At 68.5% G+C, this 45049-nt stretch carries 40 protein-coding genes, 4 pseudogenes and 1 riboswitch; of the genes and pseudogenes, 25 read left to right on the plus strand and 19 right to left on the minus strand.

Going from position 1 to position 45049, the window contains the following annotated elements; all coding sequences use genetic code 11:
* Positions 1 to 2197 (plus strand): AAA family ATPase (locus tag BUB20358_RS19760; RefSeq protein WP_174905104.1); only part of this gene is annotated, 2197 nt, incomplete at its 5' end.
* On the plus strand, positions 2194 to 2601 hold the full coding sequence (arfB, locus tag BUB20358_RS19765) for an alternative ribosome rescue aminoacyl-tRNA hydrolase ArfB (RefSeq protein ID WP_006764701.1): 408 nt from the start codon (positions 2194 to 2196) through the stop codon (positions 2599 to 2601). The genes BUB20358_RS19760 and arfB, both read left to right, overlap by 4 nt.
* Positions 2602 to 2643: 42 nt before the next feature.
* Here the strand turns inward: arfB and BUB20358_RS19770 are convergent, their stop codons facing one another.
* The 5 genes from BUB20358_RS19770 to thiC form a co-directional block, all read right to left on the minus strand.
* Positions 2644 to 3924, minus strand: a complete 1281-nt coding sequence (locus BUB20358_RS19770) for a sensor domain-containing phosphodiesterase (RefSeq protein WP_035972683.1) — start codon at positions 3922 to 3924, stop codon at positions 2644 to 2646.
* Positions 3925 to 4365: 441 nt separating this feature from the next.
* Entirely contained in the window at positions 4366 to 5292 is a 927-nt protein-coding gene (locus tag BUB20358_RS19775) for a DMT family transporter (RefSeq protein ID WP_006764699.1), read from the minus strand.
* Between the two features lie 138 nt (positions 5293 to 5430).
* The gene (locus BUB20358_RS19780) at positions 5431 to 5682 is read right to left on the minus strand and encodes a hypothetical protein (RefSeq protein WP_035973388.1); all 252 of its coding nucleotides are present in this window, start codon (positions 5680 to 5682) and stop codon (positions 5431 to 5433) included.
* A 223-nt stretch (positions 5683 to 5905) separates the two neighbouring features.
* The gene (locus BUB20358_RS19785) at positions 5906 to 6118 is read right to left on the minus strand and encodes a YMGG-like glycine zipper-containing protein (protein WP_012467552.1); all 213 of its coding nucleotides are present in this window, start codon (positions 6116 to 6118) and stop codon (positions 5906 to 5908) included.
* A 228-nt stretch (positions 6119 to 6346) separates the two neighbouring features.
* Positions 6347 to 8278, minus strand: coding sequence for a phosphomethylpyrimidine synthase ThiC (gene thiC, locus BUB20358_RS19790; protein WP_006764698.1), 1932 nt, complete (start codon positions 8276 to 8278; stop codon positions 6347 to 6349).
* A gap of 122 nt (positions 8279 to 8400) precedes the next feature.
* A riboswitch (TPP riboswitch) is annotated at positions 8401 to 8517 on the minus strand.
* 271 nt (positions 8518 to 8788) lie between these two features.
* On the opposite strand from thiC, the gene BUB20358_RS19795 reads away from it, so the two are divergent.
* From BUB20358_RS19795 to BUB20358_RS19815, 5 genes are all read left to right on the plus strand, one after another.
* Positions 8789 to 9046 carry a pentapeptide MXKDX repeat protein gene (locus BUB20358_RS19795; RefSeq protein WP_035972680.1) on the plus strand — a complete coding sequence of 86 codons (258 nt, stop codon included), beginning with the start codon at positions 8789 to 8791 and terminating at the stop codon, positions 9044 to 9046.
* An 86-nt stretch (positions 9047 to 9132) separates the two neighbouring features.
* Positions 9133 to 9765: a cytochrome b/b6 domain-containing protein gene (locus BUB20358_RS19800; RefSeq protein WP_006764697.1), complete on the plus strand. Its 633-nt coding sequence runs from the start codon at positions 9133 to 9135 to the stop codon at positions 9763 to 9765.
* A 29-nt stretch (positions 9766 to 9794) separates the two neighbouring features.
* On the plus strand, positions 9795 to 10583 hold the full coding sequence (locus tag BUB20358_RS19805) for a molybdopterin-dependent oxidoreductase (protein ID WP_006764696.1): 789 nt from the start codon (positions 9795 to 9797) through the stop codon (positions 10581 to 10583).
* 465 nt (positions 10584 to 11048) lie between these two features.
* Complete coding sequence (locus BUB20358_RS19810; RefSeq protein WP_223473307.1) at positions 11049 to 12683, plus strand: carbohydrate-binding protein; 1635 nt, start codon at positions 11049 to 11051, stop codon at positions 12681 to 12683.
* Between the two features lie 322 nt (positions 12684 to 13005).
* On the plus strand, positions 13006 to 14214 hold the full coding sequence (locus BUB20358_RS19815) for an EamA family transporter (protein WP_006764694.1): 1209 nt from the start codon (positions 13006 to 13008) through the stop codon (positions 14212 to 14214).
* A gap of 63 nt (positions 14215 to 14277) precedes the next feature.
* Here BUB20358_RS19815 and BUB20358_RS19820 read toward each other — a convergent pair whose 3' ends face one another.
* The 7 genes from BUB20358_RS19820 to BUB20358_RS19850 form a co-directional block, all read right to left on the minus strand.
* Positions 14278 to 15477, minus strand: coding sequence for an MFS transporter (locus BUB20358_RS19820; protein WP_035972677.1), 1200 nt, complete (start codon positions 15475 to 15477; stop codon positions 14278 to 14280).
* A gap of 167 nt (positions 15478 to 15644) precedes the next feature.
* Entirely contained in the window at positions 15645 to 16472 is an 828-nt protein-coding gene (locus tag BUB20358_RS19825) for a phosphodiesterase (protein WP_006764693.1), read from the minus strand.
* Positions 16473 to 16525: 53 nt separating this feature from the next.
* On the minus strand, positions 16526 to 17557 hold the full coding sequence (locus BUB20358_RS19830; protein ID WP_006764692.1) for an ABC transporter ATP-binding protein: 1032 nt from the start codon (positions 17555 to 17557) through the stop codon (positions 16526 to 16528).
* A 13-nt stretch (positions 17558 to 17570) separates the two neighbouring features.
* Positions 17571 to 18470 carry an ABC transporter permease gene (locus BUB20358_RS19835; RefSeq protein WP_006764691.1) on the minus strand — a complete coding sequence of 300 codons (900 nt, stop codon included), beginning with the start codon at positions 18468 to 18470 and terminating at the stop codon, positions 17571 to 17573.
* 11 nt (positions 18471 to 18481) lie between these two features.
* Entirely contained in the window at positions 18482 to 19306 is an 825-nt protein-coding gene (locus tag BUB20358_RS19840) for an ABC transporter permease (protein ID WP_006764690.1), read from the minus strand.
* A 17-nt stretch (positions 19307 to 19323) separates the two neighbouring features.
* Complete coding sequence (locus BUB20358_RS19845; RefSeq protein WP_006764689.1) at positions 19324 to 20352, minus strand: ABC transporter substrate-binding protein; 1029 nt, start codon at positions 20350 to 20352, stop codon at positions 19324 to 19326.
* 71 nt (positions 20353 to 20423) lie between these two features.
* The gene (locus tag BUB20358_RS19850; protein WP_006764688.1) at positions 20424 to 21449 is read right to left on the minus strand and encodes a LacI family DNA-binding transcriptional regulator; all 1026 of its coding nucleotides are present in this window, start codon (positions 21447 to 21449) and stop codon (positions 20424 to 20426) included.
* An 839-nt stretch (positions 21450 to 22288) separates the two neighbouring features.
* Here BUB20358_RS19850 and BUB20358_RS28595 point away from each other — a divergent pair.
* The 5 genes and pseudogenes from BUB20358_RS28595 to BUB20358_RS19865 form a co-directional block, all read left to right on the plus strand.
* A pseudogene (locus tag BUB20358_RS28595) lies at positions 22289 to 22494 on the plus strand (IS3-like element ISBcen22 family transposase); the annotation flags it as partial.
* A pseudogene (locus BUB20358_RS28455) lies at positions 22491 to 22793 on the plus strand (IS3-like element ISBcen23 family transposase); the annotation flags it as partial. The pseudogenes BUB20358_RS28595 and BUB20358_RS28455, both read left to right, overlap by 4 nt.
* A gap of 485 nt (positions 22794 to 23278) precedes the next feature.
* The gene (locus tag BUB20358_RS19855; protein ID WP_081293601.1) at positions 23279 to 24277 is read left to right on the plus strand and encodes a hypothetical protein; all 999 of its coding nucleotides are present in this window, start codon (positions 23279 to 23281) and stop codon (positions 24275 to 24277) included.
* Positions 24278 to 24589: 312 nt separating this feature from the next.
* A complete protein-coding gene (locus BUB20358_RS19860) occupies positions 24590 to 24790 on the plus strand; it encodes a hypothetical protein (RefSeq protein WP_123806845.1) in 201 nt (66 codons plus the stop codon).
* 386 nt (positions 24791 to 25176) lie between these two features.
* On the plus strand, positions 25177 to 26607 hold the full coding sequence (locus tag BUB20358_RS19865; RefSeq protein WP_035972676.1) for a purine-cytosine permease family protein: 1431 nt from the start codon (positions 25177 to 25179) through the stop codon (positions 26605 to 26607).
* A gap of 88 nt (positions 26608 to 26695) precedes the next feature.
* On the opposite strand, the gene BUB20358_RS19870 is transcribed toward BUB20358_RS19865, so the two are convergent.
* Complete coding sequence (locus BUB20358_RS19870; RefSeq protein ID WP_006764686.1) at positions 26696 to 27652, minus strand: LysR family transcriptional regulator; 957 nt, start codon at positions 27650 to 27652, stop codon at positions 26696 to 26698.
* A gap of 195 nt (positions 27653 to 27847) precedes the next feature.
* On the opposite strand from BUB20358_RS19870, the gene BUB20358_RS19875 reads away from it, so the two are divergent.
* From BUB20358_RS19875 to BUB20358_RS19885, 3 genes are read left to right on the plus strand one after another with little or no spacing between them, the layout of a single operon-like run.
* Complete coding sequence (locus BUB20358_RS19875) at positions 27848 to 29158, plus strand: MFS transporter (protein WP_006764685.1); 1311 nt, start codon at positions 27848 to 27850, stop codon at positions 29156 to 29158.
* A gap of 31 nt (positions 29159 to 29189) precedes the next feature.
* A complete protein-coding gene (locus BUB20358_RS19880; RefSeq protein ID WP_035972674.1) occupies positions 29190 to 30488 on the plus strand; it encodes a Zn-dependent hydrolase in 1299 nt (432 codons plus the stop codon).
* Positions 30488 to 31510 carry a histone deacetylase family protein gene (locus BUB20358_RS19885; protein ID WP_006764683.1) on the plus strand — a complete coding sequence of 341 codons (1023 nt, stop codon included), beginning with the start codon at positions 30488 to 30490 and terminating at the stop codon, positions 31508 to 31510. The genes BUB20358_RS19880 and BUB20358_RS19885 overlap by 1 nt, the downstream gene beginning before the upstream one ends.
* Before the next feature lie 118 nt (positions 31511 to 31628).
* Here the strand turns inward: BUB20358_RS19885 and BUB20358_RS19890 are convergent, their stop codons facing one another.
* The 3 genes from BUB20358_RS19890 to BUB20358_RS19900 all read right to left on the minus strand — a co-directional run bounded on the left by BUB20358_RS19890 (position 31629) and on the right by BUB20358_RS19900 (position 35552).
* Positions 31629 to 32834, minus strand: a complete 1206-nt coding sequence (locus tag BUB20358_RS19890) for an MFS transporter (RefSeq protein ID WP_006764682.1) — start codon at positions 32832 to 32834, stop codon at positions 31629 to 31631.
* 610 nt (positions 32835 to 33444) lie between these two features.
* A complete protein-coding gene (locus BUB20358_RS19895) occupies positions 33445 to 34521 on the minus strand; it encodes a DUF2242 domain-containing protein (protein ID WP_035972672.1) in 1077 nt (358 codons plus the stop codon).
* A gap of 149 nt (positions 34522 to 34670) precedes the next feature.
* The gene (locus BUB20358_RS19900; protein WP_035972670.1) at positions 34671 to 35552 is read right to left on the minus strand and encodes a LysR family transcriptional regulator; all 882 of its coding nucleotides are present in this window, start codon (positions 35550 to 35552) and stop codon (positions 34671 to 34673) included.
* A 107-nt stretch (positions 35553 to 35659) separates the two neighbouring features.
* Here BUB20358_RS19900 and BUB20358_RS19905 point away from each other — a divergent pair, with 107 nt between their 5' ends.
* Together BUB20358_RS19905 and BUB20358_RS19910 are read left to right on the plus strand one after the other, a co-directional pair.
* Positions 35660 to 36415, plus strand: a complete 756-nt coding sequence (locus BUB20358_RS19905; RefSeq protein WP_035972668.1) for a TerC family protein — start codon at positions 35660 to 35662, stop codon at positions 36413 to 36415.
* 82 nt (positions 36416 to 36497) lie between these two features.
* Positions 36498 to 36788 carry a TFIIB-type zinc ribbon-containing protein gene (locus BUB20358_RS19910; RefSeq protein WP_035972667.1) on the plus strand — a complete coding sequence of 97 codons (291 nt, stop codon included), beginning with the start codon at positions 36498 to 36500 and terminating at the stop codon, positions 36786 to 36788.
* 114 nt (positions 36789 to 36902) lie between these two features.
* Here the strand turns inward: BUB20358_RS19910 and BUB20358_RS19915 are convergent.
* Positions 36903 to 37318, minus strand: a pseudogene (locus BUB20358_RS19915) (Hsp20/alpha crystallin family protein); the annotation flags it as partial.
* Here BUB20358_RS19915 and BUB20358_RS19920 point away from each other — a divergent pair.
* Entirely contained in the window at positions 37311 to 38228 is a 918-nt protein-coding gene (locus tag BUB20358_RS19920) for a 3-hydroxyacyl-CoA dehydrogenase NAD-binding domain-containing protein (RefSeq protein ID WP_006764677.1), read from the plus strand. The pseudogene BUB20358_RS19915 and the gene BUB20358_RS19920 sit on opposite strands and share 8 nt — an antisense overlap.
* A gap of 45 nt (positions 38229 to 38273) precedes the next feature.
* Here the strand turns inward: BUB20358_RS19920 and BUB20358_RS19925 are convergent, their stop codons facing one another.
* Together BUB20358_RS19925 and BUB20358_RS19930 are read right to left on the minus strand one after the other, a co-directional pair.
* Positions 38274 to 38564 (minus strand): DUF4148 domain-containing protein, encoded by a 291-nt coding sequence (locus BUB20358_RS19925; protein WP_006764676.1) that lies wholly within the window; start codon positions 38562 to 38564, stop codon positions 38274 to 38276.
* A gap of 153 nt (positions 38565 to 38717) precedes the next feature.
* A complete protein-coding gene (locus BUB20358_RS19930; protein WP_035972666.1) occupies positions 38718 to 39566 on the minus strand; it encodes a LysR substrate-binding domain-containing protein in 849 nt (282 codons plus the stop codon).
* A 329-nt stretch (positions 39567 to 39895) separates the two neighbouring features.
* Between BUB20358_RS19930 and madL the strand changes: the two genes are divergently transcribed.
* From madL to BUB20358_RS19965, 7 genes and pseudogenes are all read left to right on the plus strand, one after another.
* Positions 39896 to 40291 (plus strand): malonate transporter subunit MadL, encoded by a 396-nt coding sequence (gene madL, locus BUB20358_RS19935; protein WP_035972665.1) that lies wholly within the window; start codon positions 39896 to 39898, stop codon positions 40289 to 40291.
* A gap of 11 nt (positions 40292 to 40302) precedes the next feature.
* Entirely contained in the window at positions 40303 to 41070 is a 768-nt protein-coding gene (gene madM, locus BUB20358_RS19940) for a malonate transporter subunit MadM (RefSeq protein ID WP_006764673.1), read from the plus strand.
* A 128-nt stretch (positions 41071 to 41198) separates the two neighbouring features.
* On the plus strand, positions 41199 to 42845 hold the full coding sequence (mdcA, locus tag BUB20358_RS19945) for a malonate decarboxylase subunit alpha (protein ID WP_006764672.1): 1647 nt from the start codon (positions 41199 to 41201) through the stop codon (positions 42843 to 42845).
* 10 nt (positions 42846 to 42855) lie between these two features.
* Entirely contained in the window at positions 42856 to 43173 is a 318-nt protein-coding gene (mdcC, locus tag BUB20358_RS19950; protein ID WP_035972663.1) for a malonate decarboxylase acyl carrier protein, read from the plus strand.
* Positions 43170 to 44102, plus strand: coding sequence for a biotin-independent malonate decarboxylase subunit beta (locus BUB20358_RS19955; RefSeq protein ID WP_035972662.1), 933 nt, complete (start codon positions 43170 to 43172; stop codon positions 44100 to 44102). Before mdcC ends, BUB20358_RS19955 begins: the two co-directional genes overlap by 4 nt.
* On the plus strand, positions 44089 to 44796 hold the full coding sequence (gene mdcE / locus BUB20358_RS19960) for a biotin-independent malonate decarboxylase subunit gamma (RefSeq protein WP_035972661.1): 708 nt from the start codon (positions 44089 to 44091) through the stop codon (positions 44794 to 44796). Before BUB20358_RS19955 ends, mdcE begins: the two co-directional genes overlap by 14 nt.
* Positions 44783 to 45049: pseudogene (locus BUB20358_RS19965) on the plus strand (phosphoribosyl-dephospho-CoA transferase MdcG domain-containing protein); the annotation flags it as partial. The gene mdcE and the pseudogene BUB20358_RS19965, both read left to right, overlap by 14 nt.

Genomic DNA, 45049 nt, shown 5'->3' on the forward strand with positions numbered 1-45049 from the left:
GCTCGCGGCGCTCGCGCAGCGCTACGACGAACCGCTCGATGGCGTGCGTGCGGCGCTCGCGGCGAGCGGCGTCGTCGCGTTCGGCGCGCTCGTGCGTGGCGACGAGCGGCCGTTGATCGTCGACCGGCACGATCGGCTGTACCTGTCGCGCTATTTCGACTACGAGCGGCGGCTGGCCGACGCGCTCGTCGCGCAGGCGGGCGCCGCCGCGCCGGCCGATGCGCTCGCGCCCGAGCGCTTGCGCGACAGTCTCGAGCGTTACTTCGGGCCTGCGACGGGCGAAGTCGACTGGCAGCGCGTCGCGGCGATCGTCGCGTTGACGGGCCGCGTGACGATCGTCAGCGGCGGCCCCGGCACCGGCAAGACGACGACCGTCGTCGGCGTGCTCGCTTGTCTGCTCGACGCGCAGCCAAGCTTGCGCATCGCGCTCGCGGCGCCGACCGGCAAGGCCGCGCAGCGGATGCAGGAAGCGCTGCACGCACGGGCCGGCGACTTGCCGCCGGAGCTCGCCGCGCGGCTGCCCGACACGTCGTATACGCTGCATCGCCTGCTCGGAGGCGGCGGTGCGGCCGGTTTCCGGCATCATCGCGACGATCCGCTGCCGTACGACCTGATCGTCGTCGACGAGGCGTCGATGATCGACGTCGCGCTCGCCGCGCATCTGCTCGACGCGCTCGCGCCGGGCGCGCGGCTCGTGCTGCTCGGCGACAAGGATCAGCTTGCGGCGGTCGAGGCCGGTGCCGTATTCGCGGAATTGAGCGCGCGGCCGACGTTTACCGCCGCGGCGCGCACGCGTATCGCGCATGCACTCGGGATCGACGAAGCAGCGTTCGTCGCGGCGCTGCCCGTGCCGGACGCACTTGCTGCCGTCGTGTCGGAAGCGGGGGCTTCGGTGCAGAATTGTGCGTCTGCGTCTGCGTCTGCGTCTGCGTCTGCGTCTGCGTCTGCATCGGCATCGCCATCGCCATCGGCATCGGCATCCGCATCCGCATCCGCATCCGCATCCGCGCCGGCCGCTACCGCACGCAAGTCGTCTTCCCGGCGGAAGATCGACACACGGCAGGCGTCGCTTTTCGACGACGAACCTTCGGAACGACAGGACGACGCAGCCGCTTCGCCCGGCGCCGTATCGAAACCGGCGTCGGCATCGGCATCGGTCGCCGACGAGCCCGCGCCGGTCGACAGCAGCGATGCCGATGTACCGCCCGCGTGGATCGAGGCCGACGAGCTCGCGTGGCTCGATGCCGTCGAGCTGCCGCCGTTCGACGCGACCGACGTCGCAATCGGGGCGCCGGATGCGAGCCCGTTGCAGCACGACGAAACCTCCAGCGCCCACGATGCGCGTACGGCAGCGCCCGCACCGCTCGCGGACTGCGTCGTATGGCTCGAGCGCAATTACCGTTTCGGTCTCGACTCGCCGATCGGCCGGCTGTCGCTCGCGATCCGCCGCGGCGACGTGCAGGCCGCGCTCGACGCGTTGCCGGCCGATGCCGCCGCTGCCGCGTCGTTCTACGACGACGCGGGCGACACGCTCGCATTGGCGACGGTCGAGCGGCTCGCAAGCCGGTTCGGCGCGTACCTGGACGCGTTGCACGACGCGCTTGCCGCGCCGGCGCCCGATCCGCTGCCGCTGTTCGATGCGCTGAACCGGTTTCGTATTCTGTGCGCAACGCGCAGCGGCGCGCGCGGCGCGGAGCACGTGAATGCGCTCGTCGCCGCGCACGTGCGGCGCGCAGCACGCTTGCCGCTTGCGGTCGGCGCGCACTGGTTCACCGGGCGGCCGGTGATGGTCACGCGCAACGACTATGCGCTCGGGCTCTTCAACGGCGACATCGGCATCGCGCTGCCCGATGCGCACGGCGTGCTGCGCGTGTGGTTCAGGCGCGCGGACGGCACCGCGCGCGCGGTGTCGCCGGCCGCGTTGCCGCCGCATGAAACGGCGTTCGCGCTGACGGTTCACAAATCGCAGGGCTCCGAATTCGACGAGGCCGCGCTCGTGCTGCCGGCGTCGTTCGGTCGCGTGCTCACGCGCGAACTCGTTTATACGGCCGTCACGCGCGCGCGCGTCCGCGTGCAGGCGATCGGCGCGCGCCGCGTGCTCGCGCAGGCGGTCGCGACGCGCACGCAACGCGATTCCGGGCTCGCGGCGCGCATCGACGAGGCGCTCGCGCGGCGCCGCGCGGAGGTGCCGCGATGATGATCCGCTACACGCTCGATCCTGCCGAAGTCGAATGGACGGCCGTGCGCGCGCAAGGAGCCGGCGGACAGAACGTCAACAAGGTGTCGAGCGCGATTCATCTGCGCTTCGATATCCGCGCATCGTCGTTGCCGCCGGCGATCAAGGCGCGGCTCCTCGCGCTGTCCGACCAGCGCATCACGCGCGACGGCATCGTCGTGATCAAGTCGCAGGAGCATCGCACGCAGGAAAAGAATCGCGAGGCCGCGCTGGCACGGCTCGACGCGCTGATCCGCAGCGTCGCGATCACGCCGCGCGTACGCGTGCCGACGCGGCCCACGCGCGCGTCGAAGGAGCGGCGGCTCGAGCACAAGGCGCGCCGCAGCATCGTGAAATCGGCGCGCGGCAAGGTGTCCGGCGACTGACGGACGATCGGCGCCGCCGTCCATCCGGCGCCGGCGATTGCGTCATCGCATCACGGTGCCGGCGCTGTCGAGCACGAAGTCGACGCAGAACACGACGAGCCGGTTCTGCGCGCGGATCGCGACCGCGGCCGTGTAGCAGTCGCGGCCTTCGGTCAGCGAGAAGTGCGGGCCCATCAGCGCGACGCGGCCGGGCGCGGCGATCGCGCGCTGGAAGTACGGGCGCCGCGACCAGTTGCTGTGGGTTTCGGGGAAGAGCGGCGCGAGCCGCGTGCCGGCCGGCGGGCTGTCGTCCGCGTGCGCGCCGATCGACGGCAGGAACTGCTCGCCGACTTCGTCGGTGACGAACACGCGACGTGCGGCCGGCACCGCGAACACGCGTTGCGCCGCGTCTTCCAGGCTGCCGGTTGCGGAGAACGTCGCCGCGCCGGCAAGCACGAGCCGCTCGATCGCGTCGAAGCCCGGCTGCTCGGCGATCGCCGGCGTGTGCCGGCGCGCGATGAAACGTTGCCACGCGGCATCGAGCAGCGCGGGCGCGTCGGCGCTCGCATGTGCGATCGACGCATCGGGCTGGCCGAACTGGAAGCCCTGCACGAAATCGATGTCGGCTTCCATCAGCGCCTGCAGAGCGTCGTCGCTCTCGACGCCTTCGGCAAGCACCATCGCACCGGCCTGGTGCAGCATCGACACGAGCGGATGCATGATCCGGCGGTCCTCGGCGGAGCCGGTCGCGCGTTCGACGAGCGACCGGTCGAGCTTGACGATGTCGGGACGCGCGCGCCACACGCGGTCGAAGTTCGAGAAGCCGGTGCCGAAGTCGTCGATCGCGATCAGGAAGTCGCGGTGCTGGATCATGTCGATCGTGCGCGCCAGCGCAGCCTCGTCGCGCGCCGGCTGCTCGACCACTTCGAGCACGATCCGGTTCGGCGGCAGCGCGAAATGCCGGCACAGCGCCTCGACGAACTCGCGCTGCACGAGGCCGGAATCGAGCACGCGCGGCGTCACGTTCAGGAACAGCCAGCCGTCGCCGATGCCTTGCGCGACGAAGTTGGCCGTATGCAGGCATCGTGCGAGCCGGTCGAGCAGTAGCGCATCGGCGGTGCTGCGCGTCTTGTCGAACAGTGCGGACGGCGACACCAGCGCGCCGTTCGCGTCGACGACGCGCAGCAGCGCTTCGTAGCCGACCACGCGCTTGTGCGTGATCGACAGCACCGGCTGAAACACGCTGCGCAGCGTCGTATCGCGATACGTGGCGAGCCAGCCGCCGGGCGTCGCCGTCAGGCGTTCGAGGAGGGAGTCGAGCGACAGGTCGCGTGCGTGCTTCATGTCAACGCGGCCGGCGAGCGGGAGCAGCGGTATCGCGCAACGCGGAAGCGGTCGCACGTCCAGGTGCGCGCGGAAGAACGTGCGGCATCGGGACCGCCTTGTGCGAATGAGTGCTCCGAGTGTAGCGGGAATGGCCGCGCACGCGTATCAGGGTAACTCCAGACGCAAACGGTACACCGGCGCGATCGCGCGGCGACATGTGCATGTGCGTGCTTGCGGGCCGCTGCCGAAATCGCGGTCGATCATCGGCGCGGTTTCGGGCTCATCCACGCACGACGGTTCGCGCAGGCCGTTGCGCACCGCACCCGTCAATCCGCGCCCGAGCTCCCGCGAACGAAAGACGGCGAACGAAAGACGGCGAACGGCGCGCACCGGACGCCGCCCGCGGCACGGCTCGCCGCGTCCGGCCCCGCGCAACCCGCACGCGCGCCAGCCTTCCCGTCAGGTCGCCGCGCCGCCGCGCGGTCCGAGCCCCGGAATCCGCTTGATCACGCCGGTCGCGAGCGCGGTGCCGACCAGCACGATCGCGCAGCCTTCGAGCATCACGACCGACACGCGTTCGTCGAGGAACAGCGCGCCCCACAGCAGCCCGAACACCGGGATCACGAACGTGACGGTGATTGCGCGCGCCGGGCCGACGTGCGCGATCAGATAGAAGAAGATGAAGTACGCGACGCCGGTGCACGCGACGCCGAGCGCGAGCACCGCGCCCCACGCATGCGCGCCGACCGGCGCGGCCGGCCACGTCGCGAGCGCGAACGGCAGCAGCAGGACGGTCGAGCCGATCATGCTGCCGGTCGCGTTGATCAGCGGATCGACGCCGCCGAGCTTGCGCTTCGTGTAGTTGGCCGCGATCCCGTACAGCAGCGTCGCGCCGAGCGCCGCGGCGGCCGCGAGCGCGGTCGCGCCGGCGCCGGTATCGCCGCCGGCGTTCGCGACCTGATCCCACACGAGCGTCAGCACGCCGGCAAAGCCGATCACGAGGCCGAGCGCGCGCGGCAGCGACAGCTTGTCCTTCAGCCACAGGTACGCGACGAGCGCGCCCCACAGCGGCGTCGTCGCATTGATCACCGACGTCACGCCGGCCGAGAGCGTCAGTTCGGCAAACGCGAACAGGCAGAACGGCGCGCCCGAATTCAGCGTACCGACGACGAACAACGGCCACGCGTGGCGGCGCAACTGCGTGCCGAGCTCGGCCGCGCCGAAGCGCGTGAGCGCGAAGCCGATCAGAAACACCGCGCCGATGCCGACGCGCAGCGCCATCAGCGGCGCGACGCCGAATTCGGCGACCCCGACCCGGATGAACAGGAACGATGCGCCCCACAGGGCGGCGAGCACGGTCAGCAGCACGGCGTTTTTGGGTGACATCGGTCGGGAGGAGGCGAGGACGGGACGGAGTGCATCTTACACCCCGCGACGACGCGGGCGTTTCACGATCGGATGAAACGACAAGAAACGGGATGTCGGCCGTCGACCGCGCGAGATCGGACGCGCGGCGGCGGCCGCTCAATGGTGATGATGCCAGCCGCCGCGTCCGCCGAAGCCGAAGTTCAGCGACAGCGACGGTCCCCAGTACGGGCCCCACGCCGGTGCGTAGACCGGCGCCGGATAGTAGTACGCGGGGCCCGGATCGACGTATACCGGCGCAGCCTGCACGGGCGCGGCCGTGTAATAGCCGGACGGATAGTAGCCGTACGGGTAATAGCAGCCGGCGAGCGTCGTGCAGGCGACGGCCGCCGCGACGAAAGTCCTGATCATCATGTCTCTCCGGCCACGCCGACGAGCGGCGGATGATTAAGCTTAGGCCGCGCGACGATGACACGATGTGCGAAACGGTAACGGATCATTTCGGCGACGACGCGCGGCGCATCGCGACAGCGCTGCATGCGCATGCGAAAACGGCGCTTTCGCGAACGAAAGCGCCGTCTGACGAAAAGCCTGCCGCACGTCGCGCAGCGAGACGCGCGGGCGGGAAAGCCGCTTACTTGCCGACCTGGTTGCCGATGAGGCCGCCCGCGGCCGCACCGCCGAGCGTCGACAGCGCGTTGCCGCCGATCGCCGCGCCGGCGACGCCGCCGACGCCCGCACCGATTGCCGTGTCGCGCTGACGCCTCGTCATCGAGTCGCAGGCCGACAGGCTGGCCACCGTCGCGACGAGGAGCGCGCATACCCCAATACGCCGAATCGAATTCATGATCGTTGTCCTTGCGGTAATGAACGGAAGGCGCGCGGCCGACCGGCGGCCGCGCATGAATTCAATCTACGCGCGGCTCTGCGCGGCTGCTGTAAGGACTTGTTAAGCGGTTGCCGGTTTCGTAATGAATTGTTTCGCTACCGTGGCCAGGCACGCGACGTGCGCAAAAAAGCCCGCTCGAAAGCGGGCTTCGTGCGTCGCGTCGCGGCCCTGCGCGGCCGCCGCGCGTCATTGCCGGTGATAGATTTCCGAACCGCTCTTCACGAACTCGACGGCCTTCACTTCCATCCCCTTTTTCAGCGCATCGGCTTCCGACACGCCCTGCTGCGCGGCGAACTCGCGCACGTCCTGCGTGATCTTCATCGAGCAGAAGTGCGGGCCGCACATCGAGCAGAAGTGCGCGACCTTCGCCGAGTCCTTCGGCAGCGTCTCGTCGTGGAATTCGCGCGCCTTGTCCGGATCGAGGCCGAGGTTGAACTGGTCCTCCCAGCGGAACTCGAAACGCGCCTTCGACAGCGCGTTGTCGCGCACCTGCGCGCCCGGATGACCCTTCGCGAGATCGGCCGCGTGTGCGGCGAGCTTGTACGTGATGATGCCTTCCTTCACGTCGTCCTTGTTCGGCAGGCCGAGGTGCTCCTTCGGCGTCACGTAGCACAGCATCGCGGTGCCGAACCAGCCGATCATCGCGGCGCCGATGCCCGACGTGATGTGATCGTAGCCGGGTGCGATGTCGGTGGTGAGCGGCCCGAGCGTGTAGAACGGCGCTTCCTTGCACCAGTCGAGCTGCAGATCCATGTTCTCCTTGATCAGCTGCATCGGCACGTGGCCCGGGCCTTCGATCATCACCTGCACGTCGTGCTTCCATGCGATCTGCGTGAGCTCGCCGAGCGTCTTCAGCTCGCCGAGCTGCGCTTCGTCGTTCGCGTCGTAGATCGAGCCGGGGCGCAGCCCGTCGCCGAGCGAGAAGCTCACGTCGTACGCCTTCATGATTTCGCAGATCTCTTCGAAGTGCTCGTACAGGAAGCTCTCCTTGTGATGCGCGAGACACCACTTCGCCATGATCGACCCGCCGCGCGACACGATGCCCGTCATCCGGTTCGCGGTGAGCGGCACGTACTGCAGCCGCACGCCCGCGTGGATCGTGAAATAGTCGACGCCTTGCTCGGCCTGCTCGATCAGCGTGTCGCGGAAGATTTCCCAGGTGAGTTCCTCGGCCTTGCCGTTGACCTTCTCGAGCGCCTGATAGATCGGCACCGTGCCGATCGGCACCGGGCTGTTGCGGATGATCCACTCGCGCGTCTCGTGGATGTGCTTGCCGGTCGACAGGTCCATCACCGTGTCGCCGCCCCAGCGGATCGCCCACGTCATCTTGTCGACTTCCTCGCCGATCGACGACGTGACGGCCGAATTGCCGATGTTCGCGTTGATCTTCACGAGGAAGTTGCGGCCGATGATCATCGGCTCGGATTCCGGGTGATTGATGTTCGCGGGGATGATCGCGCGGCCGCGCGCGACTTCGTCGCGCACGAATTCCGGCGTGATCTCCGTCGGCGCGCTCGCACCGAACGCCGCGGCGCCGAACGCCTGCCCCGGATGCTGGCGGCCCATCATCGCGGCGAGCTTCGCGCCGTTCGGGCCGCTCGCCTTCAGGCTCTCGATGTACTCGGCGCGGCGCTGGTTCTCGCGGATCGCGATGAATTCCATCTCCGGCGTGATGATGCCCTGGCGCGCATAGTGCATCTGCGTGACGTTCTTGCCCGGCTGCGCACGGCGCGGGTTGCGGTGCAGGCCCGGGAAGCGCAGGTCGGCGGTGGCCGGATCGGCCGCGCGCTCGCGTCCGTACCGGCTCGACAGGCCGGGCAGCACCTCGGTGTCGCCGCGCGCTTCGATCCAGCGCTGGCGCAGCGCCGGCAGGCCCGCACGGATGTCGATCTTCGCGTCCGGATCGGTGTACGGGCCCGACGTGTCGTACACGTAGACCGGCGGATTCTTCTCGCCGCCGAAGCCGGTCGGCGTGTCCGACTGCGTGATCTCGCGCATCGGCACGCGGATGTCGGGCTGCGAGCCGGTCACGTAGATTTTCCGGGAGTTCGGCAGCGGCGCGACGGCAGCGGCGTCGACGTGGGCGTCGGCAGACAGAAACTTCGGATTGGCGTTCATGCGATCTCCTGTATGGGCGCCGACACGCGCAGCGGCGCTTGCCGGAGCCCTTGACGAATGTGGGGCTCGAGCTAAGCAGGAGACGAGGCTTGGTGAGGCGGCGGATTTCGTCAGAGGGACGGCGGCGAAATCCGTACGCTTCCCTGCGCTGGCATTATCCAGATCAGGTTCAAAGGGTATTTCTCACCCGCAATGCCGGCCGTTCGACCGCATGCATCGCAGGACCCCCGCGTTAGCAAGGGCAAACGATACACCGGCTCGGCGGCGGTTTCAACCGGGAGCGGCGCGGACGGCGCCGCCGCGGCGAGCGCCGCCGATCGCATGCGGCACGGTGTGCAGTGCAGCATGCTGCGCGGCTGCACGGTGCCGCGCGCAGGCCGGCCGAGGCCGAGCGGCGCAGCATCGCGTCCGTCGTTTTCCGCCGTCGAAAAATTTTTCCTGCATGGCTGTCATTTCGGCGGCCGTCGTTCGTCTATTCGGCTCCTCGAACCCATGTACAGGAGAGACGTCATGAAAAACGTATTGCTCGCCGCCTGCGTCGCGGCATTTGCGGCGATGGCAACCGCTGCGCACGCGCAGAACGATGCGATGTCGAAGGACGGCATGTCGATGTCGAAAGACGCGATGGGCCACGACGCGATGGCGAAGGACGGCGCGATGAAGAAGGGCGCAATGAAAAAGCACGCGATGAAGAAGGATGCGATGGGCCACGACGCGATGTCGAAGGGCGATGCGATGAAGAAGGACGCGATGAGTCCGTCGAACTGATCCTGAATCGATGCACGCAGTGCGCGCCGCGGGCCGCAGCCGCCGCGCGCGTCCTGTGTCCCGTCCGTTCGTCCCGGGGGGTTGCGATGCAAACCGTTCGTGCAACCGATCGCGCGCCGGCGACGCCGCCCGCGCCGATCATCCATCCGCGATGGGTGCGCGCGAGTCATTGGCTCAACGCGATCGCGGCGATCGTGATGGCGTTGTCCGGCTGGCGCATCTACGACGCATCGCCGCTCTATCCGCCGTTCACGTTTGCGCACGGCATCACGCTCGGCGGCTGGCTCGGCGGCGCGCTGCAATGGCATTTCGCGGCGATGTGGCTGCTCGTCGGCAACGGGCTGTTCTACGTCGCGATGTCGGTCGCGACCGGGCGCTTCGCGCGCAAGCTGCTGCCCGTCACGCCGGCGGCGGTGTGGCGCGACCTGCGCGCCGCGTTGCACGGCCGGCTGTCGCACGGCGACCTCAGTGTCTACAACGCGGTGCAGCGTGCCGCGTACCTGATCGCGATTGCGGACCTCGTGCTGCTGGTGCTGTCGGGCATCGCGGTCTGGAAGTCCGTGCAGTTTCCGTTGCTGCGCGAGCTGTTCGGCGGCTACGACCGTGCGCGCGTCGTGCACTTCTGGGCGATGTCGCTGCTCGTCGCGTTTTTCGCCGTACACGTCGCGATGGCGCTGCGCGTGCCGCGCTCGCTGCTCGCGATGCTGCGCGGCCGCTGATCCGCGCGTCGCGGACGAAGGAGTGGATCATGTCGCAATCTGAAAACGCGCGCACGCGTTCGCGCTGGACGCTCGACCGCAAGTCGCTCGAACTCGACGTGCGCCGCGAACTCGAGATGCCGGCGCGGCGGCTTTTCAACCGACGCATCCTGACGCTCGGCGGCCTCGCGATGCTGACCGGCTGCACGCTGCAGGACGACGCGTCGGTCGACACGTTTCTCGAGAACGTGTCGCGGATGAACGATCGCGTGCAGGCGTGGCTGTTCAGCGGCGCACGGCTTGCGCCGACCTATGCCGAAGCCGACATCACGCGGCCGTTCCCGTTCAATGCGTACTACGCGATCGACGACGTGCCGCACGTCGATGCGGCGGCCTATCGGCTCGTGCTGTCGGGCCGCGTGACCGGCAAGCGCGTGTGGACGCTCGACGAGCTGCGCGCACTGCCGCACGCGGAGCAGATCACGCGGCATATCTGCGTGGAAGGGTGGAGCGCGATCGGCCGCTGGGGCGGCACGCCGTTCGGCGCATTCCTTGCGCGCGCGGGGGCCGACACGCACGCGAAATACGTCGGCTTCAAATGCGCGGACGACTACTACGAAAGCATCGACATGCCGACCGCGCTGCATCCGCAGACGCTGCTCGCGTTCGACTACGACGGCCGGCGGCTCCCGCCCGAATACGGCTTCCCGATGAAGCTGCGGATTCCGACCAAGCTCGGCTACAAGAACCCGAAGCACATCATGGAAATCTTCGTGACCGACACGTATCCGGGCGGCTATTGGGTCGATCAGGGGTACAACTGGTTCGGCGGATCGTGACACCCTGCGATTCGTTGTGATCGGCGCTGCGCGGGCCGTCCCGGTCGTGCGAGTCTTGCCGCCGCCTGTGCGGCGGGATGCACACGGGCATCGCAAATTTCGGACAAGTCCCATTGTTGGCCGATCGTATCGACCCGTAGCATCTGTCGGACCGTTGTCGCTGCATGCGTACGTGCCGGCGCGGCACGGCTGCCGCCGTGTCGCCGACGAATCCGCGTCGCGACACAGTGGGATCCGTCCCATCCACCGGGCCGGAATCGAACGCCGCGCATTTGCGCGGGCGCTTCGTCCGGGTCTCCTGTCAATCTCGTTCGTGATGAAGCATCGAATATGAATCGACTCGTAACGTGGCGCGGTATGGTGTCGGGTGCGTTGTGCGCGGTTGCGCTGTCGGCGTGCGGGGGCGGAGATACCGATGCGTCGGCAGTCGCCGGGCTCGAGCGTGAAGTCGAACCTGCATAGCCGGTGAAGCCGGAGCAGGAAATCGTCGCGGACGGCGCGGTGGTCTCCAGCGAGCCGGGCGCTCCGTCCGATCCGTCGTATCCGCCGCCGGCCGCGCCGCGGCACGGCGAACCGTCGCCGGCGTCCGGTCCGCCCGCGATGGTGCGACGGGCGCTGGAGCTTCGCGCGACGACCGACGCGTCTTCACCGCACGATCAGCGCGACGCGTTCGACAACCGGCTCGCGATCAGGAATCTGGCGACCGGAGAGGAGCTTTGTCTCGCGATGTCGACGAGCAACGGTACCTATGTCGGCTTCCAGTCGTGCAACGGATCGGATGCGCAGCGCTGGCGCATGGTCCGTGCGACGAGCGGCTACTTCAACGTGAAGAACGTGCTGGCCGAGGCGCAGGGCAGGGACGTTTGTCTGCGCGCGGCGCCGTGGAGCCCGGGGCCGGTCAACCTGTCGCCGTGCGCCGGTGCCGACTATCCGACGACGCGACTCTGGCGCGCCGGCGCCGATGCGAATGGCACGTTCACGATGCAGAACAAGCACTGGACCGATATCGGCCGCAGCGCGTCACTGCAAGCGACGGAGCGGACGATCGCGATGTTGCCTGCTGCCGACGGGGCTGCGGCGCGCTGGACTTACGATGGCGAACTGCCGTCGCCGGTGCGCGCCGTGACGGGCGAGCGCCGTGTACTGCTGGTATCAGGGCATTTCGCGGGCCAGCAGGCGAATCCTGCCGAACCGGTGCGCAAGGCGGTGTTCGGTGACGGCGACGATTTCGCGTCGCTCGCGCACTACGTCAAGTTGGCGTCGCGCGGCAAGTTGACGTTGAGCGGCACGATGCTGACGGACGTCGATCTGGGCGCCTTTCCGGCCGGCTGCCAGTCGGGCGCGATTCTCGCTCAGGCGCGCGCCGCTGCACTCGCGCGAGGTGTCGATCCGGGCCGGTTCGATTACCTGTTCATCGATTATCCGCGCTCGAGCGAATGCAAATTCGCCGGGCTTGCGGCGCGGCCTGGACAATGGATTCTGTCGAACGGCGCCGGTACTGCATACTGGATGTGGGCGCACGAATTCGGTCACGGGCTCGGCGCCGGGCATCCCGATTCACTGCGGGACTGTCCGACGGCGGATGGTGCGGTGATGCTCGGCACCGGTTGCGCGAGCGGTGGTGTCGACGATCCGACCGATACAGTGGGCGGTGGCGGACGGCGGATGTATCCGGTCGACTATCAGCTGTTCGCCGGGTGGCTCGACGATGAAGACGTGCCGACGCTCGTCAAGCCGGGCACGTATCGCCTGGCGCCGCTCTGGAGCACGTTGCCGGGCAAGCAGGGCTATCGCTTGCGTCGCGCGGACGGTTCTGTGCTGTTACTCGAATTTCGCCGGCCTATAGGCGCGAAGGGCACATTCGAGGATTGGCCCGACACGTCACCGTTTGTCAATGGCGTAACCGTACGTATCGTCCGCTACCCGGGCAGCGCGATCCAGAACACGCTCGTCGACACGACGCCGGGCAGCAAGGACGGTATGAAGGACGCGCCGCTGATGCCGGGGCAGTCGCTCGTCGACACGTTGTCCGGGCGACGCATCAGCGTGCTGTCGGCCGACGGGAGCGGCGCCGTCGTGCACATCGAGCCGGCGTCGTGAAGCCGCATCGCGTTACGGGCCATGGAGCCGATGCGACGAAGTACTCGGTGTCGCGCTGAAACGTCAGTCGACAAGCTTTCAGACCGGCCGCAGACTCCCTTTCGAATCCTTGATGCCATAATGCCGGGCGTGCGCGGCCGATGCGGTCCCGCCGCGTCATCGTCCGTCTGCCGCCGCTTGCCGGTTCTTCTTCGTCGCCGTTCGCACTGCCATGTCGTTCCGCACGCTCGTCCCCGCCTTCCCGGTCCCGTCAGGGCCGTTTGCCGGCATCGCCGGCGCCTTCGAGCGGAGCACGCGAACCGCCGTGCGGGCAGGCTGAACGATGACGCCGCTCGACCGCCTCCTCGATTTCCTCGCGCGCGTGCCGTTGCGCATCCGCCTGCCGCAAAGCCGCGGCGGACGCGTCGCGCTTGCGCTCGTCTTCATCTATTTCGTCTGGGGTTCGACCTACAGCGGCCTGCATTTCGCGCTGCAGTCGTTTCCGCCGCTGCTGCTGTCCGGGCTGCGCAACCTGCTCGGCGGGATTGGCCTGTTCGTGTTCGCGCTGCGGCGCAAGCCCGAGTGGCCGACGCTGCTGGAAATCCGCAACGCGGCGATCGTCGGCACGATGCTCGTCGCGCTGTCGTCCGGCACGATCGCGCTGGGGATGCGCACGGTCAGCAGCGGCTCGGCCGCGGTGATGGTCGCGACCGTGCCGCTGTTCGCGACCGTGATCGCGGCCGTCGCCGGGCGCGCGGTGGCGAAAGGCGAGTGGGCGGCGGTCGCGCTCGGGATGGTCGGCATCGTCGTGCTGAATTCGGGCAGCGCGGCCGCCGCGAATTCGGCGCTCGGCACGATCTGCGTGCTGGCCGGCGCGCTGTTCTGGGCCGGCGGCGCGCATCTCGCGACGCGCCTGAAGCTGCCGTCCGACCTGTTTCTGTCGACGTCGCTGCAGATCGGGCTCGGCGGGCTGATGTCGACGCTCGCCGCGTGGCTGCTCGGCGAGCGCGTCGAGCACGTCGCGCCCGCGCCGGTGTTCGCGTTCCTTTACCTGATGGTGTTCTGCACGATGGCCGCGTACGTCGCGTACGGCTACCTGATCCGCCATACGAGCCCGATCATCGCGAGCAGCTGCATGTACGTGAATCCGATCGTCGCGGTCGCGCTCGGTGCGCTGATGCTCGGCGAGCCCGTGACGACGGCGACCGTGATGGCGACGGTCGCGATCCTCGGCAGCGTCGGGCTGTCGTTCTTGTTCGATCCGGCACGCCGGCCGGCCGCGCCTGCGGCGTCCGTCGGCGCGCACGCGGACGCGAACCCGATTTCGACGTCGGCGTTGATCGTCGCGTCGGCTGCGGACGCGGCGGCGGCATCGATGGCCGCATCCGCGCCGGAGTCGTCCGCGTCCGCGCAGATGCCCGATGCGCCGCCGATGCTGACGCCTTCTGCCGTGCCGATCGCCGTGCCGGCACCGGCAGCCGTCGTGGCGCCGGAGCAGGCGTTCGCGCCGCCGCCTGCGGACGAGCCGGCCGCGCCGCGCGCCGACGCGTGAGCGCGGAATCCGACGCGGCCCGACCGGCCGCGGTCCGCGGCGACGCGCTACGATTCGCGGCGTTCAGCCGCGCCGTGCGCCGCGATGGTGGAACCAGCCGGCGAGCGCCGTAAACAGCAGCCCGGCCGCACACATCCCGATCCAGCCGAAGCCGCGCCACGCGGCGACGCCGGCCGACGAGCCGAGCGCGCCGCCGATGAAATAGCAGACCATGTACACGGTATTCACGCGGCTGCGCGCGTCCGGCTTCAGCGCGTAGATGCGCGACTGGTTCGAAATCTGCGCGGCCTGCACGCCGACGTCCAGCACGATCACGCCGATCACGAGCCCGACGAGGCTCGAACCCGACAACGCGAAGATCGCGAACGCCAGCGCGAGCAGCGCGATCGCGAGCGAGATGATCGCGAGCGGGCCGCGCTTGTCCGCGAAACGGCCCGCGTACGGCGCGGCCAGCGCGCCCGCCGCGCCGACGATTCCGAACAACCCTGCGGCCTGCGGGCCCAGATGAAACGGCGCGCCGGCGAGCAGCAGCGTGAGCACCGGCCAGAACGCGCTGAACGCCGCGAACAGCGCGGCGCCTGTCAGCGACGCTTCGCGCAGCCCGCGCAGTTCGACCGCGAGGTGCCACATCGAGCCGAGCAGCTTGCCGTACGACAGTGTCGACGTCGGCGAGCTGCGCGGCAGCCGCAGCACGATCACGACGGCGAGTGCGACGAGCGCGGCAACCGATGCGCCGAACACGGCACGCCAGCCGAAATACTCGGCGACGAAGCCTGCTGCCGTGCGTGCGAGCAGGATGCCGAGCAGCAGCCCGCTCATCACGGTGCCGACCGCCTGGCCGCGCTCGGCCGGCGGCGCGATTTCCGCCGCGAACGGCACGGCCTGCTGCGCGATCGTCGCGAGCACGCCGATCGCGAGGCTCGCGGCGGCGAGCACCGCGAGCGACGGCGCGGCCGCCGCGACGATCAGCGCGGCCGACAGACCGGCGATCTGCATCAGGATCAGCCTGCGGCGATCGAAGCGGTCGCCGAGCGGCGCGAGCAGGAACATGCCGGCCGCGTAGCCGAGCTGCGTGGCGGTCGGCACCGCGCCGATCCACGACGCGTCGTCGGGAAACGTCGAGCGGAAGCTGTCGAGCAGCGGCTGGTTGTAGTAGATGTTCGCGACCGACACGCCGGCGATCGTCGCGAGCAGCAACAGCAGGCTGCGCGAGTAGTGCGGCGATGCGGCGTCGGTCGGGCGGTCGGTGGAGGCGGCGGACATGACGGCTCGGACGGAGTTGGACGGCGCGGCGCGGGCATCGCGCGAAGCTGCGCGGGCCGGCGCCGATCGAGGCTGCCGATCATACCGGAGCGCCGCGAATCGTGCCGCGCGCCGCGACGGCGCAATCTGCGGGCGATCGCGCCCGGCCGCGAGCCCGCGCCGCGCGGTCAGTCGACGAGCTCGCCGGTCGGCTCGTAGAACGGATAAGGCCCGTCGCCTTCGTCGACGTACACGTGGTGCGACGTCATGCCGGTGTCCGGCGCATACGCATGTACGGCGAACGCGGGCGGCTCGAGCCGGAACGCGGACGGCGCGTCGGCGCGCAGGTCGAACGCGACCTGATGCGCGGGCGCCGGTACGGCCGACGCGAGCGTGCCGCCGAAGCGCGTGAACATCGTCCGGTGCACGTGGCCGCACAGCACGCGCTCGACGTTCGGATGGCCGCGCAGCAGCGCGTCGAGCTTCGCAGCGGCCGCCGGCGCGAGACGCAGCGCATCCATGTGGCCGATCCCGGACACGAACGGCGGGTGATGCAGCGCGACGATCGTCGGCCGGCCGCGCGCCGCGTCGAGTTCGCCGGCGAGCCACGCGAGCCGCGCCTCGCACAGGTCGCCGCCGCTCGTGCCGGGCACCTGCGAATCGAGCGCGAGCACGCGCACCGCGCCGACGTCGAGCGCGTACTGCACGAACGCGCCGCCGCCGTGCAGTTCGGGCCGGTCGGCGAACGCGCGGCGCAGCGCGGCGCGGTCGTCGTGATTGCCGACCATCAGGTAGTACGGGATCTCGAGCGGCGCGAGCAGCGCGCGCAGGTGCCGGTATTCGTCGTCGTGGCCGAAGTCGGTCAGGTCGCCGGTCACGAGCACCGCATCGGGGCGCGGCACGAGCGCGTTCAGCTTCGCGACGCAGCGCGCGAGCGCCGCCGCGGTGTCGACGCGCCGGTACGCGAGCTGGCCCGGGCGCTTGATGTGGAGATCGCTGATTTGAGCAAGCAGCATCGTCGTTTCCTCGGAAGTACGTCGTTGTCGTGCGCCGGCGCGATGCGCGGCGCTCATGCGCCGAGCGCGATCAGGCCGTCGGCCGCGATCGCGATGCCGACCGCCGTGCCGCGCGCGAGCTCGACGCGGCCCGGCACGTCGATCACCAGCGCATCGGGCGCCGCGTGCTCGATCGTGAGCCGCGTGCGCTCGCCGAGAAACGCGCATGCGCCGATCGTGCCGCGCAGCGGTGCATGCGCGGGATCGACGAGCTGCGCGTCCTCGGGGCGGAAGAACCATTCGTCGGCCGCATGCGGCGTGACGACGCTGCCGCCGGCCGTCGCGAGCGCGCCGTCGCGCCATTGTCCCGCAAGCCGGTTCAGCGTGCCGATGAACTGCGCGACCGCGCGGTTCGCCGGCCGGTAGTAGATGTCGCGCGGCGTGCCGATCTGCTCGATGCGGCCCGCGCCCATCACGACGATCCGGTCGCCGAGCGCCATCGCTTCGGCCTGGTCGTGCGTCACGTAGACGGTCGTCACGCCGAGCTCGCGCAGCAACGCGTTCATCTCGCGGCGCAGTGCGTCGCGCAGCTTCGCGTCGAGTGCGGTCAGCGGCTCGTCGAGCAGCAGCACGCGCGGACGCACCGCGAGCGCGCGCGCCAATGCGACGCGCTGGCGCTGGCCGCCCGACAGCTGGTCGATCGGCTTGTCCGCGTGCGCGTCGAGCCGCATCATCGCGAGCAGATCGTCGACGCGCGCGCGCAGCACGCGCGGCTCGGTCTTGCGGATCTTCAGTCCGTAGCCGACGTTGCCGCGCACCGTCAGGTTCGGAAACAGCGCGTAGTTCTGGAACACCATGCCGACCTGCCGACGTTCGATCGGCAGCGCGGTCACGTCGTCCGCGCCGAACGCGATCGTGCCGCCGGCGTCGGGCGTATCGAGGCCGGCGATCAGGCGCAGCGTCGTCGTCTTGCCGCAGCCGGACGGCCCGAGCAGCACCAGCGTTTCGCCCGCGCCGATCGACAGGTCGAGCGGTTCGAGCACGCGCGTGCCGCGGAACGTCTTCCCGCAGCGCGCGAGCGTAATGGGAATGGAATCGAGTTTCATGTGAACGGAGGAATCAACGGCGGCCGCGCTTGACCGCGCGCGTGCCCGACGGATCGACGCCGAGCCACTGCATCGCGACGAGCAGCGGCAGCGTCATCAGCAGGAACAGGATCGTGTACGCGCTGCCGACTTCGATCCGCATCGACGCATAGGTATCGGCGAGGCCGACCGGCAGCGTCTTCGTGTCGGGCGTGTGCAGCATCCACGTGAGGTTGAATTCGCCGATCGACAGCGTGAGCACCGCGAGCGCACCCGCGACGATGCCCGCGCGCAGGTTCGGCAGCACGATCGTGACGAAGCGCGTGACGAACGGCGCGCCGAGGCTCGCCGCGCCTTCCTCGAGCGTGCGCAGGTCGGCGCCCGCGGCGACGGCCGCGACCGCGCGCACCATGAACGGCAGCGTGAATACGACGTGCCCGGCGACGATGAACCACAGGCTCGTGCGGAACGCGGTGAAGCCGCCATAGACGACCAGCAGCGCGAGCGCCGACGCGAGCCCCGGCAGCGCGACCGGCAGCACGAGCGCTTCCTCGATCGCGCGGGCGACGCGGCTCTTGCTGCGCGCGAGCGCATAGCCGGCCGGCACGCCGATCGCCAGCACGATCGCGAGCGTCGCGAGCGCGACCGCAAACGACAGCGCGACCGAGCCGTGATACTGCTGCCACACCTGTTCGAGCCAGCGCAACGTGAGGCCGCTCGACAGACCGCGGAAGTAGTTGACCGTCAGCCCGGCGAGCACCGACATCACGACGGGGACGATCAGGAACGCGCACAGCAGCAGCGTGACGCTCCATTGCATCGCGGCGATCGCGCGTGCGCCGGACGCACGCGGCGCACCGCGCGCGACGCGGTTTGCATGCGGCGCCGGCGACGCGTGCGCCGGCGAACGTGAAGATTCGGAAAGCGGTTGCATGACGGACGTCCTCAGGCTGCTGCGGCGGCCGTGTGGCCGGTGAAGCGGCGCGCGAGCGCGAGCACCGCCCACGTGACGATGCCGAGCACGATCGACAGGCCGGCCGCCGTCGCGATGTTCGCGTTCAGCGTGAACTCGGTGTAGATCGTCATCGGCAGCACGTTCAGATCGGTCGCGAGCGTGAACGCGGTGCCGAACGCACCCATCGCGGTCGCGAAGCAGATCGCGCCGGCCGCGATCAGGCCCGGCGCGAGCGCCGGCAGCACGATGTCGACGAAGATGCGCGACGGCGACGCGCCGAGCGAGCGCGCGGCTTCCTCGAGCGACGCGTCGAGCTTCGACGCGGCCGCGATCACGGTGACGATCACGCGCGGAATCGAGAAATACAGGTAGCCGACGAACAACCCGGCGACCGAATACGCGAACACCCATTTGTCGCCGACGAGCTTCGCGGACAGCATGCCGATCAGCCCTTGCCGTCCGGCGAGCATGATCACCATGAAGCCGACGACGACGCCCGGGAACGCGAGCGGAAACGTGAGCAGCGCGAGCAGCACGCGCTTGCCCGCGAATTCGCGGCGCGCGAGCAGCAGGCCCGACACCGTCGACAGCGCGAGCGTCGCGAGCGTGACGCCCGCGGACAGCACGACGGTCTCGCAAAGGCTCGTCATGTAGCGCGCATTGCCGAGCAGCGCCGCATACCGCGACAGGAACGCGCCGTCGGCGGACACGCGCACGAGCGCCGCCATCGGCAGCAGCCAGAACGCGGCGAATACCGCGAGCGCCGGCGCGACGAGCGCGATGCGCCAGCGCAGCGGGAAAGTCAGGTCGAACATCGGTCGCGTCCCGGCGCTTACTGCATCGTCTGCAGATACTGCTGGCCGAACGCCTGCTGGCCGGCCGCCATCCTGCCGAAGTCGACCGGTTTCGCGCGCGCGTATTCGCTCGCCGGCAGGAACTTCGCGGCGACGTCCGCGCCGAGCGTCTGCGCGCGCACCGGACGCAGGTACGCGTTCGCCCACAGCTTCTGTCCTTCGTCCGACAGCACGAAGTCGAGCACCTTGCGGCCGTTCGCTTCGTGCGGCGCGCCCTTCACGAGGCCCATCACGTACGGCACCGCGATCGTGCCTTCCTTCGGAATCACGAATTCGACGTTCGCGTTGTCCTTGTACTTCGCGCGATACGCATCGAAGTCGTAGTCGAGCAGGATCGGAATCTCGCCGGACAGCACGCGCGCGTACGCAGTCTGCTTCGGCACGATCGGCGCGTTCGCCTTCAGCTTGCGGAACCAGTCGAGGGCCGGCCTGAAGTTGTCGAGGCTGCCGCCGAGCGCCTGATTCACCGCGACCGCGCCCGCATAGCCGACGAACGCGCTCGACGGATCGAGATAGCCGACCATCCCCTTGTACTCGGGCTTCAGCAGATCGGCCCACGAGCGCGGCACCGGCTTGCCGTCGAGCGCGTCCTTGTTCACGAAGAAGCCGAGCGTGCCCGAGTGAATCGCGAACCAGTAGCCTTGCGGGTCCTTCAGGTTTGCGGGGATGTCGTTCCAGTGCGCGGGCTTGTACGGCGCGATCACGCCCTTGTCCTTCGCCTGAAACGCCGACGACACGCCGAGGTACACGACGTCGGCGACTGGGCTCTTCTGTTCGGCGATCAGCTGCGCGATTGCCTGACCGGAGTTCTTGTTGTCGAACGGCACGCGGATGCCGGTCTTCTGCTTGATCGCCGCGATCTGCGCGGCCCAGTCGGCCCACTCGGGCGGGCAGTTGTAGCAGATCGCCGTTTCTTCGGCGTGAGCGGCAGGGGCGAGCGCGACGAGCGCCGCGCAGGCGAGCGGCGCGGCGAGGGCGCGCAGCAGCGAGGTCGGACGAAAGGACACGATGAATCTCCGGACGAAGTAGGGAAGCGCAGCGGTAAGGCGCGTCTGCGCGCGCGCTCGCAAGGCCGGTATCAGACCTTGCGCAATTGCAGGCCGGCGGCCGGCGGCGCGACGGTCGCGCCGTCGCGTACCGCGTGCGGCAGGATCGTCGACGTACGCTCGATCGTCGCGCCGCCGATGCTGTCGACGAGACGCCGCCACGCGTGGCGGCCGATGTCGCGGTTCGGCGTCGCGACGCTCGCGAGCGGCGGCGCGAGCAGTTCGCCGAGCGCGATGCCGTCGAAGCCGAGCACCGACAGATCGTCGGGAACCGAGAAGCCCGCGCGGCGCAGCCCGCGCATCACGACCATCGCGAGCAGGTCGTTGCTGCAGAACAGCGCGGTCGGGCGCGTCGCCTGCGCGGTCAGGTGCGCGAGCACCGCATCGGGCAGCTCGGGTGCGTTGAAGTCGACTTCGACCGGCGGCAGCGTCGCGACGCCGCTTTCGTCGAGCGCCTGCGCATAGCCGAGATGACGCTGACGCGCACGATCGGACGCGGCGAGCGAGCCCGCGACCATCAATACGCGGCGGTGGCCGCGCGCGGTCAGCAGGCGTACGCCGTCGTACGCGGCGCGGCGGTTGTCGACCGACACGGACGGGCGGCGCTGCGTGTCGTTGTGCATCAGTACGTAATGCGGGCCGTCGCGATCGAGCATGTCGAGCAGCGGGTGCGTGTCCGCGTCGGCGACGGTCAGGATCAGCCCTTCGACGCGCTGCTCGCGCAGCGTTTCCATCGCGTGACGCTCGCGCGCCGCGTCGTATTCGGTCGTCATCAGGATCAGCTTGAAGCCGGCGGCCGTCGCGAGTTCGTCGATTCCCTGCAGGCAATCGGCGAACACCGGGTTCGACAGCGTCGGCACGACGACGCCGACGAGCCGCGTGCGCTCGCCGCGCAGTTGACGGCCGAGCGGACTCGGGCGGAACTGCAGCGCGTCGATCGCATGGCGGATCGTTTCGAGCGTCGCCGGGCTGACGGTGTGCGGCGCGTTGATCGCGCGCGACACGGTGGCGATCGAAAAGCCCGCGAGGGCGGCTACGTCCTTGATGGTCGAAGTCATGAACTGATGCGATGTAAACGTTTTCGGCAACGGGATTATCGAAAACGTTTGTGACTTCGCGATGACGCGGCGCAATGCGCACATCGTGGTGCGCGCGGGCCGAACGTATGACGACCGGCGTGCGATCGACGCGCGCCAGGCACGGCCGACGCGATTGTATCGGTGCGAGCGGAAGAGTGGTCGAATTCGACGAACGATGTCGGGTTTCGGCCATATGTGATGCATCCGTTCCGCATCCGTTCGCACGACCGGCGCGACGAACGCGCGATTCATCGGATGCGCCGTGTCGGAACAAGGGGACGCTTGCGCAAGCAATGGTAGAATCCGGTCCGCCCTTGCCGGGGTGATGAAATTGGTAAACATAGCGGACTTAAACGATTGAGTGCCCGGCCGGAAACGGTCGGTGCAGAACCCTTCAAATTCGGCGAAACCCCTGATGCGCGCATCGAGGCAACGCCGAGCCAAGCCTCGCGGCACGCGAGGAAGGTGTAGAGACTAGACGGGGGGCGCCTAAGGCGCACGGGCAGCGATCACGCCCGCGCGCGACGGCGAAGGCATAGTCCAGCGCACGAACGATGTCGTTCAGACGACAGCGGCTTCGAAAGAAGCAGTGTGACGAAAATCCGCCGCCTTAACTGGCTTGCCGGTTCGAGTCCGGTCCCCGGCACCATCCACTATTCCTCTGTCGTGATGTCGCGCACGGTCGACCCCGACGGCCAGAAAAAATGAAGCTCCCGCTCCACGAGCGGCGAGTATGTCGGGCTGGCCGGCGCCGAATCCTGCACAAATTCTCGTAAATCAATTGCTTGAATAAAGCCGTCCGCACGATCGAAATTTGTGCGGTGAGCGACATCGCGGATCCCTCCCGTCTTCCGACAGCCGGCGTGCCGGCTGGTCAAGGACGTTCGCGGTACGCACTACTATCGCAGTGTCAAGGATCCGCCAGACGGCACTGCGTCAACGCATGCGTGAAATCGCCCGGACGCGCGTTCGGTACGGCTACCGGCGCGTGCATGTGCTGTGCGAGCGAGAAGGTTCGCGCGTGAGGGGCGCTCGCAGCGCAACGCATGTCGCTACCTGCGGCTGAGCCGCCGAGTGGCGACCTGTACGCTCAAGCAACCGAAGAAGGCTCGGAGCCCGGGCGAGAAGCTATTGGCCGCGCAACAAGCGCGGCGCTTCGGCTATCGCCGGATGTCGGTCCGGCTGGCGTTGAGCGAGTTGCGCGTGCGACGAACGCGGCGCGCCTTGCAACTCAGCATCCGGTGGCGACGTCGTTGCGTCGACGACATACGCGTGCCAGCCGCCACGCCGCCCCATGCGGCCTGGAACCGCGACTTCGTGCACAGCGTCCGCGCGGGAGCTTGGAACGCTGGCTCGTCAAAGCTCCATGGAACATGCGCTCGCGCGAACGGAAACTATCAATTCTGTGAGTTATGGAGCCTTCCACGCCGCACACATAATGCGCTGACTCAATGGCGTTCGGAGCGCAAATGATCTTCCGAATCTCCGGCGCGAATGCGCCGAAGGGAATCGCCCGTTCGCACGCTCGCCGCCGGAGCTCGGCGATCGGCTTTGAATTGCGAGGGAAGCTCAGTGCGTTCTCATCTGTGGTGCGTGTCATTTTGTCCAACTTCGTTTATTCGACCGGAGGTGCATCATGGCTTCGTAGCAGATCAATATCCTCCCAATTTCCCCAAATTCGAACACCGAGAACGCAATGGGGACATGTATCCATCCCGGATGGCAACCTTAACGAATGCCCTTGAGCCTCTCCATGATGACGTGAATTCCGGCATTTCTTATGGTCCATTAAAATCAACGAGGCAATAATGAGCAATTTGAATTACGGTAGCACCATTCATCTGCAGAATATGTACGATGTGGCGAACGGAGATTATCTCGACCGCAATAATCCGATCGATGATCAAGAATATTATGTGGTGACGACCCGCTCCACGGATCGCGACGGGTCGTCCGGTACATGGAAGATCGAATCGGCGATTGGCGGGCAAGGCCCGGAAGTGAAAATAGGAGATATTGTCAAACTGTCCAACGCGTCGGCTGGTGGCGGATATCTGTGTGCCATCCCGTACGATTCCAGCCTGGCCACGATCCAGGCAGTTACGAATCGCATCGCTTCAGACGAATCGTTGCAGTGGGAAATTGTCGTACCCGACGGTATGAAAGGCGATACCCTGCGAGAAACCGATATTTTTTACCTGAAGAATTCCGGACAGCAAGCCTATTTGGGCGTCTATTATGGGCCGCCGTCGGGAACTTCGAACGGACTCTACGGTGTCTGGGGTTACAAGAGTTTCGCGAAGGAAACGCAGCAACAATGGCGATACATCGATGCGACGCCCGCACCCGCGCCCACGCCGACACCGACGACGCCCACGCCCACGCCCACGCCGACACCCACGACGCCGACGCCTGCACCGACACCGACGCCGAGCGGACTTCGGACCGGCCGGAAGTGCTGTTGGGATGTCCCGGCAAATACCACCGTCTACGTCGCCGCCATGAACACGGAGCAATGGAACAGAACCGTACATGTGTGGATCGACGGCAAGGAGGCGACGCCGATTTCATTGCCGGCGGGTAACAATGGCGTGGTTCATGTTTATGAAACGGGCAAGACTTCGTCGTCGAATGGAAATAACTTCTGTATCAGCATCGATGACAGCAAAGCAGGCGAGATGATGTTGGAATGGTATCCGCCCGCGGCCGTTGGGAAAGGATTATTCGTCAACATCGGCGCCGAGAAAGACTACCAGAAAGAGAGCGGTTACAGCGACGTGGCTGTGAGCGTCTACTGGGTGCGCTGATAGATAGTCCGATTCCAGTGCTCGCTTAATCAGCATTTTTTGCGCGATCCATGAACATTTCGATTCTCGGTTCATGGATCGCCATTTTGCTGACAAGATACCGGTTGTCGGCGATGGACACGATCATCGTTCTAGCCGCCAGCCATCGAGATGTGCAACTCACCGCGACACTTGCCGATTGCGTAGACAACCGCACCACGCGACTGTCGAGCATCGTTCGACGTCGACCGACAACCGGCGGGTAATCGTCGGTGTCGCGCGGCTTTCGATTTTCGTGCCGCGCGGCGATCGTGAAATGCGATCACGCCGCGCATGCGTTTCGATTCCGCTCGCCGTGACGTGCCGATAAAGTCCATCCATCGCGTCGATCGTCTGCGACAACGCCTGCCGTTCGAGCGGACAGTGTTGCGCGTTGCGCGCTGCTCGATCCCGGGCTCGACGCACGGCCGGGCGCGCATGTCGTCGCATCCGACCGGCTCGTCCGAAACCGTCGTCATCGCGGCCGGACGGTGACCGGCCCACGCAATGACGCCGCGGCCGCCGACCGCATCCTGACGGTCCGGAACGCGCACGGCATGTCGGTGCGCGCCGGCTTGATCTGTCGGTTTTCAAACCGGTCGCTTTCGCGATTCCATCGGCCGTTTCGCCGAAGCCTCGGACGATTTCAAAAATCACGCGATCACGGGTAATTCCCGATACCGCACAAGTTGTATATACAAGATTATCCGCTGGCAATGTCGGCACGCATCGCGCCGCGTAGCGCCACCGTGCAGACAATGCGTGCGTCGCGCATGCCGGCGGTCCACGGCGCCCAGCACCCGAAGAGCCGAAAGGGCGGCTCGGCACGTTGCCTGTTCCGTTCAAACCGTACGCGTCCTGAGTATCTTGGAGATTTATCCGTGTCAACGAATCCCAGAGCAAAAGCCGGCGCCCTGATCGAAGTCCGCTCGATCGATTTCATTCCCGACGCCGAGCGTCACGGCGGGCTGCCGAGCCAGTTCACGTTATGGCTGTCGGCGAACCTGCAGATCACCGCGATCGTCACCGGTGCATTGGCCGTCGTGCTCGGCGGCGACGTGTTCTGGTCGCTGATCGCGCTGCTGCTCGGTCAACTCGTCGGCGGCGCAGTGATGGCGCTGCACGGCGCGCAAGGGCCGCAGCTCGGACTGCCGCAGATGATCTCGAGCCGCGTGCAGTTCGGCGTCTATGGCGCGATGATCCCGATCGTGCTCGTGTGCGTGATGTATATCGGCTTTTCTGCAAGTGGCTCGGTGCTCGCGGGGCAGGCGGTCGCGCAGCTGCTGCACGTCGACGACGCGGCCGGCATTCTGCTGTTCGCGGCGGTGATCGTCGTGCTGACCGTGTTCGGCTATCGCGCGATCCACTTCGTCGGCCGCATTGCGAGCGTGGTCGGCGTCGTCGCGTTCGTCTACATGTTCGCGCAGCTGTTCGCGAACCATGATGTTGGTGCGCTGCTCGCGAACCGCCATTTCTCGCTCGCGAGCTTCCTGCTGTCGATGTCGCTGTCCGCATCGTGGCAGATTGCGTTCGGCCCGTACGTCGCCGACTATTCGCGCTATCTGCCGCGCTCGACGTCGTCGGCCGGCACGTTCGTCGCGGTCGGCCTCGGCTCGGTGATCGGCGCGCAGGCGGCGATGGTGTTCGGCGTATTCGCGGCCGCACTGGCCGGCAGCCGGTTCGCGCACCATGAAGTGTCGTATATCGTCGGGCTCGGCTCGACGGGCGCCGTGGCCGCGCTGCTGTACTTCAGCATCGCGTTCGGCAAGGTGACGGTCACTGCGCTGAACGCGTACGGCAGCTTCATGTCGATGGCGACGATCGTCAGCGGTTTTCGCGGCAAGCAGGCGGTATCGTCGCGCAGCCGTCTCGTTTACATCTTCGGAATGATCTGCGTGTCGACGCTGATCGCGCTCGCGGGCCGTCACTCGTTCCTGAAGGAGTTCACCGCGTTCATCCTGTTCCTGCTCGCGTTCTTCACGCCGTGGAGCGCGATCAATCTGGTCGACTACTACTGCTTCACGCGTTCGCGCTACGATGTGCCGGCGCTGTCCGATCCGGACGGCCGCTACGGACGCTGGAACGCGATGGCGATCGCGATCTACGTGATCGGCATTCTCGTGCAGCTGCCGTTCATGTCGACGCACATCTACACGGGGCCGCTCGTCGATGCGCTCGGCGGCACCGACATCTCGTGGATCCTCGGCCTGATCGTGCCGGCGGTGCTGTATTACATCGGTGCGCGCGCGTCGCGACGCAGCATTCCGGAGCGGCTGATTCTGCCGCTCGAGCGCGGCGAGCTTCCGCACTGACGCGGCGTTCGCATCCACGTCCGCATCCGCAACGCCGCTGCGCGACGATGCATCGCGCGAGCGCTGTCGCCGACGAGCGCTCGCGCGCTCACTTCCCGAGCCGCTCCGCGAGCGAATGGCGCTGCATGCAGCGCTCCATCGCATCGAGGAACGCGTGCTCGGCCGCATTCATCTTGCGGTCGCGATGCCACAGCAGGAAGACGTCGACGTCGACGAGCCCGTCGTCGGGCGGCAGCCGCCACAGCCGCTGCTGCACGATGTCGTCGCGCACGATGTGTTCGGGCAGGCAGCCGATTCCGTAGCCCGCGAAAATCAGCCGGCGCACTTCGTCGAGGCTCGGCGACGACGCGACGATGCGCCCGGTGAAACCCTTCTGGTCGCGAAACACGGTGAGCGGCGACAGGCTGTCGCCGATCTGGTCGCTGGTAAACGACACGAAATTCTCTGCGAGCAGGTCGTCCATCCGCAGTTGCGTCTGCCCGAACAGCCGGTGATGGCGGCCGCAATAGATTGCATAGCGCTGGCGCAGAAAGCAGCGCATCTCGAGCTTGTCGTGCGGCGTGCGGCACAGCGCGAGCCCCGCGGTTGCGGTCTTCTGCAGCAGCGACGACAGGATGTCCGACGAACGCATCACGTCGATCTGCAGGTCGATGCGCGGATACGCGCGATGGAAATCCGCGAGGAATTCGTCGTACACCGGCGATTCGATGCGGCTCACGGTCAGCAGCCGGATCGACCCGGTCAGATCGGCGGTTCGGTCGTCGAGATCGGTTTCGAGGCGCGAGATGCCGCCGTAGATGTCGGTCGCGATCCGGTACACGGCTTCGCCGGCCGGCGTGGGGGCGAAATGCGCGCCGCGCCGCTCGATGAGCCGGCGCTGCAGCGTGTCTTCGAGCCGGCGCAGCGCCTGGCTCACGGCCGGCTGCGTGACGTGCAGCCGCGCCGCCGCGCGGCTCACGCTGCGCTCCTGCATGATCACCAGATACGTGCGCAGCAGGTTCCAGTCGAGACGGTCGTTCAGAAAAGGCGTGAGGTCGGCGCGCATCGTGTCTCCGGTCGAAGCGTCGGCAAAGGTATTAGGAGAATTTATACGGCGAATAATAACTTGAAATTTGACTAATGATTTGCGGTCGCCGATAAAGGAGGGGCGCCGCAGCGTGCGGCGCGAGGCCGCGACAGACGGCCGGCCACCACGATATTGCGCGTCGCCGCCGCAGCGCGGCGCGCGTCAGGAGCCACCATGACCCAGTCCCTTCCGTCCGGCCGCCAGCCGGCCCGCGCCGCCACCGCCGCGTTCATCGGCACGATGATCGAGTGGTACGACTTCTACATCTACGCGACCGCCGCGGCGCTCGTGTTCGGCGAACTCTATTTTCCGTCGCATGATCCGTTCGTCAGCACGATGGCGTCGTTCGCGACGTTCGCGGTCGGCTTCTTCGCACGGCCGCTCGGCGGCGTCGTGTTCGGCCATCTCGGCGACCGCATCGGCCGCAAGAAGGCGCTGATGACGACGCTGATGATGATGGGCGTCGCGACGGTCTGCGTCGGGTTGCTGCCCGACTACTCGAAGGTCGGCATCGTCGCGCCGGTGCTGCTCGTCGTGCTGCGCATCGTGCAGGGGATCGCGGTTGGCGGCGAGTGGGGCGGCGCGGTGCTGATGGCCGGCGAACACGCGCCGCAAGGGCGCCGCACGTTCTTCGCGTCGTTCGCGCAGCTCGGCAGCCCGGCCGGGCTGATCCTGTCGCTCGTAGCGTTTCGTGCGGCCACGTCGATGGACAAGGCCGATTTCCTCGCGTGGGGCTGGCGTCTGCCGTTTCTTGCGAGCTCGGTGCTGCTCGTCGTCGGCATCCTGATCCGGCTCGGCGTGAACGAGTCGCCGGAGTTCGCGCGCGTGAAGGAGGCGAAGCGCACCGTGAAGCTGCCGGTCGCGGAGGTGTTCCGTTCCGCGTCGGCGCTCGTGCTGCTCTGCATCGGCGCGAACACGATCGGGATCGCGGGCGTGTACTTCACGAACACGTTCATGATCGCTTACACGACGCAGTACGTCGGCGTGTCGCGTTCGCTGATTCTCGACAGCCTGTTCGCGGTCGCGATCATCCAGTTCTTCGCGCAGCCGCTCGCCGCGTGGATCGCGGAGCGCATCGGCGGCGCACGCTTCCTGAAGCTCGCCGCGCTGCTCGCGATGCTGTCGCCGTATCCGATGTTCGTGCTCGTGCAGGGCGGCACGTCCGCGTCGCTGGTGACCGGCATCGCGCTCGCGGTGGTCTGCATGTCGGGCTTCTATTCGGTAATCGCCGGCTTCGTGAGCGGCGTGTTTCCCGCGCACGTCCGCTATTCGGCGATCTCGCTCGCGTATCAGATCTGCGGTGCGATCGCCGGCGGCCTGACGCCGCTCGTCGGCACGTGGCTCGCGCATCGCTTCGCCGGTCAGTGGTGGCCGCTCGCGCTGTTCTACACGTGCCTGGCCGGCATCTCGCTCGCGTGCATCGTCGCGCTCGACGCGCGTCGTGCCGCGCAGCCGGCCGGCGCCGAGGCGCTCGGTTCGCACTGAACGACAACTTGTCCATTCGAACGGAATCCCGATGAAAGACCTGCTGGAAATCGACGGCGCGCGCTTGTGGCGCAGCCTGACGGAGATGGCGCGCGTCGGCGCGACGCCGCGCGGCGGCGTGCGGCGCCTCGCGCTGACCGACGAAGACCGCCGCGGCCGCGACCTGTTCGCGCAGTGGTGCCGCGACGCGGGCATGACGGTGAGCGTCGACGCGGTCGGCAACCTGTTCGCGCGGCGCGACGGCATCGACGCGCACGCGGCGCCGGTGCTGATCGGCAGCCATCTCGACACGCAGCCGGAAGGCGGCCGCTTCGACGGCGTGTACGGCGTGCTCGCCGCGCTCGAACTCGTGCGCACGCTGAACGATGCGCGCATCGCGACCGACAAGCCGCTCGAGATCGTGTCGTGGACCAACGAGGAAGGCGCGCGCTTCGCACCGGCCATGCTCGGCTCGGCCGTATTCACCGGCGCGCTGCCGCTCGACGACGCGCTCGCGAAGCGGGACGCCGACGGCATCGCGCTCGGCGATGCGCTGGACGCATGCGGCTATCGCGGCACGCGCGCGATCGGCGGCGCGATCGACGCGTATTTCGAAGCGCACATCGAACAGGGGCCCGTGCTCGAGGCGAACGGCACGACGATCGGCATCGTGACGGGCGGGCAGGCGATCCGCTGGCTCGACGTGACCGTGACCGGCGTGGCCGCGCATGCGGGCACGACGCCGATGCCGTATCGCAAGGACGCGTGTTTCGCGACCGCGCAGATCGCGCTCGAACTCGAGCGGATCGTCGCCGGTTACGCGCCGCGCGGGCTCGCGACGATCGGGCAGATCGACATTCGCCACGCGTCGCGCAACACGATTGCCGGCGACCTGACGTTCACCGTCGACCTGCGCCATCACGACGACGCGCAGGTCGATGCGATGGAGCGCGAGCTGCGCGACGCGTGTGCGCGCGTCGCGGCCGCGCGCGGCGTACAGGTCGCGATCGACACCTGCTGGCGCAGCCCGGCGACGCCGTTCGACGCCGAATGCGTGGCGCTCGTCGCGCACGCCGCCGCCGCGTTCGGCTATACGCACGAGCGGATCGTCAGCGGCGCCGGTCACGACGCGATCGTGCTCGCGCGCCGCTTTCCGACCGCGATGGTGTTCATTCCGTGCGTCGGCGGACTGTCGCACAACGAAGCCGAGGATGCGTTGCCCGACGACGTGACGCGCGGCACGAACGTGCTGCTGCATGCGGTACTCGCGCGTGCGGGCGTCGCGGCCGGCATCGGCGCGGCCGCGCTCGCGCGCCGCGCATCATGCCATTCGACGGACGAGGACCGATGATGAACACGTATTTCCATCCCGAACAATTGCTGCACCATCCGCGCACGTATCTGTCGCGCGGCCGGATGCGCGAGCCGCAGGAAGTGCCCGAGCGCGCGGCGCGGCTCGTCGCGGCCGTGCGCGCGCTCGACTTCGACGTGCGCGAGCCGGCCGATCGCGGCACTGCGCCGATCGCGGCCGTGCACGACATGAATTACCTGCGCTTTCTCGAGGACGCGCATCGCGACTGGAAGCGCATGCCGGACGACTGGGGCGACGAAGTGATGTCGAACATCTTCGTGCGCGACCCGAACCCGCTGCGCGGCGTGCTCGCGAAAGCCGCCCGCTATCTGGCCGACGGCAGCTGCCCGATCGGCGCGAACACGTGGCGCGCCGCGTACTGGTCCGCGCAGAGCGCGCTCGCGGCCACGGCCGACGTCAACGACGGCGCGCGCGACGCATATGCGCTGTGCCGGCCGCCCGGCCATCACGCGCGTCGCGACGCGGCCGGCGGGTTCTGCTATCTGAACAACGCGGCGATCGCCGCGCAGTCGCTGCTCGCGCGCCACCGGCGCGTCGCGATACTCGACACCGACATGCATCACGGGCAGGGCGTGCAGGAAATCTTCTACGGCCGCGACGACGTGCTGTACGTGTCGATCCACGGCGACCCGACGAATTTCTATCCGGTCGTCGCCGGCTATGAAGACGAGACGGGCGCCGGCGCCGGCGACGGCTTCAACGTCAATCTGCCGATGCCGCACGGCGCGCCGGAGTCGACGTTCTTCGAGCGCCTCGACGACGCGCTGCGCGTGCTGGCGCGCTTCGAGCCCGACGCGCTCGTGCTCGCGCTCGGCTTCGATATCTACCGCGACGATCCGCAGTCGCAGGTCGCGGTGACGACCGACGGTTTCGCGCGGCTCGGCGGCGCGATCGGCGCGTTGCGTTTGCCGACGGTCGTCGTGCAGGAAGGCGGCTATCACCTGGACAGCCTCGACGCGAACGCGCGCGCGTTCTTCGGCGGATTCGCGGCCGCGCGCTGACGGTCGATGCGCGGCCCGCCGCTGACGCGGCTCACGATGTACGACGCCCGCACCGGATGCCGGTGCGGGTGTCGTCGTATGGGCGAGCGCAAGCCGGCGCATGCCGGCGGGTGCGCAGTTACGAACGCGCGGCGACCGGCGAACGGCGGCGCTGCGCGACCTGCAGCACGACCAGCGCGAGGCCTGCCGCGGCGATCAGTCCGCCGACGAGCGGCACGGCCGCATAGCCGAAGCCGGCCGAGATCGCGGCGCCGCCGGCCGCGGCGCCGAGTGCGTTGCCGAGGTTGAACGCGCCGATGTTGACGGCCGACGCGAGGCCCGGCGCTTCGGACGCCGCGCGCATCACGCGCATCTGCAGCGGCGGCACCACCGCGAACGTCGCGACGCCCCATACGAGCAGCGTGGCGGCCGCGCCGGCGTGCGTGCCGGCGAGCAGCGGAAAGGCGGCCATCGTCGCGATCAGCAGCAACAGAAAGCCGACGAGGCTGCCGTCGAGCGAGCGATCGGCGAGGCGGCCGCCCGCGATGTTGCCGATCGAGAACCCGACGCCGATCAGCACGAGCATCGCGGTCACGAAGCCGGGCGTCGCGCCGGTCAGGTGTTCGAGCGACGGTGCGACGTACGTGTACAGCGTGAACATCGCGCCGGCGCCGAGCACCGTCGTCAGCAGTGCGCCGAGCACGACCGGCCGCGTGAGTACCGACAGCTCGGCACGCAGGTTCGGCATCTTGCCGGCTTCGCCTTTCGGCAGCGCGGCGAACAGGCCGGCGATCGCGATCAGCCCGAGGGCGGCCGTTGCCGCGAACGACATGCGCCAGCCGATGATCTGGCCGAGCCACGTGGCGGCCGGCACGCCGCCGACGTTCGCGATCGTGAGCCCCATGAACATCGTCGCGACGGCGCTCGCCTGCTTGTCGCGCGGCACGAGGCTCGCCGCGACCACCGAGCCGAGCCCGAAGAACGCGCCGTGATTGAGGCTCGTCACGAGCCGCGCGAGCAGCAGCGTCGTGTAGTTCGGCGCGACGGCCGACAGCAGGTTGCCGATCGTGAAGATCGTCATCAGCGCGATCAGCGCCGAGCGACGCGGCCAGCGTGCGAGCAGCAGCGTCATCAGCGGTGCGCCGACCATCACGCCGATCGCGTATGCGCTGATCAGCATGCCGGCTTGCGGAATCGACACGTGCACGCCGTCGGCGATCACGGGCAGCAGACCCATCGGCGAAAATTCGGTCGTGCCGATGCCGAACGCGCCGGCGGCCAGCGCGAGCAGCGGCAGCGCGGCGCTGCGGCCGGCGGCGGAACGGGAGGAAGTCGTGGCAGTCACGCGGTAGGCTCCTGTAAGCGGTAGACGACGGCACGCGGCCGTCGGGGAACAGCGTGAAGTGTGCCAGCGCGACTTTTGATGAAAAAGCCGCATCCGGACGAAATTATCTTGAGTCGATGTCAATAATGCGGCGGCCGCGGGAACGGGCCGCCGGCGTCGGCGCATCGGCGGCGCCGGCCGCTCGGCCCGTGCCGGGCCTTGGCCGATGCGGCGCGGCGCGAAAAAAAGCCCCGGTCACAGGGGGGCCGTGACCGGGGCGCGAATGCATCCTCTCTTTGGCACGAGGGTATCGGATGCGCGCGAAGTATATTTCGGGGACGTATGGTTCTAAATGGCGTTAAACGGCCGTTTTGGGTGCCAATTTAAAAATACCGCGGCGTCATGGATTTGAAAGGTCGATTGCCGTGTCGGCGTGCGGCGTGCGCTGGCGGCGACGCGCCGGACACGCCGGTCACGCGACGCCGCGTGAAACGGGGAAGGGCGGCGCGTGCTGAGTGCCGGGATGACGTGATTCAGGATGCGGCGCGCGACGGCGCTGTCGCGACAGCAGTCGTGGATCCGTCGCGCGGCGTCGGACGAAGCGCGCCGTGCGGCGAAATGGAGCGGGTCGTCAGTTCGCGGCCGGCGCGCTCGCGACCGCGGGCGCCGGAGCGGAATCGGTCGACGGTGTCGGCGCGTTGGCGGCAGGCGCGGGCGACGCATTCGCCGGTGCAGGCGCCGATGCGGCCGATGCCGGCGACGCAGGTGTCGGCGCCGGCGCCGACGCTGCGGTGGCCGGTGCCGGAGCGGCAGGTTTCGACGCCGGGTTCGGGCCGGAAGCCGGCGCAGCCACGGCAGCCGGCACGGCAGCAGAAGCCGCCACCGGAGCCGCCGCGGCCGCGGCCGAACCGACCGGCGCCGATGCGGCGCCCGGCGTCGCGGCGCGCATCACGCCCGGCGCGACCACCGACGAAGGTGCAGCGGGCACCGCCGACGCGCCGGACGCCGGCGCGACGCTCGGCGCCGAAAGCGGTACCGGCGGCGCGGGCGGTGTCGGCACGACGGGCGTCGTCATCTTCATCGGTTCGCCCTGCGGCGTCGGCGCGGGTTCGGGCAGCGGTGTGACCGCTTCCTTCTCGGCCGCCTTCACGGTCGCGCGATCGCGCCGCGCCGGGTCGATCTTCAGGAAGTGCTCGACGAGGTTGAAGAAACGCTCGTAGAACACGCCGGCCGGGATCGTTTCGCTGGCCGTCTTCACGAGCGCGTCGTCGCTCGAGCCGATCGGCAGCGACAGCGACCCGAACACGCTGAGTCCGACGCTCGCCGACGTATTCGATTTCTTCAGCGTATAGCGGTCCTGCACCGCGTTCACGTACGCGATGCTCGACGAACCGTCCGCATTCGCGTCCGCACACACGACGTGAAACTCGATCACGACGTGCATGTCGTTGCTCGGCTGGAAGTTCTTGCTGCCGTCGACCGCGTCGTTGCGCGACGACGACACGACGTAGCCCTGACTCAGCAGCGCGCGGCGCGCGGCCTCGCAGGCCGCATCGGACTTCGCGCGGAACGTGTGCGCATACGGGCTGCTCGTCGCATCGAACTGCTCTTGCTGGTAGATCGGCTTCGGCGGCGACGAGCACGCCGCCAGCACGGTCGCGGCCGCGAACGCGCACGAAACGGAAAACAGGCGAAATCGGTTGTGCATGGCGTCTTTCAAAAGGCTCGGCGAGATGCGTGCAGGGCGCCGCGCGAGGTGCCGGCGAGCAGTCGCGCAACGACGGTGCCCGCGCGGCGCGGGTGCCGATCTCGTATGGCCGGGGCGCTATTATAGTTTCGTTTGATGTCGCGCTCGCTTCAGCCGGCCGCCGCGGCGAGCAATTGCGACGTCAGCGGATGGTGTTCGCCGCGCCGCGAGCGGATCGCGTGGATCTCCTCGGTCACGTCGCCGGCGCGCCCGAGCCGCCGCAGCCCGCGCAGCAGCGACGCGTCGTTCGCGCCGAGTTCGCTGAGCGGAAACACGCCGAGGCCGCGCGCGGCGAAGACGGCCATCAGCGCGCTGTCTTCGAATTCCCCGACCACGCGCGGCACGACGCGCTCGCGCTCGAGCCACAGATCGAGGCGCATGCGCAGCGCCGAATGCGCGGTCGGCAACAGCACCGGCAGCTCGGCGAGGCAGGCCGGAAAGCGCTGCCGCGCGGCGGTCGTGACCAGCGCGGCAGGCCCGTACCAGTCGACCGGCGACGCGACGAGCCGCTCGCTCGTCACGCGCAGGTTCGAATCGGACGGCGCGGGCTGGCCGGCCAGCACGAGATCCAGATGATGGAGCGCCAGCTCGGCGAGCAGCGCGTCGGGCTCGCCTTCGTGACAGAGCAGCCGCAGCGTCGGCGTATCGAGCACCGGCGCGAGGATCGCGTGTGCGGCGAGCTTCGAGATCCCGTCCGCGAGGCCGACCGCGAGCCGCACGGTCGGCCGGCTCGCGGCCGCACGCACTTCGTCGGGAATCAGCCGCCCCATCTCGAAGATCGCTTCGGCGCGCGCGTACGCGGCCTGACCGGCGTCGGTCATCGCGACGCCGCGTCCGGCCGGGCGCAGCAGCTGATGGCCGAGCGATTTCTCGAGCTCGCGCACCTGCGCGCTGATCGTCTGCACGGCCATGTCGAGCCGCTCGGCCGCGCGCGCGAAGCCGCCTTCCTTCACGACGACCCAGAAATAAAACAGATGTCGGAAATTGAGCATCGGATCGAATCTTCGAAAAAAGCGAACCAAAGAGCAGATTGTCTCTGATTTTTACGAAGTGCGATGCGGCATATCATCGGGCTTTCCACTTTCGTATGACCCATTTCATGGACTACCTGCTGACGCTTGCCGCCGATCCGGCCGTCTGGGCCGCGCTCCTGACGCTCGTCGTGATGGAAGTCGTGCTCGGCATCGACAACCTGATCTTTATCTCGATCCTCAGCAACAAGCTGCCCGAAGCGCAGCGCGCACGCACGCAGCGCATCGGCATCGGGCTCGCGCTCGTGATGCGGCTCGCGCTGCTCGGCACCGTCGCGTGGATCGCGCGGCTCACCGAACCCGTGTTCACGCTCTTCGACCACGCGTTCTCGTGGCGCGACATGATCCTGCTGTCGGGCGGCCTGTTCCTCGTGTGGAAGGCGACGACGGAGATGCATCACCACGTATCGCACGACGGTGCCGACGCAGGTTCGGCCGGCGGCGCAGCGGGCCTCACGATGTGGGCCGCGATCGGCCAGATCCTGATGCTGGACCTCGTGTTCTCGATCGACAGCATCGTGACCGCGATCGGCATGACGGAGCACATCCCGATCATGTTCGTCGCGGTGATCGCCGCCGTGACCGTGATGCTGTTTGCCGCGCAGCCGCTCGCGCGCTTCATCGACCGCAATCCGACCGTCGTGATGCTCGCGCTGTCGTTCCTCGTCGTGATCGGGATGACGCTGATCGCCGAAGGTTTCGGCTCGCACGTGCCGAAGGGCTATATCTACGCGGCGATGGCGTTCTCCGCGTTCGTCGAGGGCATGAACATGCTCGCGCGGCGCGCGAAGGCCAAGCGTGCCGCGCAGACCGAAGGTCGTTGACTATCCGGGCGAGCCGGCGATCCAGTGCCGGACGCCGGCTCGCCCGGATTCGTAACCATTTCGCACGCAAAGGAGGAACGCGATGAAATGTCCCGTCTGCAAGACGCCCGACCTGCTGATGGCCGAGCGCCAGTCGATCGAGATCGACTACTGTCCGACGTGCCGCGGCGTATGGCTCGATCGCGGCGAACTCGACAAGCTGATCGCGCGCGATACCGGCGAAGCGCCGCCGCGCCGCGACGACCCGCCGGCGCGGCGCGATGCGCACGATCACGACGGCTGGGGCAGGGACGGACGTTCGTACGACGATCGTCACCGGCACGATGGCCGACGTCGGAAGAAGTCGATGTTCGACCTGTTCGATTTCGATTGAGATCGCCGCAGCGCACGCAACACGTTTCAGGAAAGCCCCGCCGGGCATCGCGCCCGGCGGGGCTTTTTCGTGCAGGCCGCGACGTGCCGGTGCGCGCCGGAGCACGATTCGTGACGCGTTGCCGACCCCGACCTCGATGCGCCGCGGCCGCATTGCGTCGCGACGCGGGATCGTCAGCGCGAGCACGCCGTCGCGCAGGTTCGTGCCGATTCGCGGCGTGTCGTGCCCGCGCCCGGCGTGAACGTGCACGCGAAGCGCGGCGCACGGACTTCCACTTCCGCATGCCGTACGCGCAGATCGGCCAACGTGTCGATGCGCGTATCGGCTTCGATCGTCAGCCTGTCGTCGTGCGCGCTGATGCCGAAATCGTCGCGCGGCACGCCGGCGAGGCCGGCCCACGGCGCGACGCCGTGCGCGTTGTCGACGATATCGACGGCCGGCTCGATCGCCGGCCGGCGCGCATGCCCGCGATTCGATGCGACAATCGGCGCGCTATCCACCCACCACGGAGACAGGACGGACATGGACATTCAACGCATCGCGATCGTCGGGACCGGCGTGATCGGCGCGAGCTGGGCCGCTTTCTATCTGTCGAAGGGCTTCGACGTCGTCGCGACCGACCCCGCACCGCACGCGAACGAGAAGCTGCACGACGCGCTCGCCGGCTTGCTCGGACCGGACGCGGCCGCACTCGGTGCGCGCTTGTCGTTCGACGCCGATCTGTCGCGCGCGCTCGCCGACGTCGATCTCGTGCAGGAGAACGGTCCCGAGCGGCTCGACGTGAAGCGCGCGCTGTATCGGCAGATGGACGACGTGCTGCCCGCGCACGTGCCGATCGCGTCGAGTTCGTCGGGGCTGAAGATGTCCGACATTCAGACCGCATGCGCGAAGCATCCGGAACGCTGCGTGATCGCGCATCCGTTCAATCCGCCGCATCTGATTCCGCTCGTCGAGCTGGTCGGCGGCGCCGCGACGGACAAGAACGTGATCGCGCGCGTGAAGGCGTTCTACGACGCGCTCGGCAAGGAGACGATCGTCCTGAACAAGGAGATGGCCGGGCACGTCGCGAACCGGCTCGCGGCCGCGTTGTTCCGCGAGGTGTATCACCTGGTCGGCGAGGGCGTCGTGAGCGTCGCCGACGCGGACAAGGCCGTCGCGTGGGGACCCGGTCTGCGCTGGGCGCTGATGGGCCAGTGCCTGACCTATCACCTCGGCGGCGGCGCGGGCGGGATCGCGCATTTCCTCGAACATCTGCAAGGCCCGATCACCACGTGGTGGAACGATCTCGGCACGCCGTCGTTCGACGCGGAAGTCGATCGCAAGCTCGCGGACGCGTTGCGCGCGATCCAGGGCGACCGGTCGATGCAGGAACTGGCCGCCGAGCGCGACCGGCTGCTCGTCGAGCTGATCGACGCCCGTCGCCGCAGCTTTCTGCCGTGACGCGCACGGTCGGCCGCGCGATCGACGCGGCCGCGACCGCGCCGGCTACTGCTGCGCGGATGTTGTTTGTGTGCCCGATTCCGCATGCGCAACCCATGCGGGATGCGCGATCTGTGCGAGCTCGCGATTGCGCGCGCGCGTCGCGTCGCTCGGCGGATAGTTGCCGTCGTTGGTCGGCAGCTCGCCGTCGAGATACGCTTGCTTCAGTTCGGCGACGACTTGCGCGCGCGTGAGACCTGGTGCGGGCGGCACCGAAGCATCGGTCTGCGCGTAGGCCGACGATAGCGGCGCGGCGGCCGCCGCGACGAATGCGAACCGCATCAGCAGGGTGTTCATGACGTGCTCCGATCGACAGGGCGGGACGGCGAATGCACGGCGACGTGCGGTGCATGCCGACGAACCCCATTGTCGCGAGCCGCCGCTGCGCAGACGCTGACGCGTTGCGGGCAGGCGTGTCAGCTGCCGCAGTGCGCGCAGCGCCGCTGCGTTCTACAACTGCGCGGCCGCCGCGATCAGCGTCGCTTCGAGCGCGAGCGTCGAACGCGATGCGGCGCTCGGACGATCGATCACGTATTCGAGTTCGCCGAGCTCGGGCAGGCCGGCGTCGAGCCGCGCGAGGCCGGCGGGAATCACGTAGCCGGCGAACGCGCTGATGCCGAGCCCCGCGCTTGCCGCTGCACGCAGTACCGCGATGCTGCTGCTCACGACGGCGATCCGGTAAGGTCGTCCAACCGCCTCGAGCGATTCGAGCACGCGGCGGCGCGACACGCTCGGCTCCGGATGCAGCGCGAGCGGCAGCACGGTTTCGTGGCCGGTGAGCCGGGAATCGGGGCTCGTGCACCAGTACAGCGGCTCGCTGCGGATCACGCGGCCGCGCCGGCTGCCGGCGATGCGCTTCGCGAACACGAGATCGTGCCGGCCTTCGTCGAGTGCGTCGAACAGGTCGCCCGACAAGCCGGTCGCGATCGCGAGCTCGACTTCCGGATTGCGCTGCACGAAGCTCGCGAGCGCGGCGGTCAGATGCGCGGACGCGAAATCCTCCGACATCGCGAGCCGCACCTTGCCCGACAGCGGCGGTCCGCACACCGACGTGACGGCTTCGTCCATCAGTTCGAGGATGCGCACCGCGTAGCGCAGCAGCGCGTCGCCATGCTGCGACAGGTGCACGTTGCGCGTGTCGCGCTCGAACAGCGGCCGGTCGAGCAGCTCTTCGAGACGGCGGATGTGCTGGCTGACGGTCGACTGCGACAGGCTTACGCGCTCGGATGCGGCGGTGAAGCTGCCGGACTGCGCGACGGCGACGAAGCTGCGCAGCAGCTCGGGCGGTAACGGACGCATTGCTAAATCCACTGAATCGGTTTCGACAACTTCATAAATGACCGGATTTTGCGGCGCTAGTATCGGATCACGCCCCGGTGCGGCCCGCGCAAATGTGGCACACCGGACGCGCAGCCCGTGTCGTGCCGCCGCCTGCGTCGCTCAGTCTACGGCATCCGGCGTCCGGCCCGAAACCGCATCATCCCATCGACCGCCCGAGAACGCGCTCGCACGACGAGCGCGCCGGGCCGCGGCGCACCGCCGCAGGAGACGAGTCCGCGCACGGGATCGGCGTGCAGGGCGCTCCCGCACGCGGCACGCGCCCGTCACGAAGAGACTGGAGACGACTCATGATCATCTACGGAACCGCGCTGCTGGCGTTCTGCCATCTGGCCGGACTGTTCCTCGGCGACCTGCTGGGCGCCGCGATCGGCGTGAAAACCAATGTCGGCGGCGTCGGCATCGCGATGCTGCTGCTGATCTGCCTGCGCCTGTGGCTGCATCGGCGCGGCTGGCTGCCGAAGGAGACCGAGGCGGGCGTCGGTTTCTGGGGCGCGATGTACATCCCGGTCGTCGTCGCGATGGCGGCGAACCAGAACGTCGTCGCCGCGCTGAAGGGCGGCCCGGTCGCGCTGCTGGCCGCGGTCGGCGCGGTGGCGATCTGCGCATGCTGCATCGCGGTGCTCGTGCGCATGGGCCACGACGACACGGCGTTCGCGGGCGTGCCGCAATTCGACGAACAGTGAAGGAGGCCGCCATGCTGCAGATGCTCGAAAAAGTCGTTGCCCACAACGGGCTCGTCGCGTCGTTCGCGCTCGTCGGCCTGATCATGTGGCTGTCGTCGATCGCGTCGCGCAAGCTGACGTTCGGCCGCGTGCACGGCTCCGCGATCGCGATCGTGATCGGCCTCGCGCTCGCGTACGTCGGCGGCGCGTTCACCGGCGGCCAGAAAGGGCTCGCCGACGTGCCGCTGTTCGCCGGCATCGGCCTGATGGGCGGCGCGATGCTGCGCGATTTCGCAATCGTCGCGACCGCGTTCGAAGTGCAGCCGACCGAGGCGCGCAAGGCCGGGCTCGTCGGCGTCGTGTCGCTGCTGCTCGGCACCGTGCTGCCGTTCATCGTCGGCGCATGCGTCGCGCGCGCGTTCGGCTATACCGATGCGGTCAGCATGACGACGATCGGCGCGGGCGCGGTCACGTACATCGTCGGGCCGGTCACGGGCGCCGCGATCGGCGCGAGTTCGGACGTGATCGCGCTCAGCATCGCGACGGGCCTCGTGAAGGCGATCATCGTGATGGTCGGCACGCCCGTTGCGGCCGGCTTCATGGGGCTGAAGACGCCGCGCTCCGCGATGATCTTCGGCGGCCTCGCGGGCACCGTGAGCGGCGTGAGCGCGGGGCTCGCGGCGACCGACCGGCGGCTCGTGCCGTACGGCGCGCTGGTCGCGACGTTCCACACGGGCATCGGCTGCCTGCTCGGGCCGTCGGTGCTGTTCTTCACGACGCGCGCACTGGTCGGCGCGTAGCCGCGGCCGCATGCCGGACGGGGCCGCATCCATCGCGGCGGCCTCTGAGTCGCATTCGTCAACATCATCAATCGGCGGCGACGCGAGGCTTAGAATGCCGCTGAATCATCGAAGCAGGAGAACTGTTCATGACGGGATGGAATCACGCGCGGCACGCACGCGATGCACGCGTCGCGGCAGGTGCGGCATTCGCGCGCGGCAAGCGCGTCGATGCGCGCGACACCGTCGCGCTGCTCGAAGCGGTGCTGCGGCCCGGCGACCGCGTGTGCCTCGAAGGCGACAACCAGAAGCAGGCCGATCTGCTCGCGACCGCGCTGGCCGACGTCGACAGCGCGAAGGTGCACGACCTGCACATGGTGCAGTCGGGCGTCGTGCTGCCCGAGCATCTCGACGTGTTCGAGCGCGGGATCGCGAAGCGGCTCGACTTCGCGTATTCGGGCCCGCAGTCGCAGCGGATCGCGAAGCTGCTGTTCGGCGGCAAGATCGCGCTGGGCGCGGTGCACACCTATCTCGAACTGTTCGCGCGCTACTTCATCGACCTCACGCCGCACGTCGCGCTGATCGCCGCGGTCAGCGCGGACGCCGACGGCAATCTGTATACGGGCCCGAACACGGAGGACACGCCGACCGTCGTCGAGGCCACCGCGTTCAAGGACGGGATCGTGATCGCGCAGGTCGACCGGATCGTCGACAAGGTGCCGCGCGTCGACATTCCGGGCGATCGCGTCCATTTCGTCGTCGAGGCCGGCCGCCCGTTCTACGTCGAGCCGCTGTTCACGCGCGACCCGGCGGCGATCACCGAGACGCAGATCCTCACCGCGATGCTCGCGATCAAGGGCATCTACGAGCCGTACGGCGTACGGCGGCTGAACCACGGAATCGGCTTCAACACGGCCGCGATCGAGCTGCTGCTGCCGACTTACGGCGAGAAGCTCGGCCTGAAGGGCAAGGTGTGCACGCACTGGGCGCTGAACCCGCATCCGACGCTGATTCCCGCGATCGAGTCGGGCTGGGTCGAGCAGATCCACTGTTTCGGCTCCGAGGTCGGGATGGACGAATACATCCGCGCGCGTTCGGACATATGGTTCACCGGCCCCGACGGCTCGCTGCGCTCGAACCGCGCGTTCTGTCAGACGGCCGGCCTCTACGCATGCGACATGTTCATCGGCTCGACGCTGCAGATCGACCTGTCGGGCCATTCGTCGACGATCACCGCCGAGCGGATCGCGGGCTTCGGCGGCGCGCCGAATATGGGCAGCGACGCGCGCGGCCGGCGCCATCCGAGCGAGCCGTGGCTGAAGGCCGGCGCGCAGGCCGACCCCGACACGCCGGCGGCGCTGCGGCGCGGCCGCAAGCTCGTCGTGCAGATCGGCGAGACGTTCGGCGACAAGAACGTGCCGATGTTCGTCGAGAAGCTCGATGCGCTGAAGCTCGCCGACAAGCTGCAGCTCGATCTCGCGCCGATCATGGTGTACGGCGACGACGTCACGCACATCGTCACCGAGGAGGGGATCGCGAACCTGCTGATGTGCCGCGACGCCGACGAGCGCGAGCATGCGATACGCGGCGTCGCCGGCTATACCGACGTCGGGCGCGGCCGCGACCGCAGGATGGTCGAGCGGCTGCGCGAGCGCGGCGTGATCCGCCGTCCGGAGGATCTCGGCATCGATCCGCTCGACGCCGATCGCCGCTGGCTCGCCGCGCGCTCGATCAAGGACCTCGTGCACTGGTCGGGCGGTCTGTATGCGCCGCCCGCCCGGTTCCGCAACTGGTGAGGATGAACGGATGGAACAGCTGAACTATCGCTTCACCGCGCGCGAGCGCGCGAAAGGCGAGCGTGCGACGGCGCTCGTCGGCGTCGTCGCGTCCGGCAATCTCGAGGTGCTCGTCGAGCGCGTGCTGCCGGGCAACGAATGCGAGATCGACATCCGCACCGCCGCGGTCGGCTTCGGCGCGGTGTGGCAGGCCGTCGTGTCGGACTTCGTCGAACGGCGTGCGCCGGGCGGCCTGAAACTGTCGATCAACGACGGCGGCGCGCGGCCCGACATGGTGTCGCTGCGGCTCGCGCAGGCCGTGCGCGCGATCGAAGGAGGTGCGCGATGACCGAAGCGCTCCACGACACGCGTGCGTTCGTCGCGAACGGCGCGAGCTGGTACGAGGCGTCGGCGCGGCAGCGCATCGACGCGCTGCTCGACGCCGGCAGCTTCGACGAATTCCTCGGGCCGGCCGAGCGCGTGACGAGCCCGCATCTGCCGCTGTTCGACCTGCCGCAGCAGTTCGACGACGGGATGGTGGTCGGGCACGGCCGCCTCGACGGCAAGCCGGTGTTCGTCGCCGCGCAGGAAGGCCGCTTCATGGGCGGCGCGTTCGGCGAAGTGCACGGCGCGAAGCTGACCGGGTTGCTGCGCGCGGCGCACGCGCTCGGCAAGCCGGTGCTGATCCTGTTCGATACCGGCGGCGTGCGGCTGCAGGAAGCAAATGCGGGCGAGCTTGCGATCGCCGAGATCATGCGCGCGCTCGTCGACGCACGGGCGGCCGGCGTTCCGGTGATCGGGCTGATCGGCGGGCGTGCCGGCTGCTACGGCGGCGGCGGGCTGCTCGCGGCGTGCTGCTCGGCGCTCGCCGTGTCGGAGCAGGGCCGCATCAGCGTGTCCGGCCCCGAAGTGATCGAGACCAATCGCGGCGTCGAGGAATTCGACGCGAAGGACCGCGCGCTGATCTGGCGCACGATGGGCGGCAAGCATCGGCGGCTGCTCGGCGGCGCGGACTGCTACGTCGCCGATACGCCGGCCGCGTTCCGCGCGGCCGCGCTCGAGCTGATCGGCCGCGCGCCGCGCTTCGATGCGGCGATGCTGCGTGCGGAGCACGCGCGCCTCGAAGCGCGCATCGCGCGGTTCGGCGCGTGCGCGGACGCGCTCGACATATGGCGCGCGCTCGGTGCGAGCGCGCCGGAAACGATTCCCGCGATGTCCGACGACGCATTCGCGACGCTCGCCGATCAACTGCAGGAGATGCCGCATGACGCTCGATGAAGTCCTGAATTCGCTGTTTCCGCACGGCCATTCGATCGTGCGCGCGGGCGGCCTGCTGTCCGGCCACGCGGAGCTGGCCGGCACGCGCGTCGACGTGATCGGCGTCGCCGATCGTCTGCCGTTCGGCATCGACGAAGCGGTGAAGCTCGCATCGCACGTGCTCGCGACGATCGAGCGCGGCGGCGATACGCCGCTCGTCGTGCTCGTCGACAGCGACAGCCAGCGGATGAGCAAGCGCGACGAACTGCTCGGCCTGAACGAAGGGCTGTCGCATCTCGCGAAATGCCTGATGTATGCGGACCTCGCCGGGCATCGGACGATCGGCGTGCTGTATGGGCATACCGCGGCGGGTGCGTTCATCGCGACTGCGCTCGCGACGCGCACGCTGCTCGCGGTGCCGGGCGCGGAGCCCGAAGTGATGGACCTGCCGTCGATGTCGCGCGTGACGAAGCTGCCGATCGACGTGCTGAAGGAGATGTCGCGTTCGACGGCGGTGTTCGCGCCGGGGCTCGACAATCTCGTGAAAATGGGCGCGGTCGACGCGGTGCTCGATCCGGATCGCCCGCTCGACGCGCAGGTCGCCGAATGGCTCGGCAAGCCGGCCGATCGCGTCGATCGCCGCGCGGCGCGCGGGCGGCCCGTCGCGGCCGACGTCGCGCGGCGCGTGGAGGAACTCGCGCGTGCCGCACGCTGACACGCCGCTGCGCCGCCATACGCTCGTCACGCTGACGGCGGCGGGGTGGCGCGCGGCATTCGCGCGCGATCCGGCGCTTGCCGCCGATTCGTCCGCCCGTACATGGGCCGAACGCGGCTGGCCGCTCGTCGTGCGTCGCGCATCGCCGGACGAGGCCGATGCCGGCCGCGTGCCGCTCGGCATGCCGATGCCGCCCGCGGCCGGCAAGCGGCGCGTCGCGCTGAGCGTCGCGGCCGACGCGCTCGCGGCCGTG

The sequence above is a fragment of the Burkholderia dolosa genome, assembly GCF_902499135.1.
Lineage (GTDB): Bacteria > Pseudomonadota > Gammaproteobacteria > Burkholderiales > Burkholderiaceae > Burkholderia > Burkholderia dolosa.

Bases quoted from the DNA above. Each gene is read 5' to 3' on its own strand.
- arfB (WP_006764701.1), top strand. From the start codon at position 2,194: ATGATGATCCGCTACACGCTCGATCCTGCCGAAGTCGAATGGACGGCC.
- BUB20358_RS19770 (WP_035972683.1), bottom strand. From the start codon at position 3,924: ATGAAGCACGCACGCGACCTGTCGCTCGACTCCCTCCTCGAACGCCTG.
- BUB20358_RS19775 (WP_006764699.1), bottom strand. From the start codon at position 5,292: ATGTCACCCAAAAACGCCGTGCTGCTGACCGTGCTCGCCGCCCTGTGG.
- BUB20358_RS19780 (WP_035973388.1), bottom strand. From the start codon at position 5,682: ATGATCAGGACTTTCGTCGCGGCGGCCGTCGCCTGCACGACGCTCGCC.
- BUB20358_RS19785 (WP_012467552.1), bottom strand. From the start codon at position 6,118: ATGAATTCGATTCGGCGTATTGGGGTATGCGCGCTCCTCGTCGCGACG.
- thiC (WP_006764698.1), bottom strand. From the start codon at position 8,278: ATGAACGCCAATCCGAAGTTTCTGTCTGCCGACGCCCACGTCGACGCC.
- BUB20358_RS19795 (WP_035972680.1), top strand. From the start codon at position 8,789: ATGAAAAACGTATTGCTCGCCGCCTGCGTCGCGGCATTTGCGGCGATG.
- BUB20358_RS19800 (WP_006764697.1), top strand. From the start codon at position 9,133: ATGCAAACCGTTCGTGCAACCGATCGCGCGCCGGCGACGCCGCCCGCG.
- BUB20358_RS19805 (WP_006764696.1), top strand. From the start codon at position 9,795: ATGTCGCAATCTGAAAACGCGCGCACGCGTTCGCGCTGGACGCTCGAC.
- BUB20358_RS19815 (WP_006764694.1), top strand. From the start codon at position 13,006: ATGACGCCGCTCGACCGCCTCCTCGATTTCCTCGCGCGCGTGCCGTTG.
- BUB20358_RS19820 (WP_035972677.1), bottom strand. From the start codon at position 15,477: ATGTCCGCCGCCTCCACCGACCGCCCGACCGACGCCGCATCGCCGCAC.
- BUB20358_RS19825 (WP_006764693.1), bottom strand. From the start codon at position 16,472: ATGCTGCTTGCTCAAATCAGCGATCTCCACATCAAGCGCCCGGGCCAG.
- BUB20358_RS19830 (WP_006764692.1), bottom strand. From the start codon at position 17,557: ATGAAACTCGATTCCATTCCCATTACGCTCGCGCGCTGCGGGAAGACG.
- BUB20358_RS19835 (WP_006764691.1), bottom strand. From the start codon at position 18,470: ATGCAACCGCTTTCCGAATCTTCACGTTCGCCGGCGCACGCGTCGCCG.
- BUB20358_RS19840 (WP_006764690.1), bottom strand. From the start codon at position 19,306: ATGTTCGACCTGACTTTCCCGCTGCGCTGGCGCATCGCGCTCGTCGCG.
- BUB20358_RS19850 (WP_006764688.1), bottom strand. From the start codon at position 21,449: ATGACTTCGACCATCAAGGACGTAGCCGCCCTCGCGGGCTTTTCGATC.
- BUB20358_RS19855 (WP_081293601.1), top strand. From the start codon at position 23,279: ATGAGCAATTTGAATTACGGTAGCACCATTCATCTGCAGAATATGTAC.
- BUB20358_RS19860 (WP_123806845.1), top strand. From the start codon at position 24,590: ATGCGTTTCGATTCCGCTCGCCGTGACGTGCCGATAAAGTCCATCCAT.
- BUB20358_RS19870 (WP_006764686.1), bottom strand. From the start codon at position 27,652: ATGCGCGCCGACCTCACGCCTTTTCTGAACGACCGTCTCGACTGGAAC.
- BUB20358_RS19875 (WP_006764685.1), top strand. From the start codon at position 27,848: ATGACCCAGTCCCTTCCGTCCGGCCGCCAGCCGGCCCGCGCCGCCACC.
- BUB20358_RS19880 (WP_035972674.1), top strand. From the start codon at position 29,190: ATGAAAGACCTGCTGGAAATCGACGGCGCGCGCTTGTGGCGCAGCCTG.
- BUB20358_RS19885 (WP_006764683.1), top strand. From the start codon at position 30,488: ATGAACACGTATTTCCATCCCGAACAATTGCTGCACCATCCGCGCACG.
- BUB20358_RS19895 (WP_035972672.1), bottom strand. From the start codon at position 34,521: ATGCACAACCGATTTCGCCTGTTTTCCGTTTCGTGCGCGTTCGCGGCC.
- BUB20358_RS19900 (WP_035972670.1), bottom strand. From the start codon at position 35,552: ATGCTCAATTTCCGACATCTGTTTTATTTCTGGGTCGTCGTGAAGGAA.
- BUB20358_RS19905 (WP_035972668.1), top strand. From the start codon at position 35,660: ATGGACTACCTGCTGACGCTTGCCGCCGATCCGGCCGTCTGGGCCGCG.
- BUB20358_RS19910 (WP_035972667.1), top strand. From the start codon at position 36,498: ATGAAATGTCCCGTCTGCAAGACGCCCGACCTGCTGATGGCCGAGCGC.
- BUB20358_RS19920 (WP_006764677.1), top strand. From the start codon at position 37,311: ATGGACATTCAACGCATCGCGATCGTCGGGACCGGCGTGATCGGCGCG.
- BUB20358_RS19925 (WP_006764676.1), bottom strand. From the start codon at position 38,564: ATGAACACCCTGCTGATGCGGTTCGCATTCGTCGCGGCGGCCGCCGCG.
- BUB20358_RS19930 (WP_035972666.1), bottom strand. From the start codon at position 39,566: ATGCGTCCGTTACCGCCCGAGCTGCTGCGCAGCTTCGTCGCCGTCGCG.
- madL (WP_035972665.1), top strand. From the start codon at position 39,896: ATGATCATCTACGGAACCGCGCTGCTGGCGTTCTGCCATCTGGCCGGA.
- madM (WP_006764673.1), top strand. From the start codon at position 40,303: ATGCTGCAGATGCTCGAAAAAGTCGTTGCCCACAACGGGCTCGTCGCG.
- mdcA (WP_006764672.1), top strand. From the start codon at position 41,199: ATGACGGGATGGAATCACGCGCGGCACGCACGCGATGCACGCGTCGCG.
- mdcC (WP_035972663.1), top strand. From the start codon at position 42,856: ATGGAACAGCTGAACTATCGCTTCACCGCGCGCGAGCGCGCGAAAGGC.
- BUB20358_RS19955 (WP_035972662.1), top strand. From the start codon at position 43,170: ATGACCGAAGCGCTCCACGACACGCGTGCGTTCGTCGCGAACGGCGCG.
- mdcE (WP_035972661.1), top strand. From the start codon at position 44,089: ATGACGCTCGATGAAGTCCTGAATTCGCTGTTTCCGCACGGCCATTCG.